This is a genomic window from Pantoea sp. BL1 (assembly GCF_000963985.1).
In the GTDB taxonomy this organism is placed as follows: Bacteria; Pseudomonadota; Gammaproteobacteria; order Enterobacterales; family Enterobacteriaceae; genus Pantoea; species Pantoea rwandensis_B.
Window position 1 is genome coordinate 57672 of sequence record NZ_JZRH01000015.1, and the last position, 56927, is coordinate 114598.

Below are 56927 nucleotides of genomic sequence, written 5' to 3' on the forward strand. Positions count from 1 at the left end.
GGCAGTATGGTGCGGTGGACATTCTGGTGAACAACGCCGGTATTCAGTACACCGCGCCGGTGGAGTCATTTCCGATTGAGAAATGGGATGCGATTATTGCTATCAATCTCTCCTCGGTATTCCACACCAGTCGCGCCGTCTTGCCAGGCATGCAGGCACGTCACTGGGGGCGCATCATCAATATCGCCTCCGTGCATGGCCTGGTGGCGTCGAAAGAGAAAGCGGCCTATGTTGCTGCGAAGCATGGTGTGGTGGGGCTGACAAAAGTGATCGCGCTGGAGAACGCACAATCACCGATCACCTGCAACGCCATCTGTCCGGGCTGGGTGTTAACGCCGCTGGTGCAGCAGCAGATCGACAAACGCATTGCGGCTGGCGAAGATGCCGAAACCGCGCGACTGGCGTTATTGTCAGAGAAGCAACCTGCTCAGGCGTTTGTCACGCCAGAACAGTTGGGGGCGTTGGTGCTGTTTCTTTGCAGCGAAGGCGGTGCGCAGGTGCGCGGTGCAGCCTGGAATATGGATGGCGGCTGGCTGGCGCAGTGATGCGTGGTGCTATTACTTCGCCAGCCACTGTAGGATCAGCGCCAATGCATTCGGCTGTGAACTTAGGACCTGATGCTGGATGCCAAATAGCTTGCGCATTGCTTAGGGCAGTGTCCACGTTACGTGAGTAGGATTAAAGTGCCAGGTAAACATTCTTCCCGTATAGATCTTGTAACGTGATGGTACGGAAAGATTCAGTGTCACTTTGAAGATAATGTTTGGCAATTAAGCATTTGAACTTTGATACATATCGCACTTATGTCAAATTGCGTTAACCCAAAAAATAATAAACCATGTAAACTATGTGTGATATTTGTTTATTCAATTCATAGGATTATATATGGACCGTGATAAGGACGTTAAAGCAGCTGAAGTGAAACTGATAGCGATAAGCGGCGGTAAAACTAAACAGGGCGGTACACTAAATGGTACCTGTGGAATTACATGCCAGGGCATCCCAGCTGTTCTGGAAGGGAATTTCGTTGAATACCCAGATGGATCTCAAGCCACAGTTCTTCGCGATGAATCAACAACACTGGCGCAGCATGATGAGCATGGCAATAGCCTCACCGTAGCGGCTACTGGAACTATGCTTTCTAATGGCGACATGATATCTGATGCCGGTCAGCAGAAGCTGGGTACGGTGATTTTCAGCAATCACACATCAGGTGTTTATGAGTTCGATGAGTCTGACATAGTAAAAATGAAGGCAGAGGGATTGCTATGAGTATGCTCCCTGGTATCTGGACGGGAGATACAACTACTCATGGTGGAGTTTTAGTTGAAGGTGAACCAACGTTTACTTATGGAAATAAAGCTTCTGCTGTATTAATCGGTCATAAATTTTGGTGTCCTAAGTGTTTTTGCTGGTCAGTATTTGTTGAGGGTGAGCAAAGCTACACGGTTGATGGTCGGGCTAGAGTCTTACAAGGACATAAATCTTCATGCGGTGCTTCTGCTATTCACACACAAGGTTTTCATTATCATATAGGAACGACTGGAAGCTCAAAATCACCTCAACAACAATCGACTCAGGTAATTGCTAATGAAGTTGATAAAAATAAGTCATCTGGTGATTATTATCATAAATTTCATATTAACAACTATGGTAATGGGAGTTTAAACTATGTCGTTTTGTCCGGTGATAATGTATTAGAACAAGGATCAGTATCATCCATTACAGACTTGGCCATTGGCAGTACATCACATGTAAGAACTAATGAGTCTCGAAAAATAACACTCGCTATAACCCCGCCTCGGTTAAAAATATAAAAAAGGGATCTTTTATGGGAGTGAAAAACCTCTACGCAGGTTTTAATAGCCGTACAGTAACTCAAGATACATACATTGTAAGAAAGTTAGAGAAAACTCGTTACTTAGATAAAGAAAACTATTCTAGAATTACAATCGAACCTATTACCATACAGCAAATCCCCAAAGCTATGTCACGAATGGGTTGGAAGCGCTCTGCTTCGTTTATGACCCGATGGCTAAATTCCCCTGCCTGGAAATGTCCTGAATCATGGAAGGACGGAAGGGAGTTGCCAGAAGGTATGTATATACCAGATCAGCATTGTGATGATACGACGATAAAGATGTCTTGGTTGATAGGCTACCCTAGGGTAGCTAATGCTGTGACAAAACTTCTCAATGAAAGAGCACTATCACCTGCGGCACTAAAAATGACGGCCAAAAGGCTTAAGCGTCTCGGATGGGATGGTACTGGTGCATACACCTTTGGGCGAAAGAATATTCTTGGTCGGCCTTCTATGTCTGCCAGGGAGTTAGAGCAAAATTATCAAAATAATTACCTTGGGGTGGGAGATAATTTTACTCTTCATCTAATGTGGGACACCTTAGATGATGTATTTGGTTCTCTTGGGACCTTCAGTTTGAAGGTGGGAGTAATAGGTACAGCCTATAGTGATTCATCAAAAAATGTATTTTTTGAACCATCATATGCAGGAGTCTATGTAAAAGATTTCTATGATTTCAATAATGACAACGGCTGGGATCAACCCCTTGGCGTGTGGACTGAGGATGGAATTTTAACCAGGGGAGAAAGTGTGACCAGTATACTCAATATTAAAACTATTACTCTAAATAAAAAAACAAAGAAGTGTGCCTACGTGTTTAACTCTGACTTTTTAAAGTACAGAGATAAAACGGGGCGGGGAGGAGATTTTATCGTTTTTTCTGATGTGTATTGGGTGAGGTTACGTGGAGTATATCCTTTACCCTGGGGTTGAAGATTTGGCCTCCTTAAATAGGAGGCTTTGTGTTTTTATCCGAAATTATAAATCACTATCCCGCAGGTTAAGTATCCAAATAAAAGGCTTATCAAATATCTTAGTCTTAATTCTTTAATGGAGTAAGAAGTGAAAAAATAGAAAGTTAGCATGCTAAGACACAGGATGCCTGAAAAACAAAGAGTGAAAAATACACCCCATCCAGGCATATTTCCCCTATATGGATTGATTAGGTCATATGTGTAAGGTGGAAGTAAAATCTGACCAATCAGAAAGACGGATAGATATCCATATCTAAAGCGCCGGAGCTTGATACTAAATCTGGCTACTTCAGCACCCAGTAACGCTGCTATTGAGCCTGATGAAATGGCAATTGCATATGGAACTGCATTATGAGGCATATGTCCTAATCCCTTTCTGACAGTATGGTTTTTTAATGCTGCTCATCCTACTACAAAATCCTCTTAAACAGAGGTTTCGACATCGTTTTTAGTGCGGCTTTATCCACGCAGCAATACACTCTTTCATCACTCGCAGGCGCTCATCCAGCGCCGCTTTGGCACTGAGATCCTGCTGGTAAATAATCGACAGCGTGGACTGATTAATCAGATAGAAAAAGCCCAGCGCGGAGATATTGATGTTGAGTTGCATCACATCGATATCCTCGCGCACGTTTCCTTCGGTGCGTCCCCGCTGCAGCAATTGCTGGGTGATACTGCTCCAGCTCTGATTGATCTGCACAGTGATGTCAGAATCTTTGAGATGCCGCGCTTTTAGCTGATTTTCGCTGTTGAGCAGGCGAATGAACTCGGGGTTTTTCAGGTAATAATGCCAGGTGAATTCAACCAGTTGCAAAATAGCGTGGTCGGCGGGGACATGATCGAGTTTTAACGCCGCTTCCTGCTCGCGAATGTCACGATAGGCTTCTTCCAGCACGCGGGTAAACAGAATGTCTTTGTTGGTGAAGTAGTAGTAAATCAGTTGCTTATTGGCATGGGCGCGTTCGGCGATGCTATCGACGCGCGCACCGTCGAATCCTTTCTCAGCGAACTCTGCGCGCGCGGCCATCAGTATCCGCACCTGCTTATCCGTGACATCCTCAATGTTACTCGCAACACGATCAACCAAAGCAGAATCCCCACATATCACTGTTTTACTGAGCATTATAGTGCCTCTTTTTGCGCATAAAACAAGGGCAAAAATTTTCAACTAACTAGTTGGTTATGTGAATTCGATCAAAGTCAGGTCTCTTTCTGCCCACTATAGTGACGTCATCAACCAGTTAGTTGATTGATTATGAATCAGCAAACGACGGAGCGTTGAAATAGATGTTGAACGTGTTACTTCCATCACAAACGACTTTGAGGTGAATACATGGCGCAGATTCCAGTGGGCATCATCATGCACGGCGTGACCGGGCGAATGGGTAAAAATCAACATCTCATCCGCTCGATTGTGCAGATTCGACAGCAGGGCGGCGTTGCGCTGGCCAATGGCGACCGATTGATGCCGGACCCGATTCTGATTGGTCGCAACGCGGAAAAAATCGCTACGCTGGCGCGGGAGTTTGGTATCGAACGCTGGGGAACCAACATCGATGATGCACTGAATAATCCGCAGGACATCATCTTTTTTGATGCAGCCACCACACAAGCACGTCCGGCGCTACTGAAGAAAGCCATCAGCAAAGGCAAGCACGTCTATTCGGAAAAGCCGGTGGCGATGGGGATGGATGATGCGCTGGATTTGTACCATTTCGCGCGGGAAAAAGGAGTGTGTCACGGCGTGGTCCAGGACAAGCTGTGGCTGCCGGGTTTACAAAAGCTGCGCCTGTTGAATGAGTCCGGTTTCTTTGGCCGCGTGTTATCGGTGCGCGGTGAATTTGGTTACTGGGTGTTTGAAGGCGATCGCCAACCGGCCCAGCGTCCTTCCTGGAACTACCGCAGTGAGGATGGCGGCGGCATTATCCTCGATATGATTTGCCACTGGCGCTACGTCATCGACAACCTGTTTGGTGAAATCAAAAGCCTGAGCTGTATCGGTGCCACTCACATTCCACAACGCTGGGATGAACAGCAGAAACCTTATGACGCCACGGCGGACGACGCGGTTTATGCCACCTTTGAACTGCACAACGGCGCGATTGTGCAGATCAACAGCTCCTGGTGCGTGCGCGTGCGCCGTGATGACCTGGTGACATTCCAGGTGGATGGCGTAAACGGTTCCGCCGTAGCGGGTCTTAGCGATTGCTTCACGCAGGCTAGCGTTAATACGCCGAAGCCGGTGTGGAATCCGGATATCCGTCAGACACATAACTTCTTTGATGACTGGGCCAGCGTGCCGGATACCCAGGTCTATGACAACGCGTTCAAAGTGCAGTGGGAGCTGTTTTTACGCCACGTCTGGGGCGAGGGTGAGTACCGCTGGGATCTGCTGGAAGGGGCTAAGGGTTTGCAACTGGTCGATCTGGCTCTGAAAAGCTGGAAAGAGCGTCGCTGGGTTGATGTGCCATCACTGGAACGCTAAGGAGCCGAACATGAATCGACCTCATTCCGGGCAACTTTCACTGAACACAGCGACCGTGCGCCAGCAGTGGGATTTGCGGCAAATCATTGAAGGTTGTGCGCGCCATGAGATTCGCGGCATCTCGCCGTGGCGCGATCAGGTGGCAAACATCGGTTTAGCTGAAGCGGCACGGCTGATTCGTCACCACGATCTGCGGGTGAGTGGCTACTGCCGTGGCGGGATGTTTCCCGGCGTTGATCAGCAAGCACGCCAGGCGACCCTGGCCGACAACCAGCGTGCGGTGGATGAAGCGCTTGAATTAGGTGCAGAGTGCCTGGTGCTGGTGGTCGGCGGTTTGCCGCCAGGTTCGAAAGATCTGCCGGGGGCGCGCCAGCAAGTGCGTGATGGACTCAGCGCTCTGCTGGAGTACGCCCGCGCGGGTGGCATGCCGTTGGCGATTGAACCACTGCATCCGATGTACGCGGCGGATCGCGCCTGCATCAACACGCTGAAACAGGCTAACGATCTCTGCGATGAGCTGGGCGACGACGGATTGGGGATTGCCGTCGATGTCTATCACACCTGGTGGGATGCTGAGTTTTATCAGGAAATCGCGCGTGCGGGTCTGAAACGGCTGCTGGCGTTTCATATCTGCGACTGGCTCACGCCTACGCGGGACCTGCTGGAAGATCGCGGCATGATGGGCGATGGCGTTATCGATATCCGCGCCATGCGGGAAGCGGTAGAAGCTCAGGGTTACTGTGGATGGCATGAAGTCGAAATTTTCTCCCGCCTGAACTGGTGGACTCAGAATCCTGATGAGGTGCTTAAGACCTGCAAGGCTCGCCATCTGGCGCACGGTTAACCGTATCTGACAGAGCTGAAAAGCTGTTTTCGTCGGTCACAGACATTGTCGAGGAAAAGATGAATACAGATACCCGCAAAATGATTCTGGTCACCGTGCTGTGCGGCCTTGGCTACATGATGTACTCGGTGGATCGCATGACGGTGTCATCAGCCATCGGGCTGATCGCCGGAGAGTTCGGTCTCGGTAAAGCAGAGAGTGGCATTCTGCTCTCCTCCTTCTTCTTTGGCTTCATCGTCTTTCTGTTCATTTCTGGCATTATCGCCGACAAGTTGAGCGGTAAACCGGTGCTGATTCTCGGCCTGATGATGTTTTCACTGGCGACACTGTTAACCGGTGTCGCCGGCAGCATGACCAGCCTGATTTTTTACCGCGTGATGACGGGCATCGGTGAGGGCATCTTCTGGCCTGCTGCTTCGCTCGAAGTGGCCAACGTGACCAGCGAAAAACAGCGCACCACGGTCATGTCGCTCTATTGGATGGGCTATCCCATTGGCGGATTCCTTGGCACCTGGATGGGCGCCATGCTCGGTCCGATCTTTGGCTGGCGTGTGGTGTTTTACGTGGCGGGTGCCATGGGCATGCTGGTGGCGCTGTTGTATTTGGTGTTGGTGAAAAATGACCGAAAACCCGCCGAGCTGATAGCGCGCCAGACAGCGGAGAAAGTACCCTTAAAAACCTTGTTCCGCCATGCGCCCGTGTTGCTGATGGCCGCATTCTATTTCGTGCTGCTGGCAGGCTGGTGGATTGTCCTGTTGTGGGCACCCAGTTATTTGATGCAGGTGAAGAATCTGTCGATTGGTACCGCTGGCACCATCGCCAGCTTGCTCGGCATTACCGGGGCACTGGGCGGCTTTGTGCTGGGACGCTACTGTGATAAAGGCGATTTCAAACGCCGTCGCACCATTCTGATGGCCATTACCTTTATTAGCGGGCTGGTGATGGCAGCGATGGCAATCAATCTCTCCGTCCCCCTGGTGATAGTGCTGGTGCTGATCCTCGGTTTCCTTGGCTATCCGATTACCCCCATTGTTCTCTCGCTCACCGCTGAACTGGTGCCGCCCTCGCTGCGCGGTTCAGCCATCGGCTTTGTGATGAATATGGGGATGGCAGCGGGCGGTATCTCGCCGATCGTCGCGGGTTATTACGCACAACACTACAGCTTACAGCCGGTCTGGCTGGTCGCCGCCTGCGTCATCATCTGCAGCAGCGTGGTGCTGCTGGGTGTGCGTCGGCTGCCTATCGGAAGCCACAACAGTTCGCAGAATGTGATGCCGTCCGGGCATCTGGCAAAACACTGAGAGAAGGAACAGAACCATGTCTGTGAGCAATAAAGTGCGTTTACTGGATCGCAACGGTCAGCCTTACAGTTACACCCTGCAGGGTGAGCGCCACTGGAGCGTGCCAGCAAAACCGGTATTTAACCGTGACGTCTATGCGGCTGCGCATGTGGTTGCCGACCCGCAGCGGATGCAAAATCCGCAGAGTGATATGCCAATTGACTGGGATAGCACGTTGGAATACCGACATCATCTGATGTCACTCGGATTAGGCATTGCCGAAGCCATGGATACCGCCCAACGCGGCATGGGGCTGGACTGGCCAACCGCACTGGAGCTGATCAAACGCAGCGTGGAGCAAGCGAAGGCTTACCCTGGTGCACGGGTGGCCAGCGGTGCGGGCACCGATCATCTGACCGATTTTTCCCTGCTGACCTTGCAGGATGTGATTGCCGCGTATGAACAGCAAATCGCGGCGATTGAGGGGTGTGGTGGACGTATTATTTTAATGGCCAGTCGTGCGCTCGCCGCGATTGCCAAAGGGCCAGATGACTACATCAAGGTGTACAGCACTCTTTTACGTCAGGTGCGTGAACCGGTTATTTTGCACTGGCTGGGGGATATGTTCGATCCAGCGCTACGCGGCTACTGGGGCGGCGCGACAATTCACAGCGCGATGGAGGTCTGTCTGGCGGTGATTCGCGAGAATGAGGCCAAAGTGGAGGGGATAAAAATCTCTCTGCTGGATAAAGATCGAGAAATTGAGATGCGCCGCCAGCTGCCGGCATCCGTTAAAATGTATACCGGTGATGATTTCAATTATCCCGAATTGATCGCCGGGGATGAGCAGGGCTTCTCACATGCGCTACTGGGTATTCTCGACGGCATTGCACCGGCCGCCACCAGCGCGCTGCATGCATTAGCACAGGGCGATCGTGCCACCTTTGAACGGATACTGGCTCCGACAGTGCCGCTGGCGCGCCATTTGTTCTCGGCGCCCACGCAGTATTACAAGGCGGGTATCGTGTTCCTCGCGTGGTTGAATGGCCATCAGAAACATTTCACCTTACTGGGTGGCATGCAGAGTGCGCGCAGTCTGGCGCACTACTCTGAAGCATTCAGACTGGCTGACGAGGCGGGTTTGCTCAATAACGCGGATGTGGCTGCGGAGCGCATGTGGCTGCTGGCAAAAATGCACGGTATTTAGCCTATCGGCCTAATGTGATGAGATGCTATTTAAGCCGTCCGGATTTCTGACGGAAAAAGAAGATTCACACGGTTAGAGCGAAAAGAAGCCCGCCATTGGCGGGCTTGATAGCAGCGGCTATCGAATAATCTCGTAGGTGACGCGCGTGTATGTACTGCAACCACGATTGTGGCAGTCCATTATTGCAGGAATATTTTGTTACTGAACATACTGTTTCCTGATGGTTGTGTGGCAGTGGGCTTTAAGCGCTGACTCAAATGTACTGAATATTGAGCGAACCCTGTGCCGATGTCGTGATCTGCGCCTGAACCCGCCACGTTGAGTGTATGCGTTCGGGTGTGAGTACTGCATTGGGCTTACCCGTCGAAACCACACGACCCTGATCGAGTACCACAAGGTGTTGGCAATATTTTGCCGCCAGATTCAGGTCGTGAAGTGCAATCACCACCGTCACTGGCAGCGAAGAGATAAGACGCATCAATTCAAGCTGGAATTGGATGTCCAGGTGATTGACGGGCTCATCCAGCAGTAAAACATCCGGTTTTTGCGCCAGTGCGCGGGCAATTTGGCAACGCTGGCGCTCACCGCCGGATAATCGTTGCCAGCAGCGGTCGACCAAATTTTCCAGTTGCATTAACGCCACCGCCTCGTGAACGGCGCTGGCATCTTCTGCCGTCCAGAACTGGAATGCGCCACGATGAGGTGTGCGCCCGAGACGAATAATGTCAATCACCGTGAGTTCATCATCGGCCTCGGCATGTTGCGGGACAAAGGCCAGCTTACGCGCCAGTTGATGGCGCGAAAGTTGGTTCAGCCTCAGTTCGCCGAGGGTTATCTTCGCCCCCGAATCAGGCATTAGCCCAGCCAGTGCACGCAGCAGGGTAGATTTCCCTGAACCGTTCGGGCCAAGCAAACCTACGGTTGCAGACTGAGCCGCGTCGAAGGAGACCGCAGTGAGGATACGACGCGCCTGAAGTTGGACGCTGAGGTCACTGACCGATATCGTCATCGTTTAGTTGCCCTTTCGTTGATAGAGAAGGAAGGCAAAAGCAGGAGCGCCCACCAATGCCGTCACCACGCCAATGGGTAAAACCTGATGTGCGATCAACGTTCTCGACATCAAGTCGGCAAGGATCATGAAATGGCAGCCCGACAGGAATGTCACGGGAAGGGTGATCAGGTGTCGCTGTCCAACCAGCATGCGGGTCACGTGCGGAATGACCAATCCGACAAACCCCACCGCCCCAATCGAACTGACAATCACCGCCGTGATGAATGCCGTGATCAACAGCAACACAATCCGTACTTTCACGACCTGCGTGCCCAGCGTTACGGAGACATCGACGCCAAATGAAAAGGTGTCCAGCGTGCGTGCATAGCACATGATCACCCCAAATCCGCTGATGATGACGATGGCGCAGAGAATGGCATCTGGCCAGCGAACGCCGCTTAAACTGCCTAACAGCCAAAACATCACACCACGCGATTGCTCCGCATTGGCTGATGTGCTGACGATGTAAGACGTGAGCGCATTGAACAGCTGTGTTCCGGCAATACCGGCCAAAATGATGCGCCCGGTGTTTTCCCCCATCCCTCGTGAGAGCAAGATAATCAAGCCAAACGCCAGGCAAGCGCCGGCAAAGGCACCGCTGCCAACCGTCAACACGCCGCTGCCAATACCCAACAGCATCACCATCACGGCACCGGTGGAAGCACCCGCAGAGATACCCAACAGGTAGGGTTCCGCCAACGGGTTTCTTAACAACGATTGCAACACCAGGCCGCAAAGGGCTAAGCCACCTCCGCTGCAGGCCGCCATGAAGGCCCGACTCATGCGATATTGCCAGACAATAACGGCCTCAACGGGAGGGACATCATAATGCGTCATCCCCAATCCATTGGTGATCGCCTTAAAAGTAGCGATCAATGAGATGGGCATATCGCCAATGCTCGATGAGAAGATCATCATCACTGGCAGGCTGACCAGGCCCGCCAGGACAATAAAGCCGATGTTAATGTGGGAAGTGCGTCTCATACTATTTGAAAGTGGCCATCTGCTGACCGATCAGCTCAACCGCATCGATATTGCGCAGGGACGGATTGAGTGACATAGCAGGTACGACTACGATGTGACCCTGCTTAACCGCGTTCATTTCTCGTGTGACGGGATCGCTTTTGAGAAAGGCTTGCTTTACCGCGACATCATCTGCTGGATACAGCCTTCTCTCCATGCTGGCAATGACGATGATATCGGGCTGAGATTGTGCGATATGTTCCCAACTCACGGCGGGCCATTCGTCGGAGGAATCAATAATGTTTTGCAGGCCGAGTGTCTGAGTGATCCAGCCCGGGGCACCCTGGCTGCCTGCGATCCATGGATCGCCTTTAAGGCGTGTGCTTGAGAACCAATACACCACCTTAAGTGGCTTGCGGGCGTGTAGTGCCGCCTGTTGTTGCGCCTGAACGACGCGTGCAGACAACGTCTTCTTTAATTCCTCACCACGTTGAGCCACGTCGAAGAGGTTGGCCAGCGCGGTGATTTCATCATAGATCACGTCAATGGAATAAGGCGTAGCGCGTGCACCGTCAGCGTTTGAGGAAGCCGTAACCGCTTTGCCCTGACAATCAGCAGGTGAAATCCAGGTTCTGATGCCAAGTTGTTCGAATTGTTCTCGGGTTGCGACTTCACCCTGAGGCCCAACATGCCAGCTATATTGCGCCAATACCAGGTCAGGATTTTGCGCGACAACCGCTTCAAATCCCGGCGAGTTATCTGCAAGGCGCTTAAGACCACTGCCTGCCTGCGCTAAATCAGGCGGTAAAGGGCCGAACCAGACGGCGGTTCCAGCGATTTTGCTTCCCAGGCCAAGTGCCAGAAGGAGTTCGGTTTCATGTTGCCCAATGGTCACCACGCGTGCAGGCGGTTGTGAAAAGGTTTCCGTTTTACCGCAGTTTTCAATGCTGAGGGGATAGGTGGAAGCCAGTGCGGTGGAAGTGCTGAATACCATTATGAGTGCCAAAAGGCGGTTTGAAAAAGTGCGCATCGTTTACCGTAAGTGTTATGTTATAACGTAACATAATGACAATCCTAACGGCCTCATGTCAATCGATACTGCGACCAATAGCGATGCTTCGCGCTATTAAGGTGAAATCCGCATGCCGGATTTCACGCTGTTCTTAACCCGGACCATCACTCCCTGCCGCCAGCAGAGGCACAACCACATCGCTGATCGGGGTCGCAATACCTTGTGCTTTGCCGCGTCGTTGTACCACGCCATTGCGGATGTCCCACTCAAGCGGGCGATCAGCCTGACGATCGGCCAGAATCGAGGTGCCTAAATCTGCCGGGGCACGATGAAAGCCAGCCATGATGTCCTGCGGCACGTTGTCGCTCAGGTTGGCCCCTTCAGCACGCGCCACCGCCAGACATTCCCGTAAATAGGCCAGACCCAGCGCGGTGATATCTTCGCGCTGAAACATCCCTGCACGGCGATTGGCCAACACCATCAAACCCGCGACGGCGTTTTGCAACAGTTTGCGCCAGGCGATGGTGAGGAAATCTGCCTCCAATTCGACTGCACAGCGCGAGTCTTGCAGCGCTTGCACAATACGCTGTGCGGGCGCGACGTCGGGCACAGTCAGGCGTGGTTTCGCGCGTAACCACACCGATGCATCAGGCTCGCGCTGAGCCGGGAACCACACCACAGAAGGCAGTACCGTTGCGCCATTGACTAACGGTGACAACTGTTCAACTTGCTCCACGCCATTTTGCAGCGCGCACACCACCGTATTCTCATCGCATAATACCGCCAGCCAGGGGGCAATTTCCGCCACCTGCGTGGTTTTGACCGCCACAAACACCAAATCAAAGGGCCTGGCGATCGCTTCAGGATTGCTCAGCACCGGGCCAGGCACCACAACCTCACCGTCTTCGTGGCGCAACAGCAATTGTGTATGTGCCGTACGTCCGCACAGTGTTGGCGTGCGATGCATTTCATGCAGCGCGGCAGCCACAGTAGTGCCGATGGCGCCGGGTCCGACAAGGGCGATGGTTGGAAACTCAGACATGCAGCTATTCTCCTGTTTAGCCAGTGCTGCCCTCAAGGTCAGCGAAAACTCATTATTACAGCCTGGCATTGTGACCGAATGATGAGCGAACTATCGGCCAGATTAAAAATGACGCTGTGGAATAACCGATTCATGTTTGGCTGCCAGGGACAACTTACAGCAAGGCGATCTGCTGCTGTTGCAGCATGTGCTGCATCTCCGCGTCAGGTTCGCCGTCAACAATCAGTGTACTCGCCAGTGACAGATCGCCAATGGCGAACGCCGATGCTGAGTTGAGTTTCTCTTTAGAGACCATCACCACCGTTTCCGCTGCACGCGCTGCCAGGGCACGCTTTACACCCGCTTCTTCATAGTTACCGGTGGTTAACCCTGCTGTTTTGTGCACACCGGTGACACCCATAAAAAACAGGTCTGCATTGATGCGCGCAATGGCTTCGATCACCGCAGATCCCACGGCGACCACCGAGTGACGGTACAGTTGGCCGCCAATCAGAATCACCTCAACCAAAGGAAAATCAACCAGTGCGACGGCAATACTCGGACTGTGGGTCACCACGGTAAAGGCCAGTTCTTTGGGCAGCAGTTGCACCATTTCTGCTGTGGTCGTACCGCCATCGATGATCACCACCTGACCCGGTTGAATCAGTTGCACCGCTTTTTGCGCGATCAGGCGCTTAGAACTGATTTGCACGTTTTTGCGTGTTTCGAAAGGGGCAATAGCAGCAGAAACCGGCAGTGCACCTCCGTGCACGCGCTGCAGTAATCCCTCACTGGCTAACTCCCTTAAGTCGCGGCGAATCGAGTCCTCAGAGACGTTAAAGCGCTGGCTTAGCTCGCTGGACATCACTTGCTGCTCATCGGCAAGAATCGTCAATATCTGCTGTTTACGTTGACTGGAGAGCATAATTTTCTCGTTCATGTTTTTGCTTGTATGTGCACGATTATGCATGATAACGTCTGTTTTGTCAGCCATCGGGAGACCAAACATGCAGCATAAAGTGCGCAATATTCGTGAGCAGTTGTTATCCGACAACTGGTACACCTTAAAAAAATACACCTTCGATTTACAGCGTGCTGACGGCAGTTGGCAACAGCAAAGCCGTGAAGCTTACGATCGTGGCAATGGCGCGGTGATCCTACTTTATAACCGCCATAAACAGACAGTCGTCCTGACACGGCAGTTTCGCTTTCCCATCATTATCCATGGGCATGATGGCTTTTTGATCGAGGCCGCAGCCGGTTTGCTGGATAACGCCTCGCCGGAAACGCGCATCATTGCCGAGGCAGAAGAAGAAACAGGTTACACTGTCACAAATATTGAGAAGGTGATGGAGGCCTACATGAGCCCGGGGTCGGTGACGGAGAAGTTGTTTTTCTTTATCGCGGAATATCACGATGGCGACCGAAAGCATGCTGGCGGCGGCCTTGAGGAAGAGGGGGAAGATATCGAAGTGCTGGAGTGGCCTTTCGCACGCGCCATGGAGGCGATCCGCAACGGTGAAATCGAAGATGCCAAAACCATCATGTTGCTGCAACACCTGGCATTAAACATTCAATTTGAGGAGAAAGTGCAATGATGATTCTGATCGCAGGTCCGGTGCGCAGTGGCACTCACGGTGACCAGCAACTGATTGAGCAAAACATGCAGAATCTCGATCGCATGGCATTGCAGGTTTATCAAAAAGGCCATACCCCGGTAATAGGTGAATGGCTGGCGTTACCGCTCGCCACTGCGGCGGGTTCACAGCAAATCGGGGATGAAATCAGTGAAGAATTCCTTTATCCCGTTGCGCATCGTCTTATTCAGAGCTGTGATGCCATTTTACGCATGCCTGGCGCTTCAACGGGAGCGGACCAGGATGTGCAAGTCGGCAAGGCTTTGGGGTTGAGTATCTTCAGCAATATTAACGAGATTCCAGCGGTACAGGCATAAGCAGGAAACTTATCGACTGACACTGCTGTCTGTAACTCATCGGTGTACCTACTTTGGGTGATGAGCGATGACCTCGGTTCTGTTGATTGAAGATGACCTCAGGCTGGCGGGAATGATTCTGCCGTATCTGGCGCAGTATGAATTCAAGGTTGAACACAGTGCCAGCTCGCAGGACGCGCAGTTAAAAATGAAACAGCACCCTTTTGATGTGTTGCTGTTAGACCTGATGCTGGGTGATGCTGACGGTCTGGCGCTTTGCCGCGACATTCGCGGCCAGTATCTGCATGAACCCGCCATCATCATGGTGACAGGGCGAGGCGATCCCGCAGACAGAATTATCGGCCTGGAAGTCGGTGCAGATGATTACCTACCAAAACCTTTTGAGCCCCGTGAATTACTGGCGCGCATGCGTGCAGTGCTGCGACGTATCAAGCCGGGCAGCGGAGTGCGTGAAACAGGGTTGATTCGTTCTGGCTCGCTGGAGATTGATACTGCAGCGCGTACGGTGATGTTAAATCAGAATAGCTGCTCGCTAACCTCATTGCAGTTCGACCTGCTGGTTTCGTTAGCGCGGAATGCTGGCAGGGTTTTGAATCGGGAACAGATTTGGCAATCTGTCCGCGGCGAAAGCTATGAGAGTTTTGACCGTGCGATTGACGTGCACATTGGCCGCATCCGGCAAATGATTGAAGACGATCCCCGTGCGCCAAAACGAATTATCACCGTACGCGGTGTCGGCTACGTATTTTCGGCGTTGCCTGGTGCATGAAGCGTCTCAGTGATTTACCCATCCATTTGCAGATCTTTTCTGCCTTCAGCTGTGCGCTGTTGCTGGTGGTGGCATGCACCATTGCACTCTGGTTGTGGAGTGATGATAACAACCGTCATCTTGATGCCTTCGCGACCTTTTCCGAGTTAGTTGAGAAAAATTTACCCCCTGCAACCGCTTCTCCTGCGGCGCAATCTGCCGCCATTGACCAGTGGATTGCCCGCGCGCATACCCGCTTTGCACTGTTCGCCGCCGATGGCACACCATTGAGCCGCCCGCTGACGCCTCCTCTGGCGTTTCCCAAACGTGTCGACCATGGCGGATTGTTTGACGACTGGTACGGCATGCGATTTGTCTGGCAACTTAAAGATAAACGCGTGTTGGTCATTCAATTCAGTAGCGACCGACAAAAACGGCCGTGGGTGTTTATCCTGATGTTGATGATGCTCGCGGCCAGCGTTGCACTGATCTCTTTCCCCGTAATCCGGCGTTTAACGGCGCGCCTGGAATCACTTCAGCGCAGTGTTGAATTGTTGGGGAAAGGGGATCTTCGGACACGTATGCCTGTCGCAGGACGAGACGAAGTCGCGCAGTTAGCGGAGAGCTTTAACCGTTCAGCCACCCAAATCGAACAACTGGTGCAATCGCAGAAAACCATGTTGGCCAATGCTTCGCATGAACTCCGCTCGCCTTTGATGCGAATTCAGATGGCAGCAGCGCTGTTAGAGCAAAATGATTCAGCGCCAGGACGTGAATTACAACGCAGCGTGGCGGAATTGGATGCACTGGTAGAAGAAATTATGACGTTAAGTCGCCTGGAGTTATCGCCCAATGTGATCAACGGTGAGCTTAAACGTGTCGATGTGACCGCCATTGCTGCTGAAGAGTGCGCGCGTGTTCAGGTTGAATTGACCGCCGTACATATTGTTGCCGAAGTCGATGCGCGCTTGCTGCGCCGTCTCCTGCGCAATTTGATCGAAAACGCGCTGCATTACGCCGGACGTGATATTCGGGTCGAACTCAATGACGACGGTGAGGGGCACTTTATCCTACAAGTGAAAGACCGTGGGCCAGGTATTCCTGAAGCAGATCATGCGCAGGTGTTTGAGCCGTTCTTCCGGCTAAGCCGAAAGGGCAACGGCTCCGGGCTGGGCCTCGCCTTAGTCCGCTCCATCGCCGTATACCATGCGGGCAGTATTACGCTGAGGAATCGAGCCGGGGGCGGAGCCTGCTTTAAAGTGCGAATTCCGCTCGCTGTTACATAACTTTACCGGGGATAAAAACAGGATTTACAAGGGAGTGTTGCAATCAACGGGCTTAACTTACGCCCTCTTGCAACCAAAGGATGAATTTGATGCGCTTCACTCTGGCTCAACCTGTGACGCTGTTTTGCCTGCTCTCTTTAACGTCGATGTCCGCTGTAGCCGCAGACGATAGCCCTGAGTTTTCTGGCTACATAGGAGGCGGTGTTGGCGAGAAACCAAATTACTCGGGTGCCAAAGACACTAAAACCGAGTTCATCCCCGCGTTCAAACTGGCTTACGGCCCGCTCTTTGTCGGCGGGGTCGATGATCTGGTTGCCCTCGGCTGGGATGTCGTGAAAACCGAACACTGGACATTTGCGCTAGGCGCAGGGACAGACATCTCACCCCGTAAGGAATCCGATGATGACCACCTGCACGGGCTGGGTGATATTGATGTTACGCCGCGTGCCTTCACTTCAGCCACTTACGAAAACTCCTGGTTCAAAGGCAGCATCATTGCCACTCAGGATGTTGGCGGCAACCAACAGGGTTTTAAACTTGCCTCGTATGCCCATCTGCAGTGGCATCCCGTGGAAAATCTGCGGCTCTACACTGGCCCGACGTTGAGTTGGGCGGACAGTGATTATTTACAAACTCAATACGGTGTCACGGCAGCGCAGTCCGAGCGCAGCGGTCTGTCACGTTACACTGCGGATGCCGGAATTGAGAAGATTGGCTGGGATGTCGGCATGGATTATGTCGTGACGCCTTCCTGGCTGTTAGGCGCGCGCGTCACTGCACAACGACTGCAGGACGACGCAGCCGATAGTCCGGTCACTCAGCAAGCCAGCCAGTTAACCGGTGTTTTATTTCTGGCATGGCGGTTTTAACAAGAGTGATAGAATTATTGGTCAACAAAAAGTTGATCAATGATATCTGCAATGCTATTTTTCTACAAAATGTAGAATTAATGGTGCCCAGATGTCTTCAATTACAGACGAGCAATATGTTGCCGACATAATGCGCATGCTGGCTGGCGCGGTAAAGGTCATCGGCAGTGTGATCCAGCGTAATACCGAAGTCGTGCTGCACGATCTGCGTCAGCCTGAATATTCGATTGCTGAGATCGTCAATGCAGAAGTGACGAGACGTAAGCGGGGTGATTCGGTATTAGCCGGATTACGCACCGACAGGGCATTTATCAGCGCGATGGAGCGCAAAGATGAAGCCATTTCCTTATTACTGGATTACCCCACCTTTACCCGCGAGGGCAAGCCGCTTCGTAGCAGCACTGCTATTTATCGTGACCGATACGGTGTGCCTTTTGCTGCACTCTGCATCAACGTCGATAACGCAGATATTGAGCAGGCGCTGCGCGTGCTGCAATCCATGACTGCAATGTGTCAACCTGAGGTGCAGGCCTCAGAAGTCGAACCGGCAGCGGAAAGCCCGGACACCATCGAACATCTGATGAGCGAAATCATCAACACGACTTCTGCACTACATCACGGAAACAATCGCAATGACATCAAACGGGCCAATCTGCTCGCGGTGAAGCATATGCAGGAGAAGGGACTGTTTCTGATGAAAGGTGGAGTGGAAAAAGCCGCAGCGGCGCTCGGCGTCACGCGTTACACCATCTACAACTATCTGGATGAAATCAAAAATGAAAACAGCTGAGTTGCTAAGCATTAAAACGCCGTTGCTGGAATCTTTGCCACTCAGCCAACTCAATAAAACCCGCGTGTGGCTGAAGATGGAAGCGATGCAGCCTTCCGGTTCCTTCAAAATCCGCGGTATCGGGTTTGCCTGTCAGCAGCATGCTGCGCGCGGAGTAAAGCGATTTATCTCTTCATCGGGGGGAAACGCCGGTTTGGCGGTGGCCTATGCGAGCCGTCAACTCGGTGTACCTGCAGTGGTTGTGGTCCCGGAGTCGACGTCTCAACATGCGCTACATCTGCTGACACTGGAAGGGGCGGAGGTGATCGTTCACGGTAAAACCTGGGCGGAAGCTAATCACCTGGCGCAGTCGTTGGTAGCCGAACAGGACGCATTTATCCATCCTTTTGATCATGCGTTGTTGTGGCAGGGCATAGCAAACCTGATCGATGAAGTTGTAGAAGAAGGTGTGCGACCTGATGCTGTGGTGCTCTCAGTGGGCGGCGGCAGCCTTTTGTCAGGGGTTGATCAAGGGTTAACACGGCAAGGATTACATCATGTGCCGATTTACATCGCAGAAACCACGGGTATGGCGTCTTATCACGCTGCGCTGGCCGCGGGACATCCAATTGCCGTGAAACATCTCAGCGGCATTGCGACGTCATTAGGCGCACGCCAGGTCTGCCAGCGCGCCTTTGATGTCAGTAAAACCCGTGACGTGCTGGCCTCGCGCGTCAGTGACAGGGAAGCCGTTGATGCCTGCCTGGCTTTTCTTAATGACCATCGCACCCTGGTGGAACCGGCATGTGGTGCAGCGCTGGCACTGCTTTATGGACAAAAATTGCCGTTAGCGGGTGTAGAAAACCTGTTGGTTATCGTCTGCGGCGGTTCCACTACGACCTTGAACGTGCTGCAAGCATTTAAGTGATAATTGGAGTTGAGATGACGGAAAGAGTCTACTATTTCAGCGATCTGCTGGAGATGGATACGGAAGTGGTGCGGTGTGAAGCGCAGGAAGATGGCCGGTTTCGTGTGCAACTGGCGGCGACGCTGTTCCATCCGCAAGGCGGCGGGCAACCTGCTGACCAAGGCACGATAGGTGAGGCGAGGGTGTTACAACTCATTCAGGAAGAGGGTGAGTTATTGCATATTACCGACCGTGAAGTGGCGCTGGGTACCGTGCGCATCCACATTGATGCGGCACTGCGTGAGCTGCACACACGTTACCATTCGGCAGGACATCTGATTGCGTATGCCGGAGAGAAGTTTGGCTGGTTAGGCTACAAAGGTGATCATCGTCCCGGCAATGGACGTATTGTTTTTAAACCGCAGGGCGAACCGCAAAACGTTGATGAATCGGCGATCGCTGAAGGTGTCGATGCGCTGGTGGCGCAGGATCTCGCACGCGTGCTGCGGGATGACGCCGGACGCAGAATGGTCAGTTGGGGCGAATTGACGCCGTATGCCTGCGGTGGTACGCATGTGCCGCGCACCAGTGAAGTGGGTGAAATCGTGATTACCCGGGTTAAAGCGAAGAAGGGCGAACTCTCGGTGCTGTATGAAGTGCGGGATTGATGAGCAGGCGCATGAACGCCTGCACTGCGATACTTAAATTCATCTATTTTTAATTGTGCGAAAGCCTGATCGACATCGTTATAGGTTTGTGAGGTGGTATAGCTGCCAGACAGCTGCCAATAAAAAACCGGCGCGCCAGGCTCTTCGCTACTCTCCGCCACGCGATAGCGGGAGAATTTTATTTTCGCGGCTTCAGTCAGATCTTCATTGTCCTGATTTGATGAGAACTTCATTGCGCGGATCAGGTAATAAACGCCCTGAATCTGATGCAATTCAAAGCCAATAATTTTGTCAGACGAACCTGCCAGGCGGAAATCTGACCAGGTAAATCCGTCATCATCCGGGACCGGTAAAATATACGCGTTGCCGTTTTTATTGATGAACGCAGATAGGGTCTGGCTGGGATGTGAGGTGTTATTGTCAAAGGTGGCTGAGATCAGTATATCCGGGACGCCATCCTGATTAAGATCGATACTATTCGCCCCTGTCAGCAACTCGACTCGCGTAGCAGCCTGAGCGCCGAAAACGGTGCAAAATGACAGAATGATAAACGCATAAGTCTTTAACTTCACTGCACGATTTCCTTACCGGTTAAGACAATATCAGGGATTAACACCTCAATATTGAAAGACAGCATGGCATTGCTGCCTGATAGCCATCATGGCGTATTCAATTTTTTTTTGCTCTGCACGAGCGCTGAATTATGTGTGTTTTTGCCGGGATGCGAAAGGGTGAGAGGAGTAATTATATTCAGAGCGATGCACTGATGAAGTGCGTCATCCATTACGCACTTCGCTACAGGAAAACGGGCCTAACCTTGACGTCTTTCCTTAACTTTCAACTCAAACCTGCGCCATGCCACCATCCACGAATAGTTCGGTGGCATTAACAAAGCTGGAGGCATCGGATGCAAGAAACGCCACCACCTGACCAATTTCACCGGGTTCACCCAATCGACCCAATGGCACCTGGGCGGCTAACGCATCGAACAATCCCTGACGCTGATCTTCGGGCACTAAATCGCCCAAACCCGGCGTACGCACTGGGCCAGGGCTCACCACGTTGACACGAATTCCGCGATCTTTCACATCCAGCGCCCATGAACGGGCAAAGTTGCGCACGGCGGCTTTACTGGCGCTGTAAACACTGAATCCTGCTGTGCCCTGAATCGACGTGGTAGACGCGGTTAAAATGACCGAGGCTTTGTCGCTTAACAACGGCAGCGCCTTTTGCACGGTAAACAGCACACCACGCACGTTGGTGCCAAAGATACGGTCGAAGTGCTCTTCAGTAATCGCGCCCAGTGGCAACATATCGCCGCCGCCAGCATTGGCGAACAGAATATCGAGCCGACCCGCCTGGCGCGCAATCTGGGCATACACTGCATCCAGATCGCTCAACACGGATGCATCAGCGCGAATGCCGGTTGCCGGTGCACCGATTAGCGTGACAGCAGCATCCAGTTCTGGCTGGCGACGACCGGTGATAAACACGCGAGCGCCCTGTGCTGCCAGCGCCTGGGCAGAGGCTAAACCAATCCCGCTGGTGCCGCCGGTGACTAAGGCAATTTTACCGTTTAATGATGTGTTCATGAGTGTTCTCCCAAATGGATTTAAGTGTGTGATGACTGCGTTGCAGTGCATGGGAGGCAATGTAACCCTGCGTGATTTGGCGATAAATGGTGTAAAATCGAAATCACTATTCCTGTGTGTGGATAATCATCATGGATCAGCTGTTGGCGATAAAGGCGTTTGCACGCGTGGTGGAAGCGGGGAACTTCACCCGTGCGGCCGATTCACTGGATATGCCCAATGCGACGTTGAGTAAATTGGTGCAGGAGTTAGAAGGGCATCTGGGCGTGCGCCTGTTACAGCGCACCACGCGACGCGTCACCGTCACGCCTGAAGGACGAGATTATTACGACAAAGCGCTGCGTATCGTGCGTGACTTAGAAGATATCGACGGGGCTTTTAATGTGGTAAATGGAACGCCGCGCGGATATCTGCGTGTTGATATTGGGGGTTCAACGGCGCGTGAGGTACTCATCCCACTGCTACCGGATTTCGTTGCGCGATTTCCTGAGATTCGCCTCGATCTTGGCGTATCCGACCGGGCTGTGGATCTGATTAGCGACAATGTCGATTGCGTCATTCGTGGCGGCCCACTGGGTGATTCATCGCTGGTGGCGCGTCATCTTGGTGATGCTGAGATGATCACCTGCGCGGCACCCGCTTATCTCAAAACTTACGGCGTGCCAGCTTATCCGCAAGAGCTTAAAAATGGGCATCGCTGGATTAGCTATTTATCCCCGCAGAGCGGACGCGCCTTCCCGCTGCGCTTTCTGCAGGGTAATGAGAAACAGGAAATGAAAATCGAGCATCGCATTGGGATTAATGAGAGCAATGCTCATCTGGCGGCGGCGGTGGCAGGATTAGGTATCATCCAAACATTCCGATACGCAGCCGCCACAGATTTAGCGTCAGGTGCACTGGTGGAAATACTGAAGGATTGGCGGCCCGCCAGCTATCCGTTTCACGTGGTGTATCCGCAAAACCGCCATCTGACCCAGCGTTTACGGGTGTTTATCGAATGGTTGCGTGAAGTATTCCCTGCACGACTCAATGGATGACAAGCGTGAGGCGATCTGTTAACTTTTTGTTTCTGAACTCCCTATTTTGACTACAGGCCTGCGTAAATGACACTTTCAGCCGCACTTTCCCCGTCATACGAACATGGCCTGTATGCGATCTGCTGTCCTCCACCGCCTCCTGCACGCGTTGTGGTTCGCTAAGAACCGACATTCTTCACGCTTAAATTTACAACGTTTGTTTTAGGAGCATTTTGATGAGTTCTTCGTCTTTGACGTCGCAAGCGGCGACGTCGGGCTTCGTGCTGCTGTGGGGCAGTGCGGCCATCTTCTCACGCCTTGGTTTGGACAATGCCTCACCCATCGCGCTATTGATTGTGCGCTTCAGTGTGGCGCTAGCTGCATTATTGCTGGTAGGCCTATTTCGACGTCGCTGGTTACCCGATGCAGGCAGCCGAAAAACGGTGATGTTCACTGGACTCATGTTGATTGGTGCCTATTCGGTGTGTTACTTCCAGGCGATGGCCGAGGGTGTGACGCCCGGTTTGATTGCCACCATTATGGGCATACAACCGATCCTGACCCTCTGTATTGTGGAACGGCGCATGCAGGGCATGCGATTACTGGGACTCATGATAGCCTTAGCGGGATTGGTTCTACTGGTATGGCGCAGTCTGGCAGCATCACAATTGCCGTTGAGTGGCATTGTCTTCGCGTTGGGTGCACTGCTGTGTATGACATTTGGTGCCATCATGCAGAAAAAAGTGTCGCAGCATCCCGCACAGGTACTGCCGTTACAATACGCGGTGAGCCTTGCGCTGTGCGCGTTGTTACTGCCGATCAAAGCTTTCCATATCGACTTTACGTTGCACTTCTGGATCTCCGTGCTGTTTCTCGGCGTGATGATCTCAGTGGTGGCGCAGCTGCTGCTTTACCGGCTGCTGAGTGCGGGAAGCATCGTTAACGTGACCAGTTTGTTTTATTTGATCCCGATCATTACGGCGGTGCTGGATTACCTGCTGTTAGGTAATGCGTTGCCGTGGTCGGGGATGGTGGGAATGTTGGCTATTCTGCTTGGCATCATGCTGGTATTCCGCGCGCCGCGCCTGAAAACTTCGGGCTAAGATCGAGTAGGGCGCATCAATCTTGATGCGCCCTTCATCGGGGTTAAACCGTGCCGGTGCCCCCATCAGAACACCAAACCTGTCCCGACGTGAAGCTATTCGTCGTTTCCGCAAACGTCACGTAGAGCGGCGCAATTTCAGCGGGCTGACCAGGGCGACCCAGTGGCGCAGAAGCGCCAAATTGCTCCACTTTCTCCTGCGGTTGGCCGCCACATACCTGAAGCGCAGTCCAGTAAGGGCCGGGCGCCACGGCGTTCACGCGGATTTGGTTTTTACCCAGTTGCTTTGCCAGGGCTTTAGTAAAGGCCGCAATGGACGCTTTGGTCTGAGCGTAATCCAGCAGGATCGCGCTGGGATCGTATGCCTGTACTGACGAGGTGTTAATAATCGATGAACCTGCAGGTAAATACGCCAGCGCCGCTTTGGTTATCCAAAACATGGCATAAACGTTAGTCTTAAACGTCGCATCAAAATCTTCCGTTGAAAGGGTGCGAATCGATTCATTGAACTGCTGGCGACCGGCATTGTTGACCAAAATATCCAGACCGTCCAGTTTCGTCGCCGCTTCCTTCACCAGTTGCTGGCAAAAGGATTCGGAACGGATATCACCCGGAATGGCAATCGCCTTGCGACCTTCCGCTTCAATCAGTTTGATCACCTCCGCCGCGTCCTGTTCTTCGTCGGGCAGATAATTTATCGCCACGTCGGCACCTTCACGCGCATAAGCAATGGCCACCGCACGGCCAATCCCAGAATCGCCGCCGGTGATCAGCGCTTTACGACCGGTTAAACGACCGGTGCCACGATAGCTGGTTTCACCATGATCCGGTCGCGGTTCCATTTTGGCGGCCAGCCCAGGAAAATCCTGCAATTGTTTTTTAAAAGGAGGGGTTGGATATTGATGGGTAAGCAACGTTTTGTTAGTAAATGAACTCATCGTAATCTCCATGTTCTTCGCTAAAGATAAAATAAGCCTGGCATAAATGTGATATATGTCACGTCAAAAAATGACCAATTGAAACTTCGTGGGTTAAGCGAAGCGTTATTATTGCTATAGCGATATGAGTAAAAGGAGTATTTGCAAAGGGGAGCGAAGACCAGAATAAGCGCAAGACGTCAATCATATATCGCCGTTGCACTTATTCTTTTGCCAGTGGAACATCCCGGCATCCTTGTCGGTGGGGCGACTAGCACACCCGATGCGGATTAAGATCCTTTGTTACTGCTTTTACCGCCTTTTTTACCGGCTTCGGAAGCTTTCTCGGGGTTGTCTTTAAAATTCCCGCCGCTACTGCTTTGTCCACCTTTTTTACCCGCGTCAGACGCTTTTTGTTTGTCATCTGCGAAGTTTCCTGAACCGCCTCTATGCTCGGCCATAAAATGCCCTCATTCATGCATTGCGATTACATAATCGTGGGTAACATCACACGTTATGTCCAGACTGCAAAATTAAGGTTAGTGCCACTGGGGATATTAACAAGCGCGGCGGCAGCGTATTTTAATTTTGAATCGACAGATGCGATTTTTATTTTCTTAAGCAGATGAATTGCGAGGTTTAAAATTATATATAAATAATCGAAGCGCAATTAGCGCTTCGATTATCAGTAAGAGCGTTTATTGCGCAGGCATCCGGGCGAAATAGGTTCCGCTGTAAGGAATAGGCAGGAAATCATGGAAGATTTGCTTCAAGGTTTGCTCGGGTTCGATATCTGCGAACAGCTGCGGATAGAGCGTTTTTGCCATAAATTCCGTTGCCGCGATGTGCCAGGGGCTGAGGTAAAAATTCATCCAGATGACCGCGGAGTGGCCGTTGCGCAGTGCGGCTAACTCGCGCAAACCGTTTTGCTGTGCAGTCAGTCGGGCAAAGCTATTTTGCACCGCAGGCAGCGACACTTCTGGCCCCAGCTTGAGCAATCCCTGCGCCTCGTTATCGCCAAATCCAGTGGCAAAGTAGTCATCCGGCTGTGCCGCGATCACCATTTCTTCACTTAAGCGACCAAACACCCCGTGCTGCGTTTTAGCCGCGATATTGTCACCGCCCGCGGCGTTTAACAGTTCGCCAAGGCTGCCGTTGACGGCGGTGACACAACATTCATTGCGGCGGCCGAGGTGCAACTGCAACAATACCGAAGGCTTCGCGCCGTGATAACTGGCCAGCCGGTCTCGAATCACCTGCATATGTGCGTCATAAAAGCGGTTAAAGGCCTGCGCGCGTGCTTGCTGATTCAGCACCTCGCCAAAAATCTCAACGCTGCGACGGGTATTCTTCAGAAGATGCACGCGCAGATCGATTTTCACCACCGGAATATGGGCGGCTTTCAGCATGCTCACCAGGCGCAGATCGGCATCATCGTAGCGCGCCAGACTCGGCAGGATCACCACATCCGGTTTGAGCGCCAGGATCTGCTCAGGATTGATGGCATTCGGGCCGCCTGAACCGAGGGAAGGGATGTTTAACATTTGCGGGAACTGGCGTGCAAAGCTGTTCCACGTCTGGCTATCGTACTTTTTCAAATCCTGAGGCCAGGCAACGATATGCTGAAAAGGATTGCCCGGCTCCAGCAGCGCCAGCGTATAAAGCATGCGGCTTTCACCCAAGACAATGCGCTGCGGATGGTCAGGGATATCCACCTGGTTTCCGTCAATATCCGTGACGGTTTTTGCCAGAACGGCGCTGCTGAGTACCAGTAAGAAGCAGGCCAGAACAATCAGCATTGGCCCCCAAAGGGAAGGGGCGCGACGGGTGCCCGCTTTAACAACAGAATCAGAACTCAACGCTGGCCTCGACCATCAGGTTACGGGTTTCCCCTTCACGCACGCGCAGATTGCCGCCGCTGGAGGTGTAATAGTGTTTATTGAACAGGTTGTTCAGATTCAGCTTAAGCTGTGTCTTTTCACCAAACAGCCGATTGTTCCAGGCGATAAAACTATCCGCCACCACGTAATCCGGCATCGTGAAGCTGTTTTCAGGATCGCCGGCTCGCGAGCCGACATAGCGCGCACCGCCACCGACGCGGAAATCACCGGGAATGCCGTTAATACTGAGATTATGGCTGAGATAGAGTGCGCCCGAATGACGCGGTGCATTTTGCAGTCGATTGCCATTGTTAGCAGAATTTACGCCATCATCGACGATTTCAGCCTTATCGTAACTGTAGTTAGCGCTGAGATCCCAGCCCGGCAGCACTTCGCCGTTCAGCTCAAACTCTGCGCCGCTGGAACGCGCTTTATCAATCGCACGCGTTGTACCATTAATGCTGAGTGACATGTCACGCTCATCTATGCGGTAAAGCGCGACGCTGGCAAACAGCTTGGGCGATATCTGCCATTTACTGCCGACTTCCCAGGTCGTGCCCTGTTCCGGTTGACCGACATTGCCGTCATCGTCCACATCGGTGGAGGGGGTAAAGGATTTGCTGACGCTGGTGTAAAGCGAGACATCAGGGGTGATTTTATAAATCAGGCCCGCCTGTGGCAGGAATTTATTGCCTTCGCTGTTCAGTGTTTCCACCACCGGATCAAAGCCTTTAGACGCGCGCTGCTCGTAATGCTGATAGCGACCGCCAAGCACGGCAATCCACTGTTCCGTCAGTGAAATACTGTCTTTAGCGTAAACCGAACGGCTATGAATACGGTTCAGGTTATTGGCGTTGGCGGTGTTTTCCGTGGTGCTATTGGTGACCGGCGACAGGATGTCGTATTGCGGATAGGTAAAGTTAAACCCGGTATTTGATTTTCCCTGATACTGATGCGCGCGGTAAGTCTGGTTCATTTCATAGTCAGTCCCGATCACCACATCGTGCGTCATACCCAACAGCTGTTGCGAACCGAGCAGATCCCATGAAACGTATTTAGTTTTGTGGTTAAAGCCGCGGTTAGCATCTGCCCGACGCGTGACGACACCGGTGGTGGGATTGATGGCGGTGACGCGCACTTCGTTGTTGTCGTATTGGCGCTGATTCCAGCCAAAAGTGACGCGCGTGCTCCAGTCATCATTGAACTGCCAGTCATAATGCGCATTGAGGGTTTTGTTGTGGCCCCAGGCGTGGTTGGCCTTGTCGTCGAGACGATCCTTGTAGCCTATATCCAGCGGCTTACCATTGATAAAGGCGGTGCCGCGATCGTACGGAATATCGTATTGATAGTCTTCGTAGCTCACAAGGAAGCTGGCTTTTTCGCCGTACCACTGTAACGAAGGCGCAATCAGCGTGTGCTTTTCGCTGCCAAAATTGCGCCAGTAATCCTGATTCTGCTTTTCGGCAATCAGTCGAAAGGCAAAGCCGTTGCCCAGCGGGCCGGTGACATCGACGGTTCCCGCGCCGCCACCTTCGCTGGAGGCACGGCCACTGACTTTGGTGTGCCAGTCATATTGCGGTTTTTTGCTGATCACGTTAATCACCCCGCCCGGATTCTGGATACCGTAAAGCAGGGAAGCCGAGCCTTTCAGCACTTCGACACGTTCGGTGGTGGCATCAAAATTTAATCCCTGGCTGCTGCGAATGCCGTCACGATAGATCGAACCATCGGAGTTGCTGCCAAATCCACGACGCACAAAACCATCTTCGGTGCCTGCCAGGGTATTGCCCTCCGTGACCCCACTGACAAAGCGCATCGCATCAGCGAGACTGGCAGCCTGATAGTCTTCAAGCTGTTGCTGAGTCACCACGCTCACCGATTGCGCTTCATTCAGACGCGGCGTGGCGGTTTTGCTGGCAACGGAGCTGCTGGTGGCGTTGTAGCCTTGTGGACTACTTTCCTGCGCCGAAACCGTGAGGGTATTGTTGCTTTCCGCTGCCAGACTGCCTGCTGCAGTGAAAACGCTGACACCGTATATTGCGGCAATAATGGCCGGATGACATGTGGTTTTAAAAGCGAAAGTTTTGTTGTTATTCATTTAAATAAACCTGGTGTTGGTGCGGAATTAATCTCGTCCATGAAACGAAGCTAGGATTAAATTTTTCCAGCAGAGAAAAGTGCATGAAATAAGCATTCTCTGTGGATCATGCGACCTAAACTGAGATGGCGTGATGTTATTGAGAATCATTCAAACATGAAAGGATGTAGTAGTAAATGGAAATAATGACGTAGATACTACAGCATGATTGCAGCTCATGATCGTCATTTTTGCCTGAAGCTTCGATGTAATAAATGCATTAAAAACAACAACATGAACTGAAATGTTGCTTTGGTGTTACGACCCAGCCTAAAGGCGCGTTAACTATCAGAGGGCTGGATTAAACAGGAAATCTCACTACAATGCAGTGCCTAAATGGGGGACGAAATCACGCCCTGATGACAAACAGGTAAAATGATGGCCGTAAATAAAATTAAAAATCGGGTTGATGTATTAGGTGAACGCTATCGCGCACGCGCCCCGTCATTATCGTCCAGCCTTCAATCCGTCGCGCGATATATCCACGATAATCGTGAGGCAATATTAGATGCCACCGCAATGGAAATAGCGGATGCGACTTACACTTCAGATGCCACCGTGGTGCGTGCCGTTCAGGCATTGGGATTTGCCGGTTTGCGTGATTTGAAAACCACGCTGAAAGCCTGGTTTGGCCCGGCGATGAATTCAGAAGAGAAGATGAGCGCCACCGTCAGCGAGCTGTCGTGTGACATCAATTCGGGCATCGATTTCGTGTTGGGCGGCCATAAACGCGCCTGCGATGCCCTCTCGGAACCCCACAACCGGCAAGCGGTCGCGCAGGCTGTCGCGATGCTGATCGACGCGCGACAGGTTGCGCTGTTTGGCATTAATGCTTCAGGAATTCTGGCGGATTACAGCGCCCGTTTGTTCACGCGTATTGGCATTCCTGCCGTCACGCTCAATCGTTCGGGCATCGCCCTCGCCGAACAGTTGATCACCTTACAGCGTGGTGATGTGCTGATCATGATGGCGCAGAAATCTGCTCATAAAGAAGGGCTGACCACCCTGAAAGAGGCGAAGCGACTGGGGATGCCGGTGATTTTGCTGACCAATGCCCTAGATTCTGCCTTTGCCAAAGAAGCGGATGTGATTATCAATGTGCCGCGCGGTGGGGAGAATGGTCGTATGCCATTGCATGGCACCGTGCTGGTGTGTCTGGAGATGTTGATTTTGTCGGTGGCTTCAGCGACGTCATCGCGCACGGTAAAAACCATGAAACGCATTCAGGATCTCAATCGTTCACTGAAGCCCACCGGCAAAAAATAGCGTTATTAATTGTCAGAGGTACTCGGCGTGGCGGCTTTGACCATTCCGCTGCGCGTGACAAGCCACACCGCCAGCACAATCAGCAATGCACCGCCGATAAAGCCCTGATTGATCTGTTCGTCCAGCACTAACCAGCCCCACAGGATACCAAAAGGCGGAATCAGGAAGGTGACGGTGAGGGTGCGCAGGGGGCCAATATCGGCCAGTAAGCGGAAGTAGATGATGTAAGCCAGCGCGGTGCAAATAAAGCCGACGGCCAGGATGCAGGCCCAGACTTCAGGAATGTGCCAGTTCGCCGCAGGCGTTTGCGGCGCGCTGAAGGCAAAGAAAGGCAGCAGGAACAGAGAGGCGCCCAGTTGGCTGCCGAACGCGACTTTGGTGGCATCAAGCCCGCCGCGCGATCCAATCCAGCGCTTAGCGAGAAAGCCGGCAAAACCGTAGCAGGTGGTGGCGACCAGACAAGCCGCGATGCCGAGCACCAGCGCGTGTGAAAGCACCCCTTCGCCAGTGGTACTGATTAACAAAATGCCGACAAAACCGGCCACCATGCCCAGCACTTTGCTTACGGTCAGTTGTTCATTGAAGAACGCGGCGCCTATCACGACGCCCATCAACGGCGCGGTGGCGTTGAGTATCGCGGAATAACCTGCGGGCAGCACGCGAGCGGCGAGGCAATACACCAGGAAAGGTAATCCAGAGTTAATCACACCCAGCAACATTGCCCAGCCAAGTTTGCCTTCGAAGCGGCGCGGAATGCGTAGCACCGCCATCACGATGATTAAACCTAATGCGCCACATAACACGCGCAAAAAAGCCGTATTCACCGCACCCAGCGCGGGAACGGCAATACGCATAAAAAGAAAACTGGCTCCCCAGATAGCCGCCAGCAGTAAAAGTCGCAACGAGTCCGATGTTCGCATGGTTCAGATTTAATCATTTGAAAGATGGGCTGACATCATAGCAAAAATTCTTAACACTCAAAGCGATGTCGCGGTGCTATGTTACTTCGCTGCATCACAAAAAAACGGCGAGGGAATGAATGCATTGGGAGTCTGAAAGGCTGCTGTATCGACCGGTTGAGCGCACGGATTTGCAGGCGCTTTTTCGCATCTATGGCGATGCGCGAACACATCAATTTAACCCGCGCGGGCCTTATCCAAACCTTGATCATGCGCGAGAAGTGTTATTACGCAGAATCAAAGATCGCGCCATTCATGGATTCGATGATTGGGCCATTATGGAAAAAAGCGATCCTCAGCATGTGATAGGTTTCGGTGGCGTATTTGTCAGCGAATTCAACGGGCGCAGAACTAACAACCTGGGTTACCGTTTTGAACCGGATGCCTGGGGAAAAGGCTATGCGACAGAACTCGCGCATCGTGCCATCCGCCACGGTTTTGAAGACCTAAAGCTGAGAGAAATCGTCGGTGTGGTGCGCGAGAATCACACTGCATCGCGCCGCGTACTGGAAAAGGTCGGGATGACTTTCCTCGAAAGGGTGTTTAATCCGCAGGATCCACCCGCCAGCTTGATGTTCACCATCACACGCCAACAATGGAGAGAACGAAATGGAACTGAAGATTAGAAAACTCACGGCAGATGATTACGCACAGTGGAAATCGCTGTGGTTAGGCTATCTCGACTTCTATGTCAGTGAGGTCACGGAAGAAGTCACCAATACGACATTTCAACGATTGGTTGCGGAGGGCGAGCCGATGCATTGCCTGGTGGCGGAAGAGCAGGGCAAATTGACCGGGCTAGTGCATTTTATCTGCCATCGCAGCACCTGGACCATGGGTGACTATTGTTACCTGCAGGATCTGTTCGTCAGCCCTGACGGGCGTAAACAAGGCACGGGTCGCGCGTTAATCGCAGCGGTGAATGCTGCCGCTGAGGCGTTGAACTGCTCGAAAGTGTATTGGATGACGCGTGAGAATAATTACCGCGCAAGAGCGCTGTACGATCAGGTCGCGGCGAAGACGGATTTTATTCAGTATCGTATTGCGCCCTAATTCGGGATCTCATTAGCACCCTTGCCAATCCTTAACCCCATCCTGTACCATTTGGGAATCGATTATTTCCTAAATGGTTTTTCCCTTACCGCAAACTCAAATCTCGACACGAGAACGCGGCCAACCATGCCAGTCCAGGAACGATGATGTTTTAGACCTATCCGACTAAAATTTTAACCAATTAGGAAGTAATCATTTCCAATCTTAGGAGTCACCGATGAAGGCCTCAGAATTAAAAATAACATCGCGCTGGTCACAACCTGTCGCCAACCTGCCTGGGTTTTCCCATCATTACGCCACGGTAGACGGTGTTCGCATCCACTATGTCAGCGGCGGCAACCCACAAGGTGAAACCCTGGTGCTGTTAGCCGGGTTCCCGCAAAGCTGGTTTGCGTGGCGCAAGGTGATGGCTCTGCTTGGCGATCGTTACGCCATTATCGCACCCGATCTCCCCGGACAGGGGGACTCTGATAAGCCTAATAGCGGCTATGACACCACTTCTCTGGCGGAAAAAGTACAGGGCCTGCTGCAGCAACTGAACATCCATCACTACTATCTTGCGGCACATGATGTTGGCGCATGGGTCGCCTGGCCGTTTGCCCTGCGTTATGCCAATCAGATAAAAAACTGGCACTGCTCGATGCAGGTATCCCGGGCGTGACCTTACCCGATGCGCTGCCCGCCACGCCTGATAAGGCCTGGAAAACCTGGCATTTTGCCTTCCATCTGCTGCCGGATCTGCCAGAAGCCTTAATTGCCGGGCGCGAAGAGATCTATCTGGAGTGGTTCCTGAAACGCAAGGCCGTCAGCCCAATGGTTTTTGACGCGGAAGATATGGCGGAATATACGCGCTTGCTGCAACAAAACGGGTCATTACGCGCAGGCATGGCGGCCTATCGCGAAGTGAGCGTCTCAGCCGAACAAAACCGTGCATTGTTACGTGATAACGGCAAGCTAAGGATGCCGTTACTGGCGGTCAGCGCCGATCAGGGTTCGATTCCCGATATGGCGATTCCGTTTCAGGAGTTTGCGGCTGAGGTTTCAGGCATCAAAATCGCGCACTGCGGTCACTTCATCCCGGATGAGCAACCGCAGGCGCTGGCTGAAGCGCTGCGCGAGTTTTTTAGTTAGTTGCGCAGACTGGCGATCTCCACACGTTGACCACTGGCAGAGGAGCGCACCATCGCTTTAATGATTTGCTGATTCTCCAGGCCAAAGCGGAAGTCCGGGAAACAACCGGCTTCGCTGCTGAGGCCTTTAATCAGGTCGTAGATTTCGATGACTTTCACATCGAAATATCCCAGGCCACCGCCTGCGAAATCGAAGCCAAAGAAGCCACCAAATTGCTCGACCTGAGAACCGGCATAAATAGTTTTGAAACCACGATCGTGCCTGGCATCACCATAACGTGCAATCTTCAGCTCGTTAAAACGCTCTCCGTCCATGATGATGGTGCCTTCAGTGCCCGAGATTTCCCAGGCAATGCCAAACACTTTACCTGCGGAAATGCGTGAAGATTCAATCACGCCACCGGCGCGATTCTCGAACGTGACCAGCGCCTGAAATTGATCGTCGTTTTCCACTTTTAAACGCGCCGCCTGCTTATCCGCTTGTGCGCCATAGCCTGAGCCACCGCCCGCCGCAGGGCGCGTTTCAATGAAAAGCTGCTCCTGACCCACCACGCTCTTGATCGGACCCATCAAATATTGCGCCACACTCACCACGTGTGAGCCTAAGTCACCGAGCGAGCCAGAACCGGCCTGTTCGCGCGAGCAACGCCAGCTCCATGGCAGTTCGGGATCGTTGAAGAACCCCTGATCGAACCAGCCACGGAAGCGGGTCGGTGTACCAATGTCACCGCGGTCGATCATCTGCTTCGCCAACTGCGCCGCTGGGGTTTTGATGTTATTGAACGCCATGATGGTTTTCACGCCAGCGCGCTCAGCTTCTTGCGTCAGGATTTGTGCCTCCTGCAACGAAACGGTGAGGGGCTTTTCACAGTAGACATGTTTGCCGGCGCGAATGGCGGCGAGTGCCATGTCAAAATGCATGCTGTTAGGCGTGGTGATATCAACAATATCGATTTCAGGATGGTTGACCAGCGACTGCCAGTCCGCCGTGCTGTGCTGGAAGCCGTAACGTCGTGCTGCTTCCTCGGCCAGCGCAGGTGTCACATCCGCCAGCGTATGCAAAACCGGCTGCAGCGCCAGGTTGCGATACAGTAAGCCTGCACGACGCCATGCATCAGCGTGCGCCTGGCCCATAAAGCCTGAACCGATCAGACCGACATTCAGTGTTTTTCCAGCCATCAGCGGCTCCTTAAGCATTTGCAGGTAAAATATGTTGGGCAACAAAACGTTGTGCGCGGGTAACGGTCTCTAACGGGGGCGCTTTCGCCGGATCCTGCTCGGCTTCCACCACCATCCAACCCTGATAGCCGCTGCGAGCGATAAACTCTGCCAGCGGGCGATAGTCAATGCCGCCGTCGCCCGGCACGGTAAACATCCCCGCAAGCACCGCTTCGTTGAAGGTCATACCGGTAGCCCGCACCTGTTGCAGGCGATCCAGCCGCACATCCTTCAGATGGATGTGGCAAATGCGGTCGGCGAATTCATCAATGAGTTGCGTATAGGAGAATCCGGCAGCGGTGGCGTGGCCGGTATCCAGTAACAGGCCAACGGCGGGCGAACAGGCACTAAACAGCGCACGAATTTCCGGCAGCGTTTCGGCCACCATCATGAGATGGTGGTGATAGGCGAGGCGTAAACCATATCGATCAAACAGGGCTTCGGCAAAGTGGGAAAGGCGATCGGCATAGTCGGCGACCTGACTTTCCGGCAACAAACGTCGGGTGCTTAGTGGCACATCCAGCGCGTTGTCAGCCATCCAGCCGCATTCGCCATACACCATAACGTTGGCACCATTTTCCTGCAGCAGGGCGGCATGGTTGTGCACCGCATCCAGTTCCTGCTCAACGCTGCGTTCGGTAAGAAATCCGTCATGCCAGCCCGATACCAGTTGCAGTTGATGTTGTGCCAACAGCTGCTTCAATGCGCCCGGTTCGCGCGGGAATATGCGACTCAGCTCGACGCCCTGAAATCCGGCCTGTTTCGCTTCCTTCAAACAGTGTTCAGCCGAGGTACCTGCGCCGAGGTATTGCAGAACTTCATTGACCCAGGAGAGAGGGCTGACGCCGAGTTGAGGTGCGGGGTGACCTGTGCGATAAAACGCTTCTTTGATCATCGGTTATATCCTGTAGGGGAGATAGCGATGAAATTAGCGGATGCGATGTGCAGCGGCGAGCGCTTATTTGACGTAAAACCATCAAAATTTTCAGGCTAAACGTCAAAAAAATATTGATGTGATTTTGGATGGAAATTGATGGGTTAACAGGGAAATAGGAATGCAAGTCAATAGAGGTGGCCTTTAGAAGGCCACCCATCAGGACTCAGAACGACAGGGTGACGCCAGCGTAATAGGCGCGGCCCGGTTCGTTGTAAGTTGAAGCACCTTCATCTTCACGATAAATGCGCTTATCAAACAGGTTGTTAATACCCGCATTAGCACGCAAATTTTTAGTGATGTCGTAATTGAGGTTCAAGCCGACGATGGAATATGGCTTGATTTCACGTTGTGAAAGACCTCCAGGTCTTCCCTCAATAACTGTTTCTGCATTTTGGCGCGGTTTTTGGCGGCCATACTGCGTCCAGTTGATATTGGCGCTAAGGCTATCAGTTGCTTGCCACTCTAATTGTGAGTTGATAGTAAATTCAGGAATGACCGATAGAGGATTTCCGGTCTTCTTACTTTCTGAACGGAACATGTAAGTCGCATTAGACCGCCACTCAAGTGTGTCCGCAATCAATGGAATAGTCAGGTTACCTTCCAGCCCCTCTACAATGGCTTTGCCTCCATTCTCCCACTGAAGCACGTTGTAAGTACCATTGGTGTAGACAACATGAGTACCGGATACAATTTTGTTTTTGTAATCGTTACGGAAGTAGGTGATACCCGCGACATAACCCGCGTGGTTAAACTCTAGTCCCACTTCTTTATTGACGCTCACTTCAGGATCGAGATTGTCATTCCCTAATAAATAACATTGGGATAGGCCAATTGGGCAGCCATTGCCACGTGTTGATAGCAGGTAGCCAGGAGTTGATTGATATAAGTTAGGCGCCTTGAATGCCCTCGCAATACCCGCTTTGAGCGTAAAATAGTCGCCCAATCCTTGCGAAATATTCAGGCTTGGACTCCAGTTAGCGCCAAAAGCATCATGATAATCAAAGCGTAAACCCGGAATAATTTCAGTGCTGTCAGTGGCGGCAATATTATCTTCAAAATAAAGTGAACTTATCGTGGCGGAGTTAGTACTGCTGCGCTGAGACGGATCGCCTGAACTACCTGGCAAGTAAAGGTTTGTACTTGCAGATTGCATTGACGCAGGGTCATTAAGCTCATCGCGGTTCCATTCCGCTCCCAACGTCACGGTTTGGTCCACCAATAATTCCAGTGGGAAGTTTATTTCTCCGCCAGCACGATAACTTTCCAGACGACTGGTCGAATAAACATCACTGTTGATCATCCCTTCAACGCTTCCGGCAGTGCCTTCTTTCAAGCGAGTGTTATTGGTCTTCTCGTAGTTGAAATTAAGTTTGGATGTGCCCCAATCCCAGATACCGTTATGAGTGACGCCATAGCTCTGACGATATAAGCGGTTTGTTTCACTGCCGTACAGAGATTCAACTAAACCACCTGCACTGCTATTTCCATTGCTGTTCTGCGTGTCGCCCGCATAGATATTGCCCTGACGGCTATAGCCGTAGGAGAAATCAACGATCTGAGTAGGGGTGATTTTCCATGACAGTACACCGTTAATATCTTTATTACGTACCCCTTCCCGTCCCGCAGCATAAGAGCCGTTTTGAGCGGTATTGATATCATAAGCATCCGCATCGGTTCGGTTGATATTGCCATACAGACGCATGGTTAACGCATCGCCAGCCAGTGGGCCACTCAGGTTAAAGTTGGCGCGACGCGTGTCACCCTCTTTGCTGTTTTCAGGCTGATTGGTGAACAGTGACAGCGATCCATGCCAGTCATTGGTCGGACGCTTAGTGATGATGTTCACCACGCCGCCAGCCGCACCGGAACCGTAACGCGCGGCGGCTGGGCCGCGAATCACTTCAATACGTTCGACCATCTCCGCTGGCACCCAGTTGGTATCACCGCGCGAGTCACGCTCGCCACGCCAGCTGTAACGCACTGAGTTACGTGAACTCACCGGCACGCCATCGATCATGATTAAGGTGTTTTCCGGGCCCATGCCGCGAATATCAATCTGGCGGTTATTGCCACGGCTGCCGCTGGCGCCGTTGCCGGTCAGATTGACGCCGGGCATTTTGCGGATGATGTCGGAGAGGTCGTTAACCGGCGGGCTTTTCTTGATGTCTTCAGCGGTAATGGTGGAAACGCCAGGTTGCTGCTTCAAACCCTGTTCCGCAGTGACGATCATCGATTCATCGTCAGCCAGTCTTTCCGTGGGTTCTGCGGCATAAGCAGGTGAAGTGAGTAGGGCTGCCACCATCAGTGCAAGCGGGCGCTTCCTGACATACAAAGTTACATTCACTTAAATCTTCTCCCTGAAGTATTAACATATGTAAGCAAATGCGCATGATAATGAGAATTCTTATCATTGTATATACGATAAAAGAACGTCTCCTTTATTTCTCCATGATTGGTGCTAAATGCGGGGGAAGCGTGAAGAAACGTAAAGCCGGAGTGAAGTTTGCGCTTAAAAACTTTGCGCAGGAAAAGCGTTCATCAAACTGTCATCAATTCCTTGTAAATCAGCAGACTAAAACCAGTGATAACGCACAGTAATTACATGGAGATCCGTTTAGCTTCTAGCCTGCACCCAAAATGGGTGCTCAGGACTCTCATCAATCAAGGAGAAAGTGTGCGCCAGATCATACAAACTTTTACATTCCTGCTGCTGATTTTGTTCACCATTCCTGTTGCCAGAGCCGCCGATAAGATGGATTTCTGGCTGCAACCTCAACATGGCGGCAACAGCTTTAATCGCATTCCACCCAATACCGCTTATTTCAACGCTCTCCACACTTATGGTGCCTCTTGGGTGCGGCTCTCGTGGGATAAATGGCCGACCAGACAACGTGATTTTCTGCTGGGCAGTGCGGATCGCTACCAGGGATTAGTGGCGGAAGATGTCGCAACCTTGAGAAATGTGCTGGATTACGCTGAGGCAGCAGGGTTGAAAGTGGTGATCACGCCGCTTTCCTTACCCGGCATGCGCTGGTCACAAAATAATGGCGGACAGTTTGACGACCGACTGTGGCAAGACAAGGCTTTCTGGCAGCAAAGTGCCCGTTATTGGCGCGACCTTGCGGCCGTATTGAAAGACCACCCTGCAGTGGCGGCATACAACATCATTAATGAACCCGCGCCAGAGAAAATGGGCGGTCTGGACGAACATGCGCCTGCCGCGACCATGAAAAGCTGGTATCTGCAGCAGAAGGGCACCGCGCGCGATTTACCGGGGTTTTACCGAACCGTGATTGCGGCGATTCGCGAAGTTGATCTGCAGACGCCGGTGATGGTCGACAGTGGCTGGTACGCTGCCGCCGATGCCTTCACGTATTGGCCACAGCCGCTTGAAGATAAACGGGTGTTATATAGCGTGCACATGTATGAGCCTTATTCCGCCACCAGTGCACCAAACGCCAAACGGAAAACGCCCTGGCCTTATCCGGGCAAAGTGCCGTTCGCGGGATCGCAGCAACAGTGGGATGCACAACGCGTAGCAGAATATTTAGCGCTACCGTTTGAGTGGGCGAAATCGCACGGTGTGGCCCGCCATCAAATGGTGGTCGGGGAGTTCGGTTGTGTCCGCACCTTACCAGGGTGCACACAATATCTGGAGGATGTGTTGAAGGTGCTGGATCAGCAGCAGGCGCATTGGGCGTTCTACAGTTTTCGTGAGGACAGTTGGGATGGCATGGATTACGAATTGGGTGACAAGAAAGTGCCGTGGCAATATTGGCAGGCTGCGGAGCAGAATCTACCCGATACCGTTCCACGCCATGCGACTAAAGAGTTTGAACCTATTCGTAAACGCTTAGAACGATAATGTCTTGTTAAGAAGAAAATGGTCGATAGCCGCTGCAAAAGCAGGCCGTTGAATACCTGACTAAATCTGAATACCTTACCTGACACCGCGCCATCATTGGCGCGGCCATCCCCGTAACCACGGGCGTCACCTTCTATTCCCGAATTCTGGCAATAGATATCCGTTTTTCGCATTTGTGATCGCTGCACATCTTACTGAGAATGGCTCCGGGACGTTCAGAGGATGACAATTTCTTTCCACCGAGTGGTGAGGAAGAAGAAAAATACATCGCTACCTCAACGCCTTTTCCCAACAGGGAAACATTTATATATATCAGGAGAAGGTTCCAGTGAAACTCGCCAAAGGTATCACCTTGCTTGCACTTGCATTGAGTGCGCACACCGCGTTTGCCGCCGATCAATCCGTGCCGACTGACAGTTCAATCCATGTTCAGGCCGATCCTGCGCTGAAAAGCCTGCTGCCGGCGGATGTGGTAAAGCGCGGCTATATCGTGGCAGGAACCAACCCAAATACACCGCCAACGACCTTCTATAAAGAAGACAACAAAACCCTGGCCGGCCGTGAAATTGACGTGATGAACGCCGTGGGCGAACGCTTAGGGATCCAGGTCCAGTGGCGTGACACCGGCGGTTTCGACAACATCATTCCAGGTTTGAAGACCGGTCGTTATGACGTGGCACTGTCTAACATTAACGCCACACCAACCCGCGCGAAAATCATCGATTTCGTCAGCTACTACGATGCCAGCCGATTGGGCATTATCTCGCGTAAGGATGCCAATGTGGCTCCCTTCAAAACCCTGGACGACGTGTGTGGCAAAGAAGTCGGCGCAGGTTCAGGCACCACGCAGGTAACACGTCTGGAAGAAGCCAGCAAAGCCTGTGAAGCAGCGGGTAAAAAACCAATTAAAGTTTCCGTGTTCCCGGACCGTCCAGCTGGTGTTCAGGCTGTCGTCAGTGGTCGCGTGCCAATGTTCCTCGGCCCGTACGAAGGTCTGCTGTGGCAGGCGAAGGTGATTAAACCTATCACCCTGAGCGGCGAAATCACCGTGCATGACGCGCCAGTTTCTGTGGCCTTCCCGAAAGATTCCGCGCTAGAGCCTGCGGTGCAAGCGGCGCTTAACTCGCTGATCAAAGATGGTAGCTACCAGAAGATCCTCGACAACTGGGGCATCGGATTTGGCGCCGTTAAAGAATCCAAACGTAATCAGGAAATCTTTCAATGAGTGATGTACGTGACCACACCGACGATCTGCGAATTGTCGGCAAACGTTACTACGGACGCTGGCTGAGTGCGCTGGTGGTGCTGTTGTGCGTCGTGGCAATGGCGCACTCGATGATTAACAATCCACGCTTCGAATGGGGCGTGATTGCGGAAAACTTCACCGGTGAATCGATCCTGCAGGGCGTATTAATGACGCTGCAACTGACGGCGATTTCGGTGGTGCTGGGCTTTGCTTTTGGTACGGTGCTGGCGCTGATGCGCCTCTCATCCAACCCCGTGTTGGTGGGCGTGAGTTGGTTTTACACTTGGTTCTTCCGGGGCGTGCCAATGCTGGTGCAGCTTTTCCTGTGGTACAACATTGCCGCGCTCTATCCGACGATTTCACTCTCTATTCCGGGATTAGGCGAGCTGTGGAGTACCCAGTCTAATGCCCTGGTGAGTCCATTCAGTGCGGCAGTGATCGCGCTGGTGATGCATCAGTCCGCTTATGCCGCAGAAATTGTGCGTGCCGGTATCCAAAGCGTGGGTAAGGGACAACTGGAAGCCGCACGTGCGCTGGGTTATCGCCCCGCGCAGATTTTCCGTCACACCGTGTTGCCGCAGGCGATGCGCGCCATCATGCCACCTGCCGGTAACGAAATTATCGGTCAGTTGAAAACCACTGCCGTCGTGTCGGTGATTTCGCTGCAAGACGTACTGTTCTCCGCGCAGATCATCTATCAGCGTACCTATGAAGTGATCCCGCTGCTACTAGTGGCGACGCTGTGGTATCTGCTGATGACCTCAGTACTATCGATTGGTCAGTTCTACGTTGAACGCTATTTTGGTCGTGGCGTTACGCGTCGTGAAAAACGCAGCCTGTTTAAATCCTTGCCGGGCTTTAGCGCGCAAAAACCTGAAAGGAGCGTAAGCAATGGCTGAAGCGATCGCCTTACGTAAAGTCACTAAACGCTTCTCCGGGGTCACGATTCTGGACGAAGTGAATCTGGATATTCCCGCCGGTTCTGTCACGGTCATTCTTGGGCCTTCCGGTTCGGGGAAATCCACCTTGCTGCGCTGCATCAACCATCTGGAAAAGCTGGATGGCGGCACCATTCGTATTGGTGGCGAAATCATTGGCTACAAGCAGAAAGGCCAGGCGCTGCATGAGTTAAGCAGCGGTGAGATTGCGCGTCAGCGTGCGCAAATTGGCATGGTGTTCCAGCAGTTCAATCTGTTCCCGCACCGCACTGTTTTGCAGAACATCGTTGATGCGCCGATGCGCGTGAAAAAGCAGAACCGCCAACAGGCGACCAGCAAAGCGCTGTCACTGCTCAAGCAGGTGGGGCTGGCAGGGCGCGAAGAGGAGTGGCCGCAGAATCTATCTGGTGGACAGCAACAGCGCGTAGCGATCGCCCGCGCGCTGGCGATGGACCCGGGAGTGATGCTGTTTGATGAGCCGACATCGGCGCTTGACCCGGAACTGGTGGGCGAAGTGTTGCAGGTGATTAAGCAACTTGCGCACTCCGGCATCACCATGGTGATTGTGACGCACGAGATTGGTTTCGCGCGCGAGGTTGCCGACAACATTGTCTTTATGGAAGACGGCAAAATCGTGGCGGCTGGCCCCACTCAGCAAGTCCTCGACGACCCGGAAAACGGGCGCGTAAGAAACTTTATTGCAACGGTGCTTTAAGCACCGTTTTTCATTTTAGACAGCCAGGAACAGTGATGACGCAAAAACCAGTTATGCATAGCGCCCACTGGGGTGCTTTTCATGCTCAGCAATCGGGCGATCAGCTCACCATCGAACCCTTCAAAGGCGATCCCGATCCCAGCCCGCTGCTGCAAAATTTCCGCACCGCTTTAAATCATCCGGCACGCGTCTCTCGCCCGATGGTCCGTCGTGGCTGGCTGGAAGATGGCCCCGGCCCCGATCAGCGCCGGGGTAATGACGAATATGTGGCCGTGAGCTGGGAGCAGGCTTACGAATTAGTGGCGCGTGAACTGAAGCGCGTGGGCGACACTTACGGCCCGGAAGGAGTTTTTGGCGGTTCTTACGGCTGGTCGAGCGCTGGCCGTTTTCATCACGCACAGAGCCAGGTACACCGTTTTCTCAACACCACACTGGGCGGTTACGTACGTTCAGTGAACAGTTACAGTTCGGGCTCTGCTTCGGTACTGCTGCCACACATCGTCGGCGACATGAATGAGATTGCGCGACGCGGCGTGAGCTGGGAAGAGATTGCTCAGCACAGTGAAATCGTCATCGCCTTCGGCGGCCTGGCACTGAAAAACTCTCAGGTGGCAAGCGGCGGATTAAGCGAGCACACCGAACGTGGCTTTATGCAGCAGGCCGCACAGCGCGGCACGCGTTTTATCTCGGTTAGCCCTTTGAAAAGCGATCTGCCGGAGGAAGCCAAAGGAGAGTGGCTGGCCTTACGTCCGGGCACCGATGCTGCCTTTATTCTCGGTGTGCTCTCGGTATTGATTGATGAAAAACTGACGGATGAAGCCTTCCTCAGTCGCTATACCGTGGGGTGGCCGGAAATGGTCGCTTATCTCCGTGGTGAAGAGGATGGCACGCGACGCGATGCCGACTGGGCAGCGGAGATCTGCGGCGTCAACGCGGCGTTTATCACTGATTTTGCCCGTCACTTACCCGGTAAGCGTGTGCTGGTCACCGTTGCGCACGCACTGCAACGTTCGGAGCACGGTGAACAACCGGTGTGGCTTGGGCTGGTACTGGCCGCGGCGCTGGGCCAACCGGGTTTACCGGGCGGCGGTTACACCTATGCGCTGGGCGCGTTGGGTCATTACGGTAAGCATCACAACCTGGTGAGTTTCCCGGCTTTACCGCAGGGCAAAAATGGCATCGATCGTCTGATCCCGGTGGCGCGAATTTCGGACATGTTGCTCAATCCCGGCAAACCATTCGACTACAATGGCCGCCGCCTGACCTATCCGCATATTCGTCTGGCTTACTGGGCGGGCGGCAATCCCTTCCACCATCATCAGGATCTGGCGCGATTGCGACAGGCATTTTGCCAATTGGATACACTGATTGTGCATGAGATTGCCTGGACGGCCAGTGCACGCCATGCCGATATCGTGTTGCCCGCGACCATGACGCTGGAGCGAGAAGATATCGGCGGTGCGCCAACCGATCGCCATCTGTTTGCTATGCAGCCGGTCGCGCAACCGCACGGCGAAGCCAAAGACGATTACACCATTTTTGCCGAGCTTGCGCGCAGGCTGGGACGTGAAGAGGCGTTTACTGAAGGTCGCGATACGCGTGGCTGGCTGAAACACCATTACGCGCAGTTGCAGCAAAAGCTGGCAACACATCAGGTCGACATCCCCGACTTTGAACAATTCTGGCAGCAGGGCGTGCTGGAATTGCCGCAGCTTAGAGACGGTGGACGAATGATGAATGCCTTCCGTGCCGATCCGGATGCGGCACCACTACCCACACCGAGCGGAAAAATTGAAATCTACTCGGCGACGATCGCCAGTTTCGATTATGAAAACTGTCCCGGACATCCGGTGTGGCGAGAGCCGCAGCAAAAGCCAGATACCGACCATCCGTTCTGGCTCATTGCCAATCAGCCTGCGACGCGCTTGCACAGCCAGCTTGATTTCGGCGATTACAGCCTGAGTGGTAAACGCGATGGGCGTGAGGTGTGCAGCCTGAATCTGGATGACGCGGCATCTCTGGGGATTCAAGACGGTGAGATTATTGAGCTTTATAACCAGCGTGGGCACGTACTTGCCAGCGCGCGCGTGACCGATACGGTGATGCCGGGCGTGGTGCAGTTGCCAACGGGTGCCTGGTACGATCCGGTCGATCCCACCGCGCTGCGGCCGTTATGCCGCCACGGTAACCCGAATGTGCTGACGCTGGATATTGGCACCTCATCGCTGACACAGGGTTGCAGTGGTCAAATAACGGTGGTGCAGGTGCGTAAATACGCTGGAGAACTGACGCCGGTGCAGACGTTTATCCCACCGCAAAGTTAGCATGACCCATGGGCGGCCAACGGGCCGCCCCGGAATATTAATCTTCTAACTGCAGCCACATCACGCGCAGACGATGCCCATCAGGGTCGATAGACGTGAAGGTGTAGCCAAAATCCATCTCGGTCGGCGACTGTACAATGGTGATCTCACGGAACGCGCCCCATTCGTTATAGAGGAAATCGACGTCAGCTTTGTGCTGCACTTTAAAAGTGATTTCACCGTTGGCCGAAAACTGTTGCGTATCCACCGGCGGTTGAACGGTGTATTTCGACCACAAACCCAGCTTGAATCCGTTCTCAAAAACAAACATCGCAAAAGTGGGCGTGACGTTGATCGGCTTGATATCAAACAGCGATGCATAAAAGTCAGCGCTTTTGACGACATTCGGTACATAAAGGATGGTCATATCAGCAGTAAACATGGTTTTTTCTCCTTGTGGGTTTACGGCTGCATAGTACGAGGCGGCTGTGACAGATTCTGTCAGTAGCGGTAGCCACATGGGGCTTCAATGGTGATTGCGCATGTTTAAAGAGGTTGCATGCAAGTTTGCAGGAGTCATCTAAAATCGTACTGATTCTTAAAACCAGGAGCAGTAATGAAGAAAACGATTACCGACTCAGAAGCAAGCAACTCAGGACCAGAACATGACCTTATATTACAAAGTGGTATGGCGTGGAATGGACAGGTCTATGATCGATATCCTGCTGGGAAGCCTCAGATATCGGTGATGCGTATGTCACTGTCTCCTAATACTGAGCTTCCCTGGCACACCCATCCGATGCCCAATACGGCATACGTACTGTCAGGCCAGTTAACGATTGAAGATAAAGAAACCGGCCAGACTCACTCTTTTAATGCCGGTGAAGCCTTGAATGAAACTGTAAACAGTGTGCATCGCGGTTACACGGGTGAACAGGCTACTGAGCTGATTATTTTCTATGCTGGCGTGGAGGGGCAGGAACTGAGTGATTCTTTGCCGGGACAGGCTCCTGAGTTCTGAATAACTGTAATGCTGGTTAAAGACTCATTGCTTCTGTCTGTGAACACATTCATACGAGGGGTTGTGCAAAGCCTTCAACGAAAAAATACCTCTGTAAGTGGAAATCCAAAAACACTTACAGAGGCGATGCAATGCATCATTCGTTACGCGCGGCCTTTACCGCCCGACAAACCTATACAATTAAGTAGAAATTGTACAACAATAAATATCATTAACGTTCTGGTTTGAGGTGTATTTAAATTGCATTTTATCTCGAGTTGAATTTCTCTAATTTATTTAAGCGTACCTTTCAGTAAGTCAGCCAAAATCTCGATGTTTTTTTGTTTAAAGTCTAAATTATATTAATGTGTTTGCTGAGAAGCTTTTTCATGATTTTTATCACCCGGGTTGTACAGTTTGGCTTAATTTAATATTTCCCGAATGACAGAAAATTTTTTAAGAGGATATTTTGATGTGAAAAGCCAACAGATATTCCTTGAAAGTGGTTATTTTCATGGAAACCTTTCAATTTGAAAGAAATCGACTACAACTAGAACACAAAATAATAATTGCTGAGGTTCGTTTGAGCGCATTAGAGGTCAACGTTGAAATTTTTGCTATTCAGTTGAGAAAACTGGCTGCAATTCACCAGTCAGGAACAAGTATTGCTGAAGTCAAACTTCAGGTTGATAACACCATACAGCACATGAAGGATTCATTGGGAAAAGACAAGACCCTTCAGGCTTTAAAATGGCATGAGCTCTTGATTGCACTTGAAAAGTTCAGCAGAAACACCGCTGACCCTAAGTGGATGCTGGTGATCAAACATGCTAAACATCGTATCAAAAGTCGTATCCAGACAGCAGTTTACAGCAGAAAACGCTTCAATCGCTGATTGAACACAGAGTGGATGTGCCTTAGTAGTAAATTTCAAGTGCCAATCCCTGGCATGTGATCCCTCAGCAAGTCAGGAAGACGGATTAGAAGGGCGGCGACTGACAATGCCTCCTTTTCTTCCTGCTTCTACGGCCCGTTCAGGGTCATTTTTGAAGTTGCCGCCGCTGGCGCGGCCTCCGCGTTTGCCAGCTTCTCTTGCTCGTTCCGGATCGTTGGCGAAATTTCCTGCGCCACCTCTGCGTTTGACTTCACTCATAGTCAGACCTCATTTCAGGGTTCCATAAGATTTAAGGACCAGCCACTTACAACAAAAATTTTAGCCCGGCATGTCGGCTTTTCCACAAAAAAACCAGGCTAATTATTTGAAGAAGATCATAGAAAATGACGTAATTTGGGTTAAGTCGGAGGTGACCTGACCATGCTGTTTAAAAAGAGGGAGATGGGTAAAAACGATTATGCTGATGCCATTCGTTTCAGTTAAGGGGGGAGTGTCATCTAATATAATTTCATCAACATGAAAATCGAATTCGTGCACAGAGAAGGACAGGGGGTGTTCAGGAATGAAAATAATGCTGGTATCAGAGAAAGAGGCTGATGACACAGGTTACGTCGGGCAGGAGAATTAAACTGAGCAGTAATGCATTAACCGAAGGTACGACCCGGCAATGATGCCGGGTAGAGATTACGATTGTCAGCTTTTGAAAGCGAGACGGTACAGCTAAATCTCTGGCGATAACCCTGCTTTCATCAATTTGCAGCCCGATTATCATGAGGGTTATCATTTCATCCACTACGCTGTCAGTTACGTTCACGCAGCCAGGAAGGTTTTTATTCAGCAGTTATCCGCTGCTGCATTTCACGCTGATGCTTATGATAGTCCTCGCCACACTCTGCTGAGCAAAAGGCGGTGTTAGCCACTATCGGCTCATCAGTGCACCAGATGCAGTTACCATTACGGCTCACTAAGCGTGGCTTTCGGGCAGACAGAGAGGCTGTCAGGTGAGCTTCTTCACGTTCCTGGGCCAGGTCCACATCATCCATAAATCGAAATCCTTTTAGTTTTTTTAGTTGTCATAACCGGGGCTTGTTAGCCTCAATTCTGTTATGCCGTTTAAGGCACAGCCACTCAGCATAGTACATTTGTACAGGACAGGGGTATAAGGCCTGATGATTTAGCCCCGATGTGCTCAAAACAGCCCCTCGATTTCAGCTGCACTTTTCCTCATCTGTTCTAAACCCTGAGGTAAATTAACCCTCATAACAGCGGCTTTGCATTCACTGCACGGGGCTGCATGACCGGCGCTGTGAAATTGTTTAGGAAGCCGGTGCCATTGAAAACGTCTGCCCACGCTTAGATGCTCAATATGGGACCGACAGTGGAAAGCGGAGGGCTCATAAACCGCTGAATTCGGGAAGTGGTTCCTGGCGGTTAAGGTTTTGCTAATGCTGTCCGCAGTAAAATCACGATAACTGTCCTGACGAGTTATCTGCCATGCGAACCACTTTACTCAGTCACTTTCCACATGAAGATGCGCCTTTTTTTAAAGGTATGCACATCACAACGGCCTTGCTTGTGCTGTCTCAAATCATTAACTCTAACTGGACTCGACGCGAAGCGATGCGAGCTGGGGGTCTGGAATCGGTGATCACCTGGTTTCATATTTTGTCAGGCTTTGCTCTTATCGCGTGCAGCGTCTTTCTGGCAGGATGGATGCTCTCACAACGCGGCTTTGCCTGGTATTTTGCGTGGATGAAACTGGATTTCAGCGGGTTTATGAGAGACCTGAAAATAGTGCGCAATTTCACGCTTCCTGATGCTCAGAGCGGGGGGATTGCTTCAGCCATTCAGGGGCTGGGCGTTATGTCCTTACTGGCTGTATCCCTGACCGGCGGCTTATGGTTTTTACTGAGTAATATGCCTTCGCCCAACGCCTCTCTTGCGCACGATGTGTTGCACTGGCATAAAACGCTCACGACACTGATTGAAATTTATTTCTATGCCCATGGCATCATGGGATTGCTTCATATGCTTCTCAAGATTTATGACTGATCAAAACCTTGAGAAGCGGTCGTTGTTAAATATCAACGGGTCTGGCTGAGAATAATACGGTCGAATATTCGGTCGCCCAACCAGACGCGCATGCTGATCAGCATTTTCGCAAATCTACCGGCAGCATACCGTGTACGTGGGCGACGACGACTAACTGCACGAGATACCACGTTTGCAATAAGCTCCGGTGAACTGCCTTTGCCTTGCCCGTAGGTATTTTTTATCGACATATCCACCTTGTTCACCAAAGAGCCATAGGGCCCGTTGGCAGAACGTCTGATAATACTGTTTCTTGCGACTTCGCCGAATTGTGTCTCTATTACCCCCGGTTCAATGATGATGACTTTAATCCCGAATCCGGCGACTTCGAGTCTGAGGCAGTCTGACCAGCCTTCCAGAGCATGTTTAGTTGCGTGGTACCAGGCCCCGAGAAGGCTGTACATCTTTCCGCCCATAGAAGTGACGTTAATAATATGCCCTGAGCGTCTTGCCCTCATGGCTGGGAGCAATAACTGCGTAATGCGTGCGGCACCGAACAGATTGACCTCAAACTGATAACGCCCCTCGTCGATACCCATTTCTTCGACGGGGCCGTAAAGACCAAAACCGGCATTATTGACAAGAACATCGACACCGCCGGTCTGAGTGAGAATAGTGTTAATGCCAGCAACAATTTCCTCATCGACAGAAATATCCATACGCAGCGGCTGTGCGCCAAGACTGACCAGATCAGACATTTTATCGACATGTCGGGCTGCAACGTAAACCTGATAGCCATCCTGTATTAACTTATGGGAGATGGCCTTGCCCATACCGGACGATGCGCCTGTAACCAACGCAGTTTTCTTTTCCTGGCTAAACATAAGCACCTCACTTAATGAACTGCATCCAGTGTGCCTCAACAGACGCCGCGTCTGTCATGCTCAACGCGCCAGAATGATTGCTTAATGCGCCTTGTGCAGCATGCGGTGATCATCTTCACCTAAATGGATTTCATCCAGTTGTAACGCCCAGTTCGATCAACTGGTTCGAAGGCAGCACAACTACCCCTGCAGTGACGGGCACTTTTAGTGTCAGTGCCCTGGCCACAGCAAGCGCCCGCACGGGCTTATAAGCAGCGGGAAGAATCGGTGACAACAGTTTGGCTAGCGGAATGGAGATTAGTTCGCCCAGCCGAAGTGGCTGGCCTAGTCCGGTGCGGTAATCAAGCAGAAGGGAAGGTCGCGCAATGACCAGTGTGGTTAATGGAAGTGCGGTGAGTGCCTCTTCCAGCTCTCCCTTAACACGGGTATAGAACATCGAGGATTTCGCATTTGCGGCTCCGGCACTAACCAGCCCTATGCGGCTCACACCCGCCAACATAGCTGCCTGTGCAACTGCAAGGTTAGCCTCAAAATCGACAGCGCGAAAAGCCTCTTTGCTGCCTGCGACTTTAATGGTGGTGCCCAAAGCAAGGTAGGCTTCATGTGCATGAGGAAGTTGTGGCAGAGAGGTAAAATCAACCAAATGGACCTGCAGCTTTGGATGGCTCACTCTGAGAGGTCTTCGAGTCAAAGCATGAACACACGACACCTCAGAGTCATTGAGCAGCAACTGCAGTATATGGCCACCCACCAGGCCTGATGCACCTGCAAGTAATACAACGCGATTCTTATCTGAATTTTTCATAAGGTCTCTTTTAATAAGGATGCATGGCGTTTCTGAGGTTTTCAGCCGTTTGGCCAGTCCATGCCATGAATGCACGATAGAATGAATTTGGGTCTTCAAAACCAAGTAGAAAAGCAATTTCATAACCGGGCAGACGGGTATTCACCAGGTAGTGACGGGCAAGATTTTCGCGGCTGGTATTGATGAGATGGCGGAAAGTCACACCCTCTTCCTCAAGCCTGCGCTGAAGTGTTCGCTTGCTCACGCCCAGGCGTTCAGCAGTTTTCTCAATTGTCGCTTCGTTAGCGGGCAGCAACTCCAGAAGCACAGCACGCACCCGCTCAGCGGTGGAAGCCGTGACATCTAACTCACTCAGACGTCGCCTCAGTTCAGGCTCAAAGACTTGCCACATACCTTGATTAACTGTCAGAAATGGCCGCAGGGCATCGGTGGCAGAAAAACGAATAGCAGGATATTCACCAAAAGAGATAGCCGTCCCGAAGTAGCGGTCAAATTGACTGGGTTCTGCTCCTGCTGGAAGTTGCGATAGCTGTACTTTTGATGCCCTCACAGGCTCACGTGTTGCGATCCGTGCAAGCTTAAGTAAAAAGGCAAGTTCTGCTACCTGCAATGATGGGGGAGTGTCTGTGGCAGACAGCCAAACAGGTGAAACCGTTAACGTACCCTGATGATCAATGTTGGTTTCAAGCAGCATTGGAGCAATAAGCTGTTTATATTTGGCCAGCCGCTGGACAGCTTGCATCATATTTGAGCTGCATAGTGCCGCAAAAAGCGGCGGATCGAAGATCTCAGCAGAAACCTTTTCAATGAGGTTCAGCGGAAAAGCGAGATGATGACTTTCAGCCTCCAAAGCGCGCCACAAACGAAAGTATTCTTCTGTATTTAGGCCGTGATCGGCTTTTGAAAAAGTATCATCAGGCAGGCGAGCCTTTCGAAGTATGTCTTCAGGCTCAAATCCGACATCTTTGAGCAATGTTTTCCAGCCGATATTGATGGGGAAGGCAAGGTTACGTTGCATTGTCAGATTCCTTGGGTACATGTTTTGATAATGGGCGACATCGTAATCTTTCAAATCGTAATTCTACACGCTAAATGCGCCATGATGCTGGTGAAACACGCCATATTGATGCTTGTGTGCTGAAAGATAAAGTTCAGGCTATGCGAACACTGCCCGTTAAAGATGCTTGCCGTAAGTATATCGGCTTCGATTCGCAGCGAGTTGAGGCAGTTCATTGGGGATGTCGATTAATAATTGATAATCCTGTCTTAGTTCTCAGAGTTAAATAAATGCCTAGAGGGTGAGGCTGAAATATCAATCTGATGGCTATTTTTTCGCAGCGACGGAGTGCCAGGACATAGCTTAACTCTGCTCGATGGCTGAAGGTGTATTTTAAGCGCAATAATTATGATTCGGTTCAGGGAACATTAACTTCTTTCAAAAATGATCTGATTAACTTTAAAATTGGATGTTCGTCTTTCTACCTATTTTGAAAGTAAAATAGTCACAAAAAACACGCAAATTACGACATTTTTGGGATGACACTATGCGTATTGCCATACTCGCCTTAGAAGGCAGCGTTCTTTCTGCAATTGCTGGCCTGGCGGATTTATTCTGGATTAGCAATAAAGCGATTGCTTCTTCTCCTGCTCATGCGTGCAAATTTTCGACAGCCCCGTTTGAAACACTTATTGTCAGTGCGGACGGCGCACCTGTTCTGGATACGGAAGGCAGGCTAATTCATATTGATAGCTCTTTTCAGGGGGCAGGGAATCTGGATGTTGTCATTGCGCCAGGTATGTTGTTGGGCCCGGATTTACAACCTATAAATATACACAACATTCGTCAGGCAGCCGGATGGGTCAAAGAACTACATGAAAAAAATGTTTGCATCGCGGCTTCTGGCACGGGAGCTGTAGTTTTAGGAGAAGCCGGTTTGCTTGATGACAGGCATTATTCCACCACGTGGTGGGTGAGCCACATGATCAAAGAGCGTTATCCCAGTTCTCAATTGAGCAAGGGGAAAATGGTGGAGGAAGACCGGGGTATTGTAACCTCAGGGGGCTGTTTTTCATGGATATCACTTGCTATGCACCTTATTGAAAAAGGAGCGGGCGCAGAGGTGGCCAATCTGACTTCAGAAATGTCGCTCAATGATAATCATCTTCTTAGACAAAGTTTAAATCATTCAAATGTGGCAGCCAAATCGGACTCAGCATTCATGATTCGAGCGCAGGAAATCATTCGCTTAAAAAATTTATCCATTACCGCAGCGGAACTGGCCGACGCTTTACACACAACAGAAAGAACGCTCCAGAGAAAGCTCAAAACCTTATCTCAAGAGACACCGAAGGAGTTTATAACGAGAGTACGCATAGAATCTGCCTGCAATATGCTGGTGAGCACGAATGTTAGCATACGCAAGGTGGCACAGGACTGTGGTTACTCAGAGGATACGGCTTTTCGCAAGGCATTTAACCAGGTAATGGATATGTCACCGATTCAATATCGTCAATGGATGTCTGCGCGGTTGAGTCGCCAATAATAAAAGTGTTCAAAATGAGAACGTCAGTGCGGTGGATCAGGAAATATGATTAAATTGGATTAATTTTAATCAGTATATTTGATGTAATTGTTGTTCTTCTTTTGCCGATGTGATTGTTGCTAAGAAATCTCATTTCAACATTTACCAGGTAAAAAAGATGAATATTACTCAAAGGTTAACCCTGGCTTTTCTCTTACTCTCGGCTTCTCTCATTCTATGCGGCACCGTATCCTTAAGGCTTTTATCAGGGTTTCAGGAGCGTTTTGAATACGTACAGTTAAACGCGATACCCTCAATACGCGACCTTGGCGATCTTATGGACCGGAGTAACAAATTATCCCTGACGCTTTACAAACATCAGAGTCAGACGGACAACACGCGAATGCCGCCGATTGAAAGTGAGATATCTCACCGCATGGCAGACATCCGAACGTTGGCAAATTATTACTTAAAAAATGACATATCCAGTGATCAAGATGAAAAGATGACCGAAACGGGGCTGGCTACTTTAAAGCTGGTTGAATCGAGATTGCCTGCTTTTTTAAATGCCTCTCGAACACACCAGGATGAGATAACACTGGGAATGCTCGAAAACGACAGTGGCATTGGCGGCGCCATTACGGCTTTAAAGGACAACTACCGCAAGCAACTCGCGCTTAATATTTCTCTTTCGGAAGGGCTTCGCAGCCAAAACAAGAGGATTTATCAGCAGACACTTTGGGGAATGTCAGCCTGTGTAACGGTGGCCATCATTCTGCTTGGTGCGTTAACCGTCATGACTCTTTTACGTATCCGCAGGAGCCTGAAGAACATCAGCGAAATCATGCTGCGTGCAGGCGATAGTTTGGATTTGAGCGTGACTGCCGATGACAGCCGTAAGGATGAAGTGGGTGCGATGGCGAAGGCATTTAACCAGCTTCTCAATCGTGTCAGTTCCGCACTCCACTCAGTCAGTACGACTTCTCACTCGGTGAGCACGGCATCTGCACAAATCGCGGCAGGTAATGAGGATTTATCCTCCCGCACAGAGCAGCAGGCAGCTTCGCTCGAACAGACTGCTGCCAGTATGGCCGAACTGAGTGAAACCGTGCGACAGACGGCAGAGAACACACGTCAGGCGAGTCGCTTATCCGGTAATGCATCAGTGCTGTCTGATGCGAGCGTCGTGTCCCTGGGAAGTATGTTAAGCACCATGGTGGAAATCAGAAGCAGTTCGAAAAAAATCACTGAAATTGTCACGCTGATTGAAGGGATTGCATTTCAAACCAACATTCTCGCGCTCAACGCTGCAGTGGAAGCGGCGAGGGCCGGCGAGCACGGTAAGGGATTTGCCGTGGTCGCGGGTGAAGTTCGTAGCCTTTCACAGCGTTCTACACAGGCTGCTCGGGAAATTAAACAGCTGATCGATTCATCCTATGTCTTGGTGGAGTCGGGTGCGGTTCAAGCTGAGACGGTCGAGAGTAATATGACGGAACTCAAAGCAGCATTCCGTCAGGTTAACGATCTGGTCACTGAAATTGCCGCTGCGGCAGAAGAGCAGAATACCGGCATTAATCAGGTGCATTTGGCTATTAGTCAGATGGACGATGTGACGCAGCAGAATGCGGCATTGGTCGAAGAAGCTTCTGCAGCCTCCGCGTCCTTACAGGATCAGGCACTCACGCTGTCAGGTATGGTCAGGCAGTTTACTTTGCCAGTTATTATGGCTGTTGAACCAACACCACTTAAGCACACTATGCCAGTTGAGTCTGTCCCGCTGACATCACAAGTGCGGATTCCTCAGAGACAATCCGAAAGCACTGACTGGCAGCGTTTCTGATGTGTGATTCATCTCTGAGGGAAAAAATGGATATCAATGCCTTCCTGAAACACGGGAAGTCTCATCGTGAACTGATGACCCGTTTCGAACAAATGAATATGCTCCTTCACCAAATGACGGATGGCGATTATCAGTCTCTGGATGTGTATATAAACAACTGTAATCATCTGTGCAGTCAGATTAATGCTGCTATGACCTCACTCCGCGAGCGTGAGTTCGAAGACTATCTGATGCAACATGACCCAGCATTGTTTTACAATCTTCAGAGCGTCATGTTGTCGGTCAAAATGCTGAAAAATTTGCTTGAAAACCTCGCAGGAACAATGAAGTACTCTCTTCTGCAAACCGCCTGATTGATATTAAGGTCAGCCTGAAGCCGTCTAGTCAAATCGGGCTTCAGGCTGAAACACATTGCGCCCGTTAAATCTAACCTTCTGTGAGTCAGGCTGCATAACGATTGACAAATCCTTCGTGCAGATGGTTGTATAGTACAACCAATTTGGCAAGGTAACGTTAATGGCTACTGAACTTCAAAACATAAAAAACATCCGTGTGGCATCACGATTGATGGTGCGAGAACTGGGTTTCATGAACCAAAATCTGGCTGCAACGGATTATCCTCCGTCAGCCGTTCACGCCATGCTTGAAGTTGAACTTCATGGCGCAATGACGGCTGCTCAACTGGTGCAGATTTTGGGGCTGGAGAAGTCCAGCGTTAGCCGCATGCTCGCTAAACTCGTTGAGGCCGGAGAGCTTGAAGAAAGTCCATGCTCTGTAGACGCGAGGACCAAGCGACTGAGCCTCACCGGGAAGGGTAAAGATACCGTGCAGCGCATCAATGCTTACGCTGACCAACGCGTAGCAGCAGCTCTCGGGAAACTCGATCCCTTTACTCAGGAGGCTGTATCTCAGGGCCTATCGTCATACGCCAGCGCCTTGAAAGCCTGTCGGGAAAACACCGCAGGGCAAATGCGAAATAACGTTAAGATAGTCTCGGGTTATCATGCAGGTATGATTGGTCGTATTACAGAAATGCATGGCAGCTTTTACGCCAGAGAGCATCACTTCGGCCACTTTTTTGAAGCGAAGGTGGCTGCCGGTCTGGCTGATTTTACGTCGCGACTGGAAAAGCCCTGTAATCAGATTTGGCTGGCGATGCTGAACGAACGCATTGTCGGCTCAGTCGCCATTGACGGTGAAGATCTGGGAAATAATGAGGCGCATCTGCGCTGGTTCATCCTTGACGACGGATGTCGTGGTAGCGGATTGGGCAGAAAACTCATTTCAGAAGCGATGAGATTTTGTGATGAACAGAAATTCACGTCAGTACAATTATGGACGTTTAATAAACTCACCGCGGCCAGACGATTGTACGAATCATTCGGATTTGAATTGTCAAAAGAATGGGAGGGCGATCAGTGGGGAAGCACTATTACTGAGCAACAGTTCACCCGAAAAATCGTTTAAACATGCGGGATTATCTAACCCGTTTTACCAGGTTCTTTTGGGGCGGGTTATCAGCGATTATCTCTTTCCCGAAATAGTCATGTCCGCTGTTGGCACGCTGCTGCTCTAAGGCAAAGCAACAAGGCAGCAATCAAAAGGCATCCATTAATCGAGATGGACGTCCAGTGATAGGAAAGGCGTTTAAAGCGAGTATGACCCTTTCACCATCAGCATGAACTCGTTTCTGGCGCACAGCGAAAGTTAAACAATAGTGACCCGCTGTAATCTGAAACTGGAGTGGACTGAGCTAACAGTAAGGTTAATGCTCCATATTTACTATTGTGATAATAAATTCACTATAGTAAGTTTAGGTGAGTCTTAATGGTATGTATTTTCACCAGGAAGTGAACATCTAAGAGGTAGAATTAATGTTAAAAATACGAATGTCTCGCCCATCTGAAGCGCCAGAGATTGTACAAATCTGGAGAAATTCTGTAGATGCTACGCACGAATTTCTGACAGCACACGACCGAGAAGAAATCGAAAAAGAAGTCGTCAGCTTTTTTTCAGAGACACCGGTTTGGGTAGCAACTCAACAGGATGACCAGCCTGTAGGATTTATGTTTTTGCATGATGGTCATCTGGAGGCGCTTTTTGTCGATGCGTCTGCTCGCGGACTGGGCGTTGGTAAGCGGTTGATATCCCATGCACTGGCGCTTCATCCTCATCTAAGCGTGGATGTAAATGAACAAAACCAGCAAGCAGTAGGGTTTTATCAACATTTGGGCTTTCAGGTTTCAGGACGTTCCGAGCGGGATAATCAGGGAAGGCCGTACCCCCTGTTACATCTGAGCAAAACTAATGAGATGTAACCCCTTGGGCAGGGGCATTATCATTGATTTTTATGACTAAAAGCGACGATGTAAGTGCAGCACTGATCGCTATCAGGATTGCTCATTTGATACTCGCTGGCAAAGGTAAGAGCCAGACAGTCACCCACTTGTAAATGATGGGTCTGATTATTGACCTTGAAATCCAGGCTGCCGCTTAATATCCAAAGGGTTTGCCCTGAAAGGTGCTCATTAGCGGCTGCGGGAATCGTGAGTTGACCCAGAGCAGGGATTTCAACTTTGATAAGCTCAGGTGTAGCGCCCGCAGGAGACACAGACCATCGGGTGATACCTGATTGCTCGTCTGTCCAGTGCTGCTGCTGGTCGGCTGAAAGCACCATTGAGTTGTGGTTAAGCTCAAGTTCCGCGAAGAGTTTTGATAGCGTAATATTCAGGGCATTTGCTAAGCGACTCAGGATAGTTGCACTGGGGCTGGAGGCA

General features: G+C 51.5%; 56 protein-coding genes and 1 pseudogene (2 of these 57 cut by a window edge). 35 read left to right on the forward strand and 22 right to left on the reverse strand.

Translation table 11 applies throughout. From position 1 onward, the window contains the following. The 4 genes from VH86_RS08975 to VH86_RS08985 all read left to right on the forward strand — a co-directional run. A protein-coding gene (locus VH86_RS08975; RefSeq protein WP_045832678.1) for a 3-hydroxybutyrate dehydrogenase crosses the window boundary here: on the forward strand, positions 1-545 show its 3' portion. Its footprint begins 226 nt before the window's first position; the window shows 545 of its 771 coding nt (coding positions 227-771); the start codon falls outside the window, past its left edge; its stop codon occupies positions 543-545. A gap of 340 nt (positions 546-885) precedes the next feature. After that, positions 886-1272, forward strand: a complete 387-nt coding sequence (locus tag VH86_RS08980; RefSeq protein WP_045832679.1) for a hypothetical protein — start codon at positions 886-888, stop codon at positions 1270-1272. After that, complete coding sequence (locus VH86_RS25050; RefSeq protein ID WP_072050595.1) at positions 1269-1817, forward strand: PAAR domain-containing protein; 549 nt, start codon at positions 1269-1271, stop codon at positions 1815-1817. Before VH86_RS08980 ends, VH86_RS25050 begins: the two co-directional genes overlap by 4 nt. 14 nt (positions 1818-1831) lie before the next feature. Further along, the gene (locus VH86_RS08985) at positions 1832-2794 is read left to right on the forward strand and encodes a DUF6402 family protein (RefSeq protein WP_045832680.1); all 963 of its coding nucleotides are present in this window, start codon (positions 1832-1834) and stop codon (positions 2792-2794) included. 489 nt (positions 2795-3283) lie between these two features. On the opposite strand, the gene VH86_RS08990 is transcribed toward VH86_RS08985, so the two are convergent. Then, the gene (locus tag VH86_RS08990) at positions 3284-3922 is read right to left on the reverse strand and encodes a TetR/AcrR family transcriptional regulator (protein ID WP_045832740.1); all 639 of its coding nucleotides are present in this window, start codon (positions 3920-3922) and stop codon (positions 3284-3286) included. Between the two features lie 246 nt (positions 3923-4168). Here VH86_RS08990 and VH86_RS08995 point away from each other — a divergent pair, with 246 nt between their 5' ends. From VH86_RS08995 to VH86_RS09010, 4 genes are read left to right on the forward strand one after another with little or no spacing between them, the layout of a single operon-like run. Beyond that, positions 4169-5320, forward strand: a complete 1152-nt coding sequence (locus VH86_RS08995; protein ID WP_045832681.1) for a Gfo/Idh/MocA family protein — start codon at positions 4169-4171, stop codon at positions 5318-5320. A 10-nt stretch (positions 5321-5330) separates the two neighbouring features. After that, the gene (locus tag VH86_RS09000; RefSeq protein ID WP_045832682.1) at positions 5331-6164 is read left to right on the forward strand and encodes a sugar phosphate isomerase/epimerase; all 834 of its coding nucleotides are present in this window, start codon (positions 5331-5333) and stop codon (positions 6162-6164) included. Between the two features lie 59 nt (positions 6165-6223). After that, positions 6224-7465 carry an MFS transporter gene (locus tag VH86_RS09005; protein ID WP_045832683.1) on the forward strand — a complete coding sequence of 414 codons (1242 nt, stop codon included), beginning with the start codon at positions 6224-6226 and terminating at the stop codon, positions 7463-7465. Between the two features lie 16 nt (positions 7466-7481). Further along, entirely contained in the window at positions 7482-8651 is a 1170-nt protein-coding gene (locus tag VH86_RS09010; protein WP_045832684.1) for a dihydrodipicolinate synthase family protein, read from the forward strand. A gap of 253 nt (positions 8652-8904) precedes the next feature. Here VH86_RS09010 and VH86_RS09015 read toward each other — a convergent pair whose 3' ends face one another. From VH86_RS09015 to VH86_RS09035, 5 genes are all read right to left on the reverse strand, one after another. Beyond that, complete coding sequence (locus VH86_RS09015) at positions 8905-9660, reverse strand: ABC transporter ATP-binding protein (protein ID WP_045832685.1); 756 nt, start codon at positions 9658-9660, stop codon at positions 8905-8907. A gap of 3 nt (positions 9661-9663) precedes the next feature. Further along, the gene (locus tag VH86_RS09020) at positions 9664-10686 is read right to left on the reverse strand and encodes an iron ABC transporter permease (RefSeq protein WP_045832686.1); all 1023 of its coding nucleotides are present in this window, start codon (positions 10684-10686) and stop codon (positions 9664-9666) included. Between the two features lies 1 nt (position 10687). Beyond that, positions 10688-11659, reverse strand: coding sequence for an ABC transporter substrate-binding protein (locus VH86_RS09025; RefSeq protein WP_231647180.1), 972 nt, complete (start codon positions 11657-11659; stop codon positions 10688-10690). A 169-nt stretch (positions 11660-11828) separates the two neighbouring features. Beyond that, positions 11829-12719 carry an oxidoreductase gene (locus VH86_RS09030; RefSeq protein WP_045832688.1) on the reverse strand — a complete coding sequence of 297 codons (891 nt, stop codon included), beginning with the start codon at positions 12717-12719 and terminating at the stop codon, positions 11829-11831. A gap of 154 nt (positions 12720-12873) precedes the next feature. Next, on the reverse strand, positions 12874-13623 hold the full coding sequence (locus VH86_RS09035; RefSeq protein WP_045814648.1) for a DeoR/GlpR family DNA-binding transcription regulator: 750 nt from the start codon (positions 13621-13623) through the stop codon (positions 12874-12876). 82 nt (positions 13624-13705) lie between these two features. Here VH86_RS09035 and VH86_RS09040 point away from each other — a divergent pair, with 82 nt between their 5' ends. The 8 genes from VH86_RS09040 (at position 13706) to VH86_RS09075 (ending at position 19899) form a co-directional block, all read left to right on the forward strand. Next, the gene (locus tag VH86_RS09040) at positions 13706-14296 is read left to right on the forward strand and encodes an NUDIX domain-containing protein (protein ID WP_045832689.1); all 591 of its coding nucleotides are present in this window, start codon (positions 13706-13708) and stop codon (positions 14294-14296) included. Beyond that, positions 14293-14652, forward strand: a complete 360-nt coding sequence (locus tag VH86_RS09045; RefSeq protein WP_045832690.1) for an NUDIX hydrolase — start codon at positions 14293-14295, stop codon at positions 14650-14652. The genes VH86_RS09040 and VH86_RS09045 overlap by 4 nt, the downstream gene beginning before the upstream one ends. 67 nt (positions 14653-14719) lie before the next feature. After that, positions 14720-15421, forward strand: a complete 702-nt coding sequence (locus tag VH86_RS09050) for a winged helix-turn-helix domain-containing protein (protein ID WP_197080205.1) — start codon at positions 14720-14722, stop codon at positions 15419-15421. Next, positions 15418-16686 carry a HAMP domain-containing sensor histidine kinase gene (locus tag VH86_RS09055; protein ID WP_052696592.1) on the forward strand — a complete coding sequence of 423 codons (1269 nt, stop codon included), beginning with the start codon at positions 15418-15420 and terminating at the stop codon, positions 16684-16686. Before VH86_RS09050 ends, VH86_RS09055 begins: the two co-directional genes overlap by 4 nt. Before the next feature lie 89 nt (positions 16687-16775). Then, entirely contained in the window at positions 16776-17555 is a 780-nt protein-coding gene (locus tag VH86_RS09060) for a MipA/OmpV family protein (protein ID WP_045832691.1), read from the forward strand. Between the two features lie 91 nt (positions 17556-17646). Then, positions 17647-18345: a transcriptional regulator gene (locus VH86_RS09065; RefSeq protein ID WP_045832692.1), complete on the forward strand. Its 699-nt coding sequence runs from the start codon at positions 17647-17649 to the stop codon at positions 18343-18345. After that, the gene (locus VH86_RS09070) at positions 18332-19252 is read left to right on the forward strand and encodes a pyridoxal-phosphate dependent enzyme (protein ID WP_197080206.1); all 921 of its coding nucleotides are present in this window, start codon (positions 18332-18334) and stop codon (positions 19250-19252) included. Before VH86_RS09065 ends, VH86_RS09070 begins: the two co-directional genes overlap by 14 nt. A 14-nt stretch (positions 19253-19266) precedes the next feature. After that, the gene (locus tag VH86_RS09075) at positions 19267-19899 is read left to right on the forward strand and encodes a serine-tRNA(Ala) deacylase AlaX (RefSeq protein WP_045832693.1); all 633 of its coding nucleotides are present in this window, start codon (positions 19267-19269) and stop codon (positions 19897-19899) included. Positions 19900-20741: 842 nt separating this feature from the next. On the opposite strand, the gene VH86_RS09080 is transcribed toward VH86_RS09075, so the two are convergent. Continuing rightward, positions 20742-21491 (reverse strand): SDR family oxidoreductase, encoded by a 750-nt coding sequence (locus VH86_RS09080; RefSeq protein WP_045832694.1) that lies wholly within the window; start codon positions 21489-21491, stop codon positions 20742-20744. Positions 21492-21622: 131 nt separating this feature from the next. Between VH86_RS09080 and VH86_RS09085 the strand changes: the two genes are divergently transcribed. Continuing rightward, positions 21623-22528 carry a LysR family transcriptional regulator gene (locus tag VH86_RS09085; RefSeq protein WP_045832695.1) on the forward strand — a complete coding sequence of 302 codons (906 nt, stop codon included), beginning with the start codon at positions 21623-21625 and terminating at the stop codon, positions 22526-22528. A 215-nt stretch (positions 22529-22743) separates the two neighbouring features. Then, positions 22744-23610 (forward strand): DMT family transporter, encoded by an 867-nt coding sequence (locus VH86_RS09090; protein WP_369800320.1) that lies wholly within the window; start codon positions 22744-22746, stop codon positions 23608-23610. A gap of 43 nt (positions 23611-23653) precedes the next feature. Here the strand turns inward: VH86_RS09090 and VH86_RS09095 are convergent, their stop codons facing one another. From VH86_RS09095 to VH86_RS09105, 4 genes are all read right to left on the reverse strand, one after another. Continuing rightward, positions 23654-24547, reverse strand: a complete 894-nt coding sequence (locus VH86_RS09095) for an SDR family oxidoreductase (protein ID WP_045832697.1) — start codon at positions 24545-24547, stop codon at positions 23654-23656. 269 nt (positions 24548-24816) lie between these two features. Further along, positions 24817-24987 (reverse strand): general stress protein, encoded by a 171-nt coding sequence (locus tag VH86_RS25055; protein ID WP_072050596.1) that lies wholly within the window; start codon positions 24985-24987, stop codon positions 24817-24819. A gap of 237 nt (positions 24988-25224) precedes the next feature. Further along, positions 25225-26325 (reverse strand): ABC transporter substrate-binding protein, encoded by a 1101-nt coding sequence (locus VH86_RS09100; RefSeq protein WP_045832698.1) that lies wholly within the window; start codon positions 26323-26325, stop codon positions 25225-25227. A gap of 49 nt (positions 26326-26374) precedes the next feature. Further along, on the reverse strand, positions 26375-28504 hold the full coding sequence (locus VH86_RS09105) for a TonB-dependent siderophore receptor (protein ID WP_045832699.1): 2130 nt from the start codon (positions 28502-28504) through the stop codon (positions 26375-26377). Positions 28505-28921: 417 nt separating this feature from the next. On the opposite strand from VH86_RS09105, the gene VH86_RS09110 reads away from it, so the two are divergent. After that, positions 28922-29809, forward strand: coding sequence for a MurR/RpiR family transcriptional regulator (locus VH86_RS09110; RefSeq protein ID WP_156150577.1), 888 nt, complete (start codon positions 28922-28924; stop codon positions 29807-29809). A gap of 5 nt (positions 29810-29814) precedes the next feature. Here the strand turns inward: VH86_RS09110 and VH86_RS09115 are convergent, their stop codons facing one another. Next, entirely contained in the window at positions 29815-30729 is a 915-nt protein-coding gene (locus tag VH86_RS09115) for a DMT family transporter (RefSeq protein WP_045832701.1), read from the reverse strand. A 119-nt stretch (positions 30730-30848) separates the two neighbouring features. On the opposite strand from VH86_RS09115, the gene VH86_RS09120 reads away from it, so the two are divergent. The 3 genes and pseudogenes from VH86_RS09120 to VH86_RS09130 all read left to right on the forward strand — a co-directional run bounded on the left by VH86_RS09120 (position 30849) and on the right by VH86_RS09130 (position 32952). After that, a complete protein-coding gene (locus tag VH86_RS09120) occupies positions 30849-31394 on the forward strand; it encodes a GNAT family N-acetyltransferase (RefSeq protein WP_045832702.1) in 546 nt (181 codons plus the stop codon). After that, complete coding sequence (locus tag VH86_RS09125; RefSeq protein ID WP_231638477.1) at positions 31378-31821, forward strand: GNAT family N-acetyltransferase; 444 nt, start codon at positions 31378-31380, stop codon at positions 31819-31821. Before VH86_RS09120 ends, VH86_RS09125 begins: the two co-directional genes overlap by 17 nt. A gap of 217 nt (positions 31822-32038) precedes the next feature. Then, positions 32039-32952, forward strand: a pseudogene (locus tag VH86_RS09130) (alpha/beta fold hydrolase). Here VH86_RS09130 and VH86_RS09135 read toward each other — a convergent pair. The 3 genes from VH86_RS09135 to VH86_RS09145 all read right to left on the reverse strand — a co-directional run bounded on the left by VH86_RS09135 (position 32949) and on the right by VH86_RS09145 (position 37408). Continuing rightward, the gene (locus VH86_RS09135; RefSeq protein ID WP_045832703.1) at positions 32949-34130 is read right to left on the reverse strand and encodes a Gfo/Idh/MocA family protein; all 1182 of its coding nucleotides are present in this window, start codon (positions 34128-34130) and stop codon (positions 32949-32951) included. The pseudogene VH86_RS09130 and the gene VH86_RS09135 overlap by 4 nt on opposite strands. Before the next feature lie 10 nt (positions 34131-34140). Continuing rightward, on the reverse strand, positions 34141-35064 hold the full coding sequence (gene iolE / locus VH86_RS09140; RefSeq protein ID WP_045832704.1) for a myo-inosose-2 dehydratase: 924 nt from the start codon (positions 35062-35064) through the stop codon (positions 34141-34143). A 205-nt stretch (positions 35065-35269) separates the two neighbouring features. Further along, on the reverse strand, positions 35270-37408 hold the full coding sequence (locus tag VH86_RS09145) for a TonB-dependent siderophore receptor (RefSeq protein ID WP_197080207.1): 2139 nt from the start codon (positions 37406-37408) through the stop codon (positions 35270-35272). 372 nt (positions 37409-37780) lie between these two features. Between VH86_RS09145 and VH86_RS09155 the strand changes: the two genes are divergently transcribed. The 5 genes from VH86_RS09155 to VH86_RS09175 all read left to right on the forward strand — a co-directional run bounded on the left by VH86_RS09155 (position 37781) and on the right by VH86_RS09175 (position 44194). Next, complete coding sequence (locus VH86_RS09155; protein WP_045832707.1) at positions 37781-38971, forward strand: glycoside hydrolase family 5 protein; 1191 nt, start codon at positions 37781-37783, stop codon at positions 38969-38971. A 328-nt stretch (positions 38972-39299) separates the two neighbouring features. After that, a complete protein-coding gene (locus tag VH86_RS09160) occupies positions 39300-40196 on the forward strand; it encodes an ABC transporter substrate-binding protein (RefSeq protein ID WP_045832708.1) in 897 nt (298 codons plus the stop codon). Then, entirely contained in the window at positions 40193-41116 is a 924-nt protein-coding gene (locus VH86_RS09165) for an amino acid ABC transporter permease (RefSeq protein WP_045832709.1), read from the forward strand. The genes VH86_RS09160 and VH86_RS09165 overlap by 4 nt, the downstream gene beginning before the upstream one ends. Continuing rightward, positions 41109-41870 (forward strand): amino acid ABC transporter ATP-binding protein, encoded by a 762-nt coding sequence (locus VH86_RS09170; protein ID WP_045814601.1) that lies wholly within the window; start codon positions 41109-41111, stop codon positions 41868-41870. Before VH86_RS09165 ends, VH86_RS09170 begins: the two co-directional genes overlap by 8 nt. Positions 41871-41905: 35 nt before the next feature. Continuing rightward, on the forward strand, positions 41906-44194 hold the full coding sequence (locus VH86_RS09175) for a molybdopterin-dependent oxidoreductase (protein WP_045832710.1): 2289 nt from the start codon (positions 41906-41908) through the stop codon (positions 44192-44194). A 37-nt stretch (positions 44195-44231) separates the two neighbouring features. Here VH86_RS09175 and VH86_RS09180 read toward each other — a convergent pair whose 3' ends face one another. Next, positions 44232-44615, reverse strand: coding sequence for a VOC family protein (locus tag VH86_RS09180; RefSeq protein WP_045832711.1), 384 nt, complete (start codon positions 44613-44615; stop codon positions 44232-44234). Between the two features lie 174 nt (positions 44616-44789). Here VH86_RS09180 and VH86_RS09185 point away from each other — a divergent pair, with 174 nt between their 5' ends. Both VH86_RS09185 and VH86_RS09190 read left to right on the forward strand, forming a co-directional pair. Further along, entirely contained in the window at positions 44790-45194 is a 405-nt protein-coding gene (locus VH86_RS09185) for a cupin domain-containing protein (protein ID WP_045832712.1), read from the forward strand. A gap of 493 nt (positions 45195-45687) precedes the next feature. Further along, positions 45688-46068, forward strand: coding sequence for a hypothetical protein (locus VH86_RS09190; RefSeq protein ID WP_156150578.1), 381 nt, complete (start codon positions 45688-45690; stop codon positions 46066-46068). Positions 46069-46140: 72 nt separating this feature from the next. Here the strand turns inward: VH86_RS09190 and VH86_RS25060 are convergent, their stop codons facing one another. Together VH86_RS25060 and VH86_RS09195 are read right to left on the reverse strand one after the other, a co-directional pair. Then, entirely contained in the window at positions 46141-46326 is a 186-nt protein-coding gene (locus tag VH86_RS25060) for a general stress protein (RefSeq protein ID WP_072050597.1), read from the reverse strand. Positions 46327-46898: 572 nt separating this feature from the next. After that, positions 46899-47111: a DUF2116 family Zn-ribbon domain-containing protein gene (locus VH86_RS09195; protein WP_045832714.1), complete on the reverse strand. Its 213-nt coding sequence runs from the start codon at positions 47109-47111 to the stop codon at positions 46899-46901. 451 nt (positions 47112-47562) lie between these two features. On the opposite strand from VH86_RS09195, the gene VH86_RS09200 reads away from it, so the two are divergent. Then, positions 47563-48120 carry a cytochrome b/b6 domain-containing protein gene (locus tag VH86_RS09200; protein ID WP_045832715.1) on the forward strand — a complete coding sequence of 186 codons (558 nt, stop codon included), beginning with the start codon at positions 47563-47565 and terminating at the stop codon, positions 48118-48120. A 32-nt stretch (positions 48121-48152) separates the two neighbouring features. On the opposite strand, the gene VH86_RS09205 is transcribed toward VH86_RS09200, so the two are convergent. The 3 genes from VH86_RS09205 to VH86_RS09215 form a co-directional block, all read right to left on the reverse strand. Next, complete coding sequence (locus VH86_RS09205) at positions 48153-48983, reverse strand: oxidoreductase (protein WP_045832716.1); 831 nt, start codon at positions 48981-48983, stop codon at positions 48153-48155. 130 nt (positions 48984-49113) lie between these two features. Next, entirely contained in the window at positions 49114-49788 is a 675-nt protein-coding gene (locus VH86_RS09210) for an NAD(P)H-binding protein (protein ID WP_045832717.1), read from the reverse strand. A 10-nt stretch (positions 49789-49798) separates the two neighbouring features. Then, positions 49799-50806 carry an AraC family transcriptional regulator gene (locus VH86_RS09215; protein WP_045832718.1) on the reverse strand — a complete coding sequence of 336 codons (1008 nt, stop codon included), beginning with the start codon at positions 50804-50806 and terminating at the stop codon, positions 49799-49801. 526 nt (positions 50807-51332) lie between these two features. Between VH86_RS09215 and VH86_RS09220 the strand changes: the two genes are divergently transcribed. From VH86_RS09220 to VH86_RS09240, 5 genes are all read left to right on the forward strand, one after another. Beyond that, a complete protein-coding gene (locus VH86_RS09220) occupies positions 51333-52331 on the forward strand; it encodes a GlxA family transcriptional regulator (RefSeq protein WP_045832719.1) in 999 nt (332 codons plus the stop codon). 157 nt (positions 52332-52488) lie between these two features. After that, positions 52489-54150 carry a methyl-accepting chemotaxis protein gene (locus VH86_RS09225; RefSeq protein WP_045832720.1) on the forward strand — a complete coding sequence of 554 codons (1662 nt, stop codon included), beginning with the start codon at positions 52489-52491 and terminating at the stop codon, positions 54148-54150. 26 nt (positions 54151-54176) lie between these two features. Next, positions 54177-54503 carry a hypothetical protein gene (locus tag VH86_RS09230; protein WP_045832744.1) on the forward strand — a complete coding sequence of 109 codons (327 nt, stop codon included), beginning with the start codon at positions 54177-54179 and terminating at the stop codon, positions 54501-54503. 163 nt (positions 54504-54666) lie between these two features. After that, complete coding sequence (locus tag VH86_RS09235; RefSeq protein WP_045832721.1) at positions 54667-55617, forward strand: bifunctional helix-turn-helix transcriptional regulator/GNAT family N-acetyltransferase; 951 nt, start codon at positions 54667-54669, stop codon at positions 55615-55617. Positions 55618-56024: 407 nt separating this feature from the next. Then, on the forward strand, positions 56025-56468 hold the full coding sequence (locus VH86_RS09240; RefSeq protein WP_045814627.1) for an acetyltransferase: 444 nt from the start codon (positions 56025-56027) through the stop codon (positions 56466-56468). Positions 56469-56488: 20 nt separating this feature from the next. Here the strand turns inward: VH86_RS09240 and VH86_RS09245 are convergent, their stop codons facing one another. Continuing rightward, positions 56489-56927 carry the 3' portion of a helix-turn-helix domain-containing protein gene (locus VH86_RS09245; RefSeq protein ID WP_045832745.1) on the reverse strand. The gene runs 146 nt beyond the window's last position, so 439 of the gene's 585 nt are visible here — the last part of the coding sequence; the start codon falls outside the window, past its right edge; the stop codon is at positions 56489-56491.

What these genes read in the sequence shown, in the direction of transcription:
- VH86_RS09225 (WP_045832720.1), top strand. Translation starts at nt 52,489, where the DNA reads ATGAATATTACTCAAAGGTTAACCCTGGCTTTTCTCTTACTCTCGGCT.
- VH86_RS09115 (WP_045832701.1), bottom strand. Translation starts at nt 30,729, where the DNA reads ATGCGAACATCGGACTCGTTGCGACTTTTACTGCTGGCGGCTATCTGG.
- VH86_RS09135 (WP_045832703.1), bottom strand. Translation starts at nt 34,130, where the DNA reads ATGGCTGGAAAAACACTGAATGTCGGTCTGATCGGTTCAGGCTTTATG.
- VH86_RS09095 (WP_045832697.1), bottom strand. Translation starts at nt 24,547, where the DNA reads ATGAGTTCATTTACTAACAAAACGTTGCTTACCCATCAATATCCAACC.
- VH86_RS25060 (WP_072050597.1), bottom strand. Translation starts at nt 46,326, where the DNA reads ATGAGTGAAGTCAAACGCAGAGGTGGCGCAGGAAATTTCGCCAACGAT.
- VH86_RS09015 (WP_045832685.1), bottom strand. Translation starts at nt 9,660, where the DNA reads ATGACGATATCGGTCAGTGACCTCAGCGTCCAACTTCAGGCGCGTCGT.
- VH86_RS09060 (WP_045832691.1), top strand. Translation starts at nt 16,776, where the DNA reads ATGCGCTTCACTCTGGCTCAACCTGTGACGCTGTTTTGCCTGCTCTCT.
- VH86_RS08995 (WP_045832681.1), top strand. Translation starts at nt 4,169, where the DNA reads ATGGCGCAGATTCCAGTGGGCATCATCATGCACGGCGTGACCGGGCGA.
- VH86_RS25055 (WP_072050596.1), bottom strand. Translation starts at nt 24,987, where the DNA reads ATGGCCGAGCATAGAGGCGGTTCAGGAAACTTCGCAGATGACAAACAA.
- VH86_RS09185 (WP_045832712.1), top strand. Translation starts at nt 44,790, where the DNA reads ATGAAGAAAACGATTACCGACTCAGAAGCAAGCAACTCAGGACCAGAA.
- iolE (WP_045832704.1), bottom strand. Translation starts at nt 35,064, where the DNA reads ATGATCAAAGAAGCGTTTTATCGCACAGGTCACCCCGCACCTCAACTC.
- VH86_RS09045 (WP_045832690.1), top strand. Translation starts at nt 14,293, where the DNA reads ATGATGATTCTGATCGCAGGTCCGGTGCGCAGTGGCACTCACGGTGAC.
- VH86_RS09010 (WP_045832684.1), top strand. Translation starts at nt 7,482, where the DNA reads ATGTCTGTGAGCAATAAAGTGCGTTTACTGGATCGCAACGGTCAGCCT.
- VH86_RS09180 (WP_045832711.1), bottom strand. Translation starts at nt 44,615, where the DNA reads ATGTTTACTGCTGATATGACCATCCTTTATGTACCGAATGTCGTCAAA.
- VH86_RS09040 (WP_045832689.1), top strand. Translation starts at nt 13,706, where the DNA reads ATGCAGCATAAAGTGCGCAATATTCGTGAGCAGTTGTTATCCGACAAC.
- VH86_RS09190 (WP_156150578.1), top strand. Translation starts at nt 45,688, where the DNA reads ATGGAAACCTTTCAATTTGAAAGAAATCGACTACAACTAGAACACAAA.
- VH86_RS09215 (WP_045832718.1), bottom strand. Translation starts at nt 50,806, where the DNA reads ATGCAACGTAACCTTGCCTTCCCCATCAATATCGGCTGGAAAACATTG.
- VH86_RS09090 (WP_369800320.1), top strand. Translation starts at nt 22,744, where the DNA reads ATGAGTTCTTCGTCTTTGACGTCGCAAGCGGCGACGTCGGGCTTCGTG.
- VH86_RS09075 (WP_045832693.1), top strand. Translation starts at nt 19,267, where the DNA reads ATGACGGAAAGAGTCTACTATTTCAGCGATCTGCTGGAGATGGATACG.
- VH86_RS09165 (WP_045832709.1), top strand. Translation starts at nt 40,193, where the DNA reads ATGAGTGATGTACGTGACCACACCGACGATCTGCGAATTGTCGGCAAA.
- VH86_RS09080 (WP_045832694.1), bottom strand. Translation starts at nt 21,491, where the DNA reads ATGAACACATCATTAAACGGTAAAATTGCCTTAGTCACCGGCGGCACC.
- VH86_RS09110 (WP_156150577.1), top strand. Translation starts at nt 28,922, where the DNA reads ATGGCCGTAAATAAAATTAAAAATCGGGTTGATGTATTAGGTGAACGC.
- VH86_RS09230 (WP_045832744.1), top strand. Translation starts at nt 54,177, where the DNA reads ATGGATATCAATGCCTTCCTGAAACACGGGAAGTCTCATCGTGAACTG.
- VH86_RS09210 (WP_045832717.1), bottom strand. Translation starts at nt 49,788, where the DNA reads ATGAAAAATTCAGATAAGAATCGCGTTGTATTACTTGCAGGTGCATCA.
- VH86_RS09050 (WP_197080205.1), top strand. Translation starts at nt 14,720, where the DNA reads ATGACCTCGGTTCTGTTGATTGAAGATGACCTCAGGCTGGCGGGAATG.
- VH86_RS08980 (WP_045832679.1), top strand. Translation starts at nt 886, where the DNA reads ATGGACCGTGATAAGGACGTTAAAGCAGCTGAAGTGAAACTGATAGCG.
- VH86_RS09220 (WP_045832719.1), top strand. Translation starts at nt 51,333, where the DNA reads ATGCGTATTGCCATACTCGCCTTAGAAGGCAGCGTTCTTTCTGCAATT.
- VH86_RS09125 (WP_231638477.1), top strand. Translation starts at nt 31,378, where the DNA reads ATGGAACTGAAGATTAGAAAACTCACGGCAGATGATTACGCACAGTGG.
- VH86_RS09020 (WP_045832686.1), bottom strand. Translation starts at nt 10,686, where the DNA reads ATGAGACGCACTTCCCACATTAACATCGGCTTTATTGTCCTGGCGGGC.
- VH86_RS09240 (WP_045814627.1), top strand. Translation starts at nt 56,025, where the DNA reads ATGTTAAAAATACGAATGTCTCGCCCATCTGAAGCGCCAGAGATTGTA.
- VH86_RS09200 (WP_045832715.1), top strand. Translation starts at nt 47,563, where the DNA reads ATGCGAACCACTTTACTCAGTCACTTTCCACATGAAGATGCGCCTTTT.
- VH86_RS09235 (WP_045832721.1), top strand. Translation starts at nt 54,667, where the DNA reads ATGGCTACTGAACTTCAAAACATAAAAAACATCCGTGTGGCATCACGA.
- VH86_RS09030 (WP_045832688.1), bottom strand. Translation starts at nt 12,719, where the DNA reads ATGTCTGAGTTTCCAACCATCGCCCTTGTCGGACCCGGCGCCATCGGC.
- VH86_RS25050 (WP_072050595.1), top strand. Translation starts at nt 1,269, where the DNA reads ATGAGTATGCTCCCTGGTATCTGGACGGGAGATACAACTACTCATGGT.
- VH86_RS09000 (WP_045832682.1), top strand. Translation starts at nt 5,331, where the DNA reads ATGAATCGACCTCATTCCGGGCAACTTTCACTGAACACAGCGACCGTG.
- VH86_RS09170 (WP_045814601.1), top strand. Translation starts at nt 41,109, where the DNA reads ATGGCTGAAGCGATCGCCTTACGTAAAGTCACTAAACGCTTCTCCGGG.
- VH86_RS08985 (WP_045832680.1), top strand. Translation starts at nt 1,832, where the DNA reads ATGGGAGTGAAAAACCTCTACGCAGGTTTTAATAGCCGTACAGTAACT.
- VH86_RS09175 (WP_045832710.1), top strand. Translation starts at nt 41,906, where the DNA reads ATGACGCAAAAACCAGTTATGCATAGCGCCCACTGGGGTGCTTTTCAT.
- VH86_RS09070 (WP_197080206.1), top strand. Translation starts at nt 18,332, where the DNA reads ATGAAAACAGCTGAGTTGCTAAGCATTAAAACGCCGTTGCTGGAATCT.
- VH86_RS09085 (WP_045832695.1), top strand. Translation starts at nt 21,623, where the DNA reads ATGGATCAGCTGTTGGCGATAAAGGCGTTTGCACGCGTGGTGGAAGCG.
- VH86_RS09065 (WP_045832692.1), top strand. Translation starts at nt 17,647, where the DNA reads ATGTCTTCAATTACAGACGAGCAATATGTTGCCGACATAATGCGCATG.
- VH86_RS09035 (WP_045814648.1), bottom strand. Translation starts at nt 13,623, where the DNA reads ATGCTCTCCAGTCAACGTAAACAGCAGATATTGACGATTCTTGCCGAT.
- VH86_RS09205 (WP_045832716.1), bottom strand. Translation starts at nt 48,983, where the DNA reads ATGTTTAGCCAGGAAAAGAAAACTGCGTTGGTTACAGGCGCATCGTCC.
- VH86_RS09055 (WP_052696592.1), top strand. Translation starts at nt 15,418, where the DNA reads ATGAAGCGTCTCAGTGATTTACCCATCCATTTGCAGATCTTTTCTGCC.
- VH86_RS09105 (WP_045832699.1), bottom strand. Translation starts at nt 28,504, where the DNA reads ATGAATAACAACAAAACTTTCGCTTTTAAAACCACATGTCATCCGGCC.
- VH86_RS09145 (WP_197080207.1), bottom strand. Translation starts at nt 37,408, where the DNA reads ATGGTGGCAGCCCTACTCACTTCACCTGCTTATGCCGCAGAACCCACG.
- VH86_RS09005 (WP_045832683.1), top strand. Translation starts at nt 6,224, where the DNA reads ATGAATACAGATACCCGCAAAATGATTCTGGTCACCGTGCTGTGCGGC.
- VH86_RS09120 (WP_045832702.1), top strand. Translation starts at nt 30,849, where the DNA reads ATGCATTGGGAGTCTGAAAGGCTGCTGTATCGACCGGTTGAGCGCACG.
- VH86_RS09025 (WP_231647180.1), bottom strand. Translation starts at nt 11,659, where the DNA reads ATGGTATTCAGCACTTCCACCGCACTGGCTTCCACCTATCCCCTCAGC.
- VH86_RS09100 (WP_045832698.1), bottom strand. Translation starts at nt 26,325, where the DNA reads ATGCTGATTGTTCTGGCCTGCTTCTTACTGGTACTCAGCAGCGCCGTT.
- VH86_RS09195 (WP_045832714.1), bottom strand. Translation starts at nt 47,111, where the DNA reads ATGGATGATGTGGACCTGGCCCAGGAACGTGAAGAAGCTCACCTGACA.